Annotated in this window: 53 protein-coding genes and 1 tRNA gene; 28 read left to right on the top strand and 26 right to left on the bottom strand. The window is 72.0% G+C overall.

Features of this window, described 5'->3' with window-relative positions; genetic code table 11:
* The first annotated feature begins 24 nt into the window (after positions 1 to 24).
* Entirely contained in the window at positions 25 to 2,070 is a 2,046-nt protein-coding gene (locus tag HWD93_RS07025) for a cytochrome c oxidase assembly protein (protein ID WP_261646438.1), read from the top strand.
* A 69-nt stretch (positions 2,071 to 2,139) separates the two neighbouring features.
* Here HWD93_RS07025 and HWD93_RS07020 read toward each other — a convergent pair whose 3' ends face one another.
* From HWD93_RS07020 to HWD93_RS07010, 3 genes are all read right to left on the bottom strand, one after another.
* On the bottom strand, positions 2,140 to 5,073 hold the full coding sequence (locus tag HWD93_RS07020) for an Ig-like domain repeat protein (protein WP_261646437.1): 2,934 nt from the start codon (positions 5,071 to 5,073) through the stop codon (positions 2,140 to 2,142).
* A gap of 210 nt (positions 5,074 to 5,283) precedes the next feature.
* Positions 5,284 to 5,631 carry a hypothetical protein gene (locus HWD93_RS07015; RefSeq protein ID WP_070417120.1) on the bottom strand — a complete coding sequence of 116 codons (348 nt, stop codon included), beginning with the start codon at positions 5,629 to 5,631 and terminating at the stop codon, positions 5,284 to 5,286.
* The gene (locus HWD93_RS07010; RefSeq protein ID WP_261646436.1) at positions 5,621 to 6,688 is read right to left on the bottom strand and encodes a DUF6177 family protein; all 1,068 of its coding nucleotides are present in this window, start codon (positions 6,686 to 6,688) and stop codon (positions 5,621 to 5,623) included. Before HWD93_RS07010 ends, HWD93_RS07015 begins: the two co-directional genes overlap by 11 nt.
* 210 nt (positions 6,689 to 6,898) lie before the next feature.
* Here HWD93_RS07010 and HWD93_RS07005 point away from each other — a divergent pair.
* The 12 genes from HWD93_RS07005 (at position 6,899) to HWD93_RS06950 (ending at position 21,201) form a co-directional block, all read left to right on the top strand.
* Positions 6,899 to 6,972: transfer RNA gene (locus HWD93_RS07005), tRNA-Gly, on the top strand.
* Positions 6,973 to 6,986: 14 nt separating this feature from the next.
* Entirely contained in the window at positions 6,987 to 7,604 is a 618-nt protein-coding gene (locus tag HWD93_RS19435; RefSeq protein WP_070417122.1) for a GntR family transcriptional regulator, read from the top strand.
* A gap of 182 nt (positions 7,605 to 7,786) precedes the next feature.
* Positions 7,787 to 9,235 (top strand): MFS transporter, encoded by a 1,449-nt coding sequence (locus tag HWD93_RS06995; RefSeq protein ID WP_229085905.1) that lies wholly within the window; start codon positions 7,787 to 7,789, stop codon positions 9,233 to 9,235.
* A gap of 71 nt (positions 9,236 to 9,306) precedes the next feature.
* A complete protein-coding gene (locus tag HWD93_RS06990) occupies positions 9,307 to 10,209 on the top strand; it encodes an ABC transporter substrate-binding protein (RefSeq protein WP_261646435.1) in 903 nt (300 codons plus the stop codon).
* A complete protein-coding gene (locus tag HWD93_RS06985; protein WP_261646434.1) occupies positions 10,206 to 11,216 on the top strand; it encodes an ornithine cyclodeaminase family protein in 1,011 nt (336 codons plus the stop codon). The genes HWD93_RS06990 and HWD93_RS06985 overlap by 4 nt, the downstream gene beginning before the upstream one ends.
* 26 nt (positions 11,217 to 11,242) lie before the next feature.
* Positions 11,243 to 12,199, top strand: coding sequence for a class A beta-lactamase (bla, locus tag HWD93_RS06980; protein ID WP_261646433.1), 957 nt, complete (start codon positions 11,243 to 11,245; stop codon positions 12,197 to 12,199).
* Positions 12,200 to 12,268: 69 nt separating this feature from the next.
* Positions 12,269 to 13,537 (top strand): FAD-binding oxidoreductase, encoded by a 1,269-nt coding sequence (locus HWD93_RS06975; RefSeq protein WP_261646432.1) that lies wholly within the window; start codon positions 12,269 to 12,271, stop codon positions 13,535 to 13,537.
* A complete protein-coding gene (locus tag HWD93_RS06970; protein ID WP_261646431.1) occupies positions 13,534 to 16,224 on the top strand; it encodes an FAD-dependent oxidoreductase in 2,691 nt (896 codons plus the stop codon). Before HWD93_RS06975 ends, HWD93_RS06970 begins: the two co-directional genes overlap by 4 nt.
* Positions 16,221 to 17,576, top strand: a complete 1,356-nt coding sequence (locus HWD93_RS06965; protein WP_261646430.1) for a M20/M25/M40 family metallo-hydrolase — start codon at positions 16,221 to 16,223, stop codon at positions 17,574 to 17,576. Before HWD93_RS06970 ends, HWD93_RS06965 begins: the two co-directional genes overlap by 4 nt.
* A gap of 213 nt (positions 17,577 to 17,789) precedes the next feature.
* Positions 17,790 to 18,905, top strand: a complete 1,116-nt coding sequence (locus HWD93_RS06960) for a glycerate kinase (protein WP_261646429.1) — start codon at positions 17,790 to 17,792, stop codon at positions 18,903 to 18,905.
* Between the two features lie 142 nt (positions 18,906 to 19,047).
* The gene (locus tag HWD93_RS06955) at positions 19,048 to 20,094 is read left to right on the top strand and encodes an NAD(P)-dependent alcohol dehydrogenase (protein WP_229085913.1); all 1,047 of its coding nucleotides are present in this window, start codon (positions 19,048 to 19,050) and stop codon (positions 20,092 to 20,094) included.
* Between the two features lie 147 nt (positions 20,095 to 20,241).
* Complete coding sequence (locus HWD93_RS06950; protein ID WP_261646428.1) at positions 20,242 to 21,201, top strand: AraC family transcriptional regulator; 960 nt, start codon at positions 20,242 to 20,244, stop codon at positions 21,199 to 21,201.
* On the opposite strand, the gene HWD93_RS06945 is transcribed toward HWD93_RS06950, so the two are convergent.
* From HWD93_RS06945 to HWD93_RS06930, 4 genes are all read right to left on the bottom strand, one after another.
* On the bottom strand, positions 21,198 to 22,598 hold the full coding sequence (locus tag HWD93_RS06945; protein WP_261646427.1) for a lactonase family protein: 1,401 nt from the start codon (positions 22,596 to 22,598) through the stop codon (positions 21,198 to 21,200). The two genes, HWD93_RS06950 and HWD93_RS06945, sit on opposite strands and share 4 nt — an antisense overlap.
* A complete protein-coding gene (locus HWD93_RS06940; RefSeq protein ID WP_261646426.1) occupies positions 22,588 to 23,367 on the bottom strand; it encodes a TIGR03943 family protein in 780 nt (259 codons plus the stop codon). Before HWD93_RS06940 ends, HWD93_RS06945 begins: the two co-directional genes overlap by 11 nt.
* On the bottom strand, positions 23,354 to 24,385 hold the full coding sequence (locus HWD93_RS06935; RefSeq protein ID WP_261646425.1) for a permease: 1,032 nt from the start codon (positions 24,383 to 24,385) through the stop codon (positions 23,354 to 23,356). Before HWD93_RS06935 ends, HWD93_RS06940 begins: the two co-directional genes overlap by 14 nt.
* A 72-nt stretch (positions 24,386 to 24,457) precedes the next feature.
* Positions 24,458 to 25,036, bottom strand: a complete 579-nt coding sequence (locus tag HWD93_RS06930) for a TetR/AcrR family transcriptional regulator (RefSeq protein WP_261646424.1) — start codon at positions 25,034 to 25,036, stop codon at positions 24,458 to 24,460.
* Between the two features lie 97 nt (positions 25,037 to 25,133).
* Between HWD93_RS06930 and HWD93_RS06925 the strand changes: the two genes are divergently transcribed.
* Positions 25,134 to 25,448: a multidrug efflux SMR transporter gene (locus HWD93_RS06925; RefSeq protein ID WP_071303405.1), complete on the top strand. Its 315-nt coding sequence runs from the start codon at positions 25,134 to 25,136 to the stop codon at positions 25,446 to 25,448.
* A 1-nt stretch (position 25,449) separates the two neighbouring features.
* Positions 25,450 to 25,854: a multidrug efflux SMR transporter gene (locus HWD93_RS06920; protein ID WP_261646423.1), complete on the top strand. Its 405-nt coding sequence runs from the start codon at positions 25,450 to 25,452 to the stop codon at positions 25,852 to 25,854.
* Between the two features lie 161 nt (positions 25,855 to 26,015).
* Here HWD93_RS06920 and HWD93_RS06915 read toward each other — a convergent pair whose 3' ends face one another.
* The 4 genes from HWD93_RS06915 to HWD93_RS06900 form a co-directional block, all read right to left on the bottom strand.
* On the bottom strand, positions 26,016 to 27,155 hold the full coding sequence (locus tag HWD93_RS06915) for an LLM class flavin-dependent oxidoreductase (RefSeq protein ID WP_070417138.1): 1,140 nt from the start codon (positions 27,153 to 27,155) through the stop codon (positions 26,016 to 26,018).
* Positions 27,156 to 27,260: 105 nt separating this feature from the next.
* Entirely contained in the window at positions 27,261 to 28,217 is a 957-nt protein-coding gene (locus HWD93_RS06910) for a DUF4436 family protein (protein ID WP_092384764.1), read from the bottom strand.
* The gene (locus HWD93_RS06905) at positions 28,214 to 30,619 is read right to left on the bottom strand and encodes an Ig-like domain-containing protein (protein WP_261646422.1); all 2,406 of its coding nucleotides are present in this window, start codon (positions 30,617 to 30,619) and stop codon (positions 28,214 to 28,216) included. Before HWD93_RS06905 ends, HWD93_RS06910 begins: the two co-directional genes overlap by 4 nt.
* 96 nt (positions 30,620 to 30,715) lie before the next feature.
* Positions 30,716 to 31,510, bottom strand: a complete 795-nt coding sequence (locus tag HWD93_RS06900) for a phosphatase PAP2 family protein (protein WP_181015154.1) — start codon at positions 31,508 to 31,510, stop codon at positions 30,716 to 30,718.
* Between the two features lie 340 nt (positions 31,511 to 31,850).
* Between HWD93_RS06900 and HWD93_RS06895 the strand changes: the two genes are divergently transcribed.
* The gene (locus HWD93_RS06895) at positions 31,851 to 32,303 is read left to right on the top strand and encodes a DUF4383 domain-containing protein (protein WP_175473751.1); all 453 of its coding nucleotides are present in this window, start codon (positions 31,851 to 31,853) and stop codon (positions 32,301 to 32,303) included.
* Between the two features lie 189 nt (positions 32,304 to 32,492).
* Here the strand turns inward: HWD93_RS06895 and HWD93_RS06890 are convergent, their stop codons facing one another.
* From HWD93_RS06890 to HWD93_RS06835, 12 genes are all read right to left on the bottom strand, one after another.
* Complete coding sequence (locus tag HWD93_RS06890) at positions 32,493 to 33,815, bottom strand: ATP-dependent RecD-like DNA helicase (RefSeq protein WP_070417142.1); 1,323 nt, start codon at positions 33,813 to 33,815, stop codon at positions 32,493 to 32,495.
* Positions 33,812 to 35,746: a cytochrome c oxidase assembly protein gene (locus tag HWD93_RS06885; RefSeq protein ID WP_092384772.1), complete on the bottom strand. Its 1,935-nt coding sequence runs from the start codon at positions 35,744 to 35,746 to the stop codon at positions 33,812 to 33,814. The genes HWD93_RS06890 and HWD93_RS06885 overlap by 4 nt, the downstream gene beginning before the upstream one ends.
* A 166-nt stretch (positions 35,747 to 35,912) precedes the next feature.
* On the bottom strand, positions 35,913 to 36,200 hold the full coding sequence (locus HWD93_RS06880) for an HU family DNA-binding protein (RefSeq protein ID WP_022908191.1): 288 nt from the start codon (positions 36,198 to 36,200) through the stop codon (positions 35,913 to 35,915).
* A gap of 288 nt (positions 36,201 to 36,488) precedes the next feature.
* Positions 36,489 to 36,794, bottom strand: a complete 306-nt coding sequence (gene rpsN, locus HWD93_RS06875) for a 30S ribosomal protein S14 (RefSeq protein WP_070417144.1) — start codon at positions 36,792 to 36,794, stop codon at positions 36,489 to 36,491.
* 2 nt (positions 36,795 to 36,796) lie between these two features.
* Positions 36,797 to 36,967 (bottom strand): 50S ribosomal protein L33, encoded by a 171-nt coding sequence (rpmG, locus tag HWD93_RS06870; RefSeq protein ID WP_022908193.1) that lies wholly within the window; start codon positions 36,965 to 36,967, stop codon positions 36,797 to 36,799.
* Positions 36,967 to 37,203 carry a 50S ribosomal protein L28 gene (gene rpmB / locus HWD93_RS06865; protein WP_022903747.1) on the bottom strand — a complete coding sequence of 79 codons (237 nt, stop codon included), beginning with the start codon at positions 37,201 to 37,203 and terminating at the stop codon, positions 36,967 to 36,969. The genes rpmG and rpmB overlap by 1 nt, the downstream gene beginning before the upstream one ends.
* 425 nt (positions 37,204 to 37,628) lie before the next feature.
* On the bottom strand, positions 37,629 to 38,324 hold the full coding sequence (locus HWD93_RS06860; protein WP_261646421.1) for an alpha/beta fold hydrolase: 696 nt from the start codon (positions 38,322 to 38,324) through the stop codon (positions 37,629 to 37,631).
* 10 nt (positions 38,325 to 38,334) lie between these two features.
* Positions 38,335 to 38,748 (bottom strand): Fur family transcriptional regulator, encoded by a 414-nt coding sequence (locus HWD93_RS06855; protein ID WP_070417146.1) that lies wholly within the window; start codon positions 38,746 to 38,748, stop codon positions 38,335 to 38,337.
* A complete protein-coding gene (locus HWD93_RS06850) occupies positions 38,745 to 39,692 on the bottom strand; it encodes a metal ABC transporter permease (RefSeq protein ID WP_261646420.1) in 948 nt (315 codons plus the stop codon). The genes HWD93_RS06855 and HWD93_RS06850 overlap by 4 nt, the downstream gene beginning before the upstream one ends.
* Positions 39,692 to 40,573: a metal ABC transporter ATP-binding protein gene (locus HWD93_RS06845; protein ID WP_374115148.1), complete on the bottom strand. Its 882-nt coding sequence runs from the start codon at positions 40,571 to 40,573 to the stop codon at positions 39,692 to 39,694. Before HWD93_RS06845 ends, HWD93_RS06850 begins: the two co-directional genes overlap by 1 nt.
* Positions 40,570 to 41,481 (bottom strand): metal ABC transporter solute-binding protein, Zn/Mn family, encoded by a 912-nt coding sequence (locus HWD93_RS06840; RefSeq protein WP_261646419.1) that lies wholly within the window; start codon positions 41,479 to 41,481, stop codon positions 40,570 to 40,572. The genes HWD93_RS06845 and HWD93_RS06840 overlap by 4 nt, the downstream gene beginning before the upstream one ends.
* Before the next feature lie 115 nt (positions 41,482 to 41,596).
* Positions 41,597 to 42,862 carry a PTS transporter subunit EIIC gene (locus tag HWD93_RS06835; protein WP_070417148.1) on the bottom strand — a complete coding sequence of 422 codons (1,266 nt, stop codon included), beginning with the start codon at positions 42,860 to 42,862 and terminating at the stop codon, positions 41,597 to 41,599.
* A gap of 178 nt (positions 42,863 to 43,040) precedes the next feature.
* Here HWD93_RS06835 and HWD93_RS06830 point away from each other — a divergent pair, with 178 nt between their 5' ends.
* Together HWD93_RS06830 and HWD93_RS06825 are read left to right on the top strand one after the other, a co-directional pair.
* Positions 43,041 to 43,277 (top strand): PTS transporter subunit EIIB, encoded by a 237-nt coding sequence (locus tag HWD93_RS06830; protein WP_022907163.1) that lies wholly within the window; start codon positions 43,041 to 43,043, stop codon positions 43,275 to 43,277.
* Entirely contained in the window at positions 43,274 to 43,726 is a 453-nt protein-coding gene (locus HWD93_RS06825) for a glucose PTS transporter subunit IIA (protein ID WP_070417149.1), read from the top strand. Before HWD93_RS06830 ends, HWD93_RS06825 begins: the two co-directional genes overlap by 4 nt.
* A gap of 93 nt (positions 43,727 to 43,819) precedes the next feature.
* On the opposite strand, the gene HWD93_RS06820 is transcribed toward HWD93_RS06825, so the two are convergent.
* Positions 43,820 to 44,560 (bottom strand): GntR family transcriptional regulator, encoded by a 741-nt coding sequence (locus tag HWD93_RS06820; RefSeq protein ID WP_070417150.1) that lies wholly within the window; start codon positions 44,558 to 44,560, stop codon positions 43,820 to 43,822.
* Between the two features lie 115 nt (positions 44,561 to 44,675).
* On the opposite strand from HWD93_RS06820, the gene HWD93_RS06815 reads away from it, so the two are divergent.
* The 8 genes from HWD93_RS06815 to HWD93_RS06780 all read left to right on the top strand — a co-directional run bounded on the left by HWD93_RS06815 (position 44,676) and on the right by HWD93_RS06780 (position 53,233).
* Entirely contained in the window at positions 44,676 to 45,299 is a 624-nt protein-coding gene (locus HWD93_RS06815; RefSeq protein ID WP_261646418.1) for a response regulator transcription factor, read from the top strand.
* Positions 45,292 to 46,494, top strand: a complete 1,203-nt coding sequence (locus tag HWD93_RS06810; protein WP_083403336.1) for a sensor histidine kinase — start codon at positions 45,292 to 45,294, stop codon at positions 46,492 to 46,494. The genes HWD93_RS06815 and HWD93_RS06810 overlap by 8 nt, the downstream gene beginning before the upstream one ends.
* Positions 46,495 to 46,591: 97 nt before the next feature.
* Positions 46,592 to 48,631: a DUF2156 domain-containing protein gene (locus tag HWD93_RS06805; protein WP_261646417.1), complete on the top strand. Its 2,040-nt coding sequence runs from the start codon at positions 46,592 to 46,594 to the stop codon at positions 48,629 to 48,631.
* Positions 48,628 to 49,908, top strand: a complete 1,281-nt coding sequence (locus HWD93_RS06800) for an esterase family protein (protein WP_261646416.1) — start codon at positions 48,628 to 48,630, stop codon at positions 49,906 to 49,908. The genes HWD93_RS06805 and HWD93_RS06800 overlap by 4 nt, the downstream gene beginning before the upstream one ends.
* Complete coding sequence (locus HWD93_RS06795) at positions 49,905 to 50,072, top strand: hypothetical protein (RefSeq protein ID WP_175473749.1); 168 nt, start codon at positions 49,905 to 49,907, stop codon at positions 50,070 to 50,072. The genes HWD93_RS06800 and HWD93_RS06795 overlap by 4 nt, the downstream gene beginning before the upstream one ends.
* A gap of 80 nt (positions 50,073 to 50,152) precedes the next feature.
* Positions 50,153 to 50,545, top strand: a complete 393-nt coding sequence (locus HWD93_RS06790; protein WP_261646415.1) for a lactococcin 972 family bacteriocin — start codon at positions 50,153 to 50,155, stop codon at positions 50,543 to 50,545.
* A 25-nt stretch (positions 50,546 to 50,570) separates the two neighbouring features.
* Positions 50,571 to 52,595 (top strand): hypothetical protein, encoded by a 2,025-nt coding sequence (locus HWD93_RS06785; protein WP_261646414.1) that lies wholly within the window; start codon positions 50,571 to 50,573, stop codon positions 52,593 to 52,595.
* Positions 52,595 to 53,233, top strand: coding sequence for an ABC transporter ATP-binding protein (locus tag HWD93_RS06780; protein ID WP_261646413.1), 639 nt, complete (start codon positions 52,595 to 52,597; stop codon positions 53,231 to 53,233). The genes HWD93_RS06785 and HWD93_RS06780 overlap by 1 nt, the downstream gene beginning before the upstream one ends.
* A gap of 15 nt (positions 53,234 to 53,248) precedes the next feature.
* Here the strand turns inward: HWD93_RS06780 and HWD93_RS06775 are convergent, their stop codons facing one another.
* Positions 53,249 to 53,824 (bottom strand): GNAT family N-acetyltransferase, encoded by a 576-nt coding sequence (locus HWD93_RS06775; protein WP_083295102.1) that lies wholly within the window; start codon positions 53,822 to 53,824, stop codon positions 53,249 to 53,251.
* A 113-nt stretch (positions 53,825 to 53,937) separates the two neighbouring features.
* Between HWD93_RS06775 and HWD93_RS06770 the strand changes: the two genes are divergently transcribed.
* Positions 53,938 to 54,996, top strand: coding sequence for a type IV toxin-antitoxin system AbiEi family antitoxin (locus tag HWD93_RS06770; protein ID WP_261646412.1), 1,059 nt, complete (start codon positions 53,938 to 53,940; stop codon positions 54,994 to 54,996).
* Positions 54,993 to 55,823 (top strand): hypothetical protein, encoded by an 831-nt coding sequence (locus tag HWD93_RS06765; RefSeq protein ID WP_261646411.1) that lies wholly within the window; start codon positions 54,993 to 54,995, stop codon positions 55,821 to 55,823. The genes HWD93_RS06770 and HWD93_RS06765 overlap by 4 nt, the downstream gene beginning before the upstream one ends.
* Here HWD93_RS06765 and HWD93_RS06760 read toward each other — a convergent pair.
* A partial coding sequence (locus tag HWD93_RS06760) for a dihydrolipoamide acetyltransferase family protein (RefSeq protein WP_261646410.1) occupies positions 55,820 to 56,881 on the bottom strand: 1,062 nt, incomplete at its 5' end. The two genes, HWD93_RS06765 and HWD93_RS06760, sit on opposite strands and share 4 nt — an antisense overlap.

Here is a 56,881-nt window from a genome sequence, read left to right as displayed (position 1 = left end):
CCACACGCCTACGATTGGACGGTCATGACCGTCACGTCACCCGAAACCCAGCCAGGAGGCGCGGCGCCGGAATCGGCGCCCGTCACCGCGCGCACGTCCACCGTCGCGACGGTCCTCGTCGTCGCCGTCCCGCTCGCGGTGGCGTGCTCGATCCTCGGGATGACGCTCACCGGCGCCTTCACCGCGAACCAGCAACTGGTGTCTGCCGGCGACCTCGTCGAGTACGGGCTGCCCGTCGCGCGCGTGGTGCACGACACCATGGCGGCGCTGACGATCGGCCTGCTCGTCGTCGCGGCGTTCGCGCTCCCGGCGCAGAAGAAGGACCACCGGGCGATGTCGAGCGTGCAGCACCGCGCCGCGCGCTGGGCGGCCGCGACGGGTTCGGTGTGGTTCCTCGCGGCCGTGGTGAGCATCGTGCTGACGGGCGCGAACACCCTCGGCGTCCCGCTGACGAACCCGGTGTTCGCGCGGAACTTCACCCTCTTCGCGTTCCAGGTCGAGATCGGGCAGGCGCTCGTGGTGTCGGCCGTGGCGATCCTCGTCGCGACCGTGGTCGCCGCCTTCGCCACCCGGGTGACGACGCTCGCGGTGGCGACGGTCGCCGGGCTGTTCGCGCTGCTGCCGCTCGCACTGTCCGGGCACGCGGCCGGGTCGCTCGAGCACGCGAACGCGGTGAACTCGCTCGCGGTCCACCTCGTCGCCGTGTGCGTCTGGGCCGGTGGGCTCGTCGCCGTGCTCGTCCTGCGCACCCGGACGAAGGGCGCCACCGGGCGGGTCGTGTCGCGGTACTCGACGCTCGCGGGGTGGGCGTTCGCCGCGGTCGCGTTCTCGGGCATCGTGAACGCGTCGCTCCGACTGACCGGCCCGCTCGACCTGTTCACGACGACCTACGGATGGCTCATCACGGTCAAGGCCGCCATCCTCGTACTGCTCGGGCTCGCCGGGGTCGTCCAGCGGCGGCGGCTCGTGCCGGGGCTCCTCCGCGCGCCGCTCGACCGCCGCGTGTTCGTGCGGTTCGCCCTCGCCGAGATCGTGTTCATGGCGATCGCCATCGGGGTCTCCGTCGCCGTCTCCCGCTCGCAGCCGCCGATCCCGCAGACGCCGGAGACCGGGGACGACACCCGCTCCGGACTCATCGGGTTCCCGTACCCGCCCCCACAGACCGTGCAGACCTACCTGACCCAGTGGCACATCGACTGGGTGTGGCTGGCGCTCGCGGTCGTCGGGGCCGGCTGGTACCTGCTCGCCGTCCGGAAGCTCCGGAAGCGCGGCGACAAGTGGCCCGTCGGACGCACGATCGCGTGGCTGCTCGGGTGCGCGCTGTTCATCTGGACGACGTCGGCGGGGCCGGCGGTCTACGGGATGATCCACTTCTCGTCGCACATGCTCCAGCACATGCTGCTGATGATGTTCGTGCCGCTGCCGCTCGTGCTCGGCGGGCCGGTGCTGCTCGCGCTGCGGACCCTGCCGGTGCGGAACGACGGCTCGCGCGGTGCCCGTGAGTGGCTCATGCTCTTCACGCACTCGCGGTACATGCAGTTCCTCGCGAAGCCGGCCGTCGCCGGGGTGATCTTCGCCGGGTCCCTCGTCGTGTTCTACTTCACGCCCGCGTACGAGTACGCCATGCAGTCGCACGAGTGGCACGTGGCGATGATCGTGCACTTCGTGTTCAGCGGGTACCTGTTCTTCTGGGTGTTCGTCGGCGTCGACCCGGGTCCGAAGCGACCGCAGTACCCGATCCTCATCATCGCCCTGCTCGCGACCCTGGCGTTCCACGCGTTCTTCGGCGTCGCGGTCATGACGTCGGAGTCGGTCTTCGCGATCGACTGGTTCCACGCGCTCGGGCAGACGAACGACGCCGCACTCCTCGCCGACCAGCACACCGGCGGCGGGATCGCGTGGGGCGCGTCCGAGCTGCCGATGGTGTTCGTCGCGCTGCTCGTCGTGCGCAACTGGGTCAGGTCGGACACCCGTGACGCGAAGCGCCTCGACCGCAAGGCGGAGCGGGACGGGGACGCGGACCTCAAGGCGTACAACGAGCGCCTCGCCGCGATGCACGACCGCGACTGACGGGAACAGGAACGCGCACCGTGCGAGGTCGCACGGTGCGCGGTCCTGTGGGTCTGCCCGACCTGCTTGCTACTCCGAGGCGTCCCGGGCAGCGCGGGTCCGGCGGACCATCAGCAGCACCAGGCCGCCGAGGAGCAGTGCGGCCGCGAGGCCGATGCCCGTGCCCATCGCGAGCGGCGACCCGGTGAACGCGAGCGCACCGGTGCCCGACCCGACCGGCGCGTGCGACGGGGTCGCCGCTGCGGTCGGGTCGGCGGTCGGGTCCGCTGCCGGGGTGACCGTGGCGGGTGCGGCCACGACGACGACCTCGATCGTGGTGGTCGACGCCGCGAAGGACGCGTCCCCGCTGTAGGACACCGTCACGGTGTTCGTCCCGACGGGCAGCGCGTCGGTCTCGCAGCTCGTCTCGGGGAGCGTCGCCGTGCACAGGACGGTCCCGTCCGCCGCGGTGAAGGTCACCGTGCCGGTCGCGCCGGTCGGCAGGCCGGACGCGCTGAGGCGGACCGTGGTGCCGACGACCGCGCGGGTCGTGTCGGTCGAGCCGACCAGCTCGGTCGGCTGCGCGGTCACGACCAGGTCGAAGGGGTCGCCCTCGGCCGGCTCGTAGTTGTCGTCACCGCTGTACCGGGCGTGCACGCGGTAGGTCCCCCCGGCGAGGTCGGCGGGGACGTCGCAGGTCGTGTCGGGCAGGGTCGCGGTGCAGAGCACGGTGCCGTCGTCGGTGACGTAGTCGATCGTCCCGGTGGCGTCCTTCGGCACGTTCGGGCTCCCGAGCGTGGTGGTCTCGCCGTGCGTCACGGTCACCGTCGTGTCGGTGCCGGGGCCGGACGGGTCGGACGGTCCACTCGGGTCCGTCGGGTCGGACGTGCCCGGCGTGATGGTGGTCGCGGCCTTCCGGACGGTGAGGTCGACCGCCACGGCCGTGGAGCCCTCGTACCGACCGTCGCCCGAGTAGACCGCGGTCACCGAGTGCGTCCCGGCGGCGAGCCCGGAGACGTCGCAGCTCGTGGCCGGCAGGGTCGCCGTGCAGAGGACCTTCCCGCCGGCGCGGAACTCGACGGTCCCGGTCGGTGCGGGCCGGTCGCCGTCGACGGCGTCGAGGCCGTCGACCGCGAGGGTCACGGTCGCGCCGTACGTCGTGGACGCCGGCGTCGACGTCACGGTGATCGCGGTCGGGACCTTCGAGACGACGAGCGAGCCGTCACCCGTGGCCGAGGCGTGGTCGGCGTCACCCTGGTAGGTCGCGGTGATCCCACGGGTGCCGACCGTCGAGGTCGGGACGTCGCAGGACGCGGCTCCGGAGGCGAGCGTCGCGGTGCAGAGCACGGCGCCGGACTCGGTGTCCGTGAACACGACGGACCCGGTCGGCGTGGTCGCCCCGTCGGACTCCCCGGAGGCGACGCTCGCCGTCAGGGTGGCGCGGTCGCCGACGACCGCTGCGGCCGCACCGACCGAGACGGTGCTCGACTGCGGCTGGACCTCGACGGCACGGGTGACGGTCACGGCCTCGGCGTCGGTGGAGGCGACGACGGTCGAGACGGTGGCGGTGCGGGCGGCGCCGGACACCGTGTACGGGATCGTCAGCGTCGGCAGGACGGTACCCGGCGTGCGGTCCGCCGCGGCCTGGTCGCACGTGACGACCTGACCGGCGGCGGTGCAGCTCCAGCCGTCGCCGCTCGCCGTGGCGACGTCGGGCGTGACACCCGTCGGGAAGGTGGTGGTGGTGCGCACGAGCTGCGCCTCCGAGCCACCGTCGGCCGACACGGTGGGGGTGAGGGTGTACGTGCCCGAGCCGGCGTGCGCGACCTTCGCCGCGCCTCCCGTCTGGGCGGTCAGCACCGGCACCGGACCGGCGACGGTCGTGGTCTTGAGTGCGTTGACCTCGTGCACGTCGTTCGATCCACCGGTGCCCGCGACCCATCCGTAGGTGAGCTTGTACGGGTACCCGGTGGTCTGGTCGACCCACGAGGACGGCACGCCCGCGACGTTGCTGCCGCCCTTCAGCGTCGGGAGCGCGCCGGCCAGGACCTGCCGGGTCCCACCGCTCGACGTGAAGACGACCTTGAACGTGCCCGGATCGACCGACACGTCCGTGTTCCCGGTGCCCTGCGCGCGCAGGGTCGAGGTCGTCGGGTTGATGACGATCTCGACGGGGACCTTCGCGGTGGTGCGGTCGGTCACCCCGGTCCGGCTGAGCGTGCCGTTGCCCGCGAGCGGGGTGCCCGCGGTCGTCGAGACGATGCAGTAGCCGTTCAGGCCGTTGCCGGGGCCCCGGACCGTGACGTTGTTCGCGTAGGCGGCAGCGGACGCGTCCGCGGTGCAGCCCGAGCCGCCGAACGCCTTGTTCGAGAAGTTGCCGAACCGGTCGAGGCCGACGCCGAGGTAGGCGTGGGAGAGCCCCGACGCCTTCGTGCCGATGGACGCGTTCTGGCTGTCGGTGATGCTCGCGCTGTAGCCCAGCGAGCCGCCGAGGTACCCGATCTTCTCGGGGACCTCGGGGTTGTACGGGTCGGTCGCGGCGAGGTAGAAGACGATCCCGTCCGCGCCGTTGCCGTTGTACTGGTAGCTGTCGAAGACGGCGTCGATGCCCTTGGTGATCGGGACCGACTGGCGGGAGCCGACGCCGCCGGCCTTGTCGCCCTGCGCGGTCGTCAGGCGGAGCGCCCCGTTGCCGCTCGCGTCACGGACCGAACCGGAGGCGATGCCCTTGCCGTCCGTGGTGCAGGTCGGGATGCTGCCGTCGTTGCTGGTGCCGGAGGCCGGGGCCGCGGTGAGGCACGCCTCGTTCGCCGCGCCGGACTGCGTGGACGGCAGGAGGTAGCCGTCGCCGACCGAACCGGTCGTGAACCCCTCGTTCACGAACGTGGTCTGCGCGGGAGCGGCGGCGGACGCGGTGGACGCACCCGCCCCCACGAGCGCGAGACCGGCGAGGCCGGCGACGACGACGCCGGAGAGGATGCTGCGAGCGCGCGCGACGGCACGCTTCTGTGGTTGTGTACGCACTGGAGCCCTGTTCAGTGAGAAGAGCGGTGCCGACGAGGAGCGTGCGCGCCCGGCTCGTCGGCTCGGGTCCTCACACCGTAGGGCCGGATCGGGTACCCGCGGGTCTCGGAACGACCGTTCGCACCACAACTGGGGACACGCCCGGGCCCGTGAGTCGCGTCGAGCGCTCGTACTGGCCCCACTCCGGGTGGCCGCAGAGGCGGTCGGTGCTCAGTCGCCGTGGACGATGCAGACCGCGTCGAGGTCCATCGCGGCCTCGAGCGCGGCGGAGATCCCGGACTCGCCGTCCGCCCCCTCGGGCGTCACGGTGTCCACCCACCACAGCGGCGTCGACAGCGTCGGGGCGTCCGGCAGGATCCGTTCGACCTCGTCGAGGGCGTCCACGCGCCGCACCGCGAGCACGGTGATCACCGGGTGCGTGGCGTCCCGGCAGACCTGCATCATCGGGCCGTCGTCGAGCGCCCGGACACCCCAGGACTCGTCGTGCAGGAGCAGCGCCTCGGCGACGTCGCGCGTCTCCACCGGCCCGCGGCAGAGCAGGGTGACGTCACGGGGCACGGTGACCGCCGAACACGTGCGAACCGTCCCCGACGTGGCCGTCCAGCGTGCCCTCGTCGTGCGCCGGGTCGAGCGGGGCACCACCGACGAGCTGCAGGAACCGGTCTTCATCGATGCGGTCGAGGAACGCCTCGAGCGCTTCCCAGCCGTCGTCGAAGCGCACGACGAGACCGCCGCCGCCGAACGTCGAGGTGGTCGTGCGGGGCGGGGGCCACACGCCGTCCCGGTCGAGGAACTCGGTCGCCTCGGGCCCGACCACGACCGCCAGCGGCGCGGGTTCGCCGTGCGAGACCGCACGGACGAGGTGGTCGGCGTCGCCACGACGCTGCATCACCACACCGAAGACGGGTTCGACGTCCTCGGCGACGCGGTGCACGGCGTCGAGGAGCCGCGGCGCGAGCGTCTGGTCGGCGCCGTCCTCGGGGATCGTGAGCACGGCGGACATCGTCTCGACGACCACGCCGTCGAGCAGGTGCGCGGTCATCGTCGCCGAGAAGCCCTCGCCCACGGCGTACGACGTCGACACCGCCGGGGCCTCGTGCTTGGCGTACTGCGTGACGACCCAGCGGTCCCACGGCACGGTGAGCGGTTCGGCGGTGCCCCAGCGCGTCGGGCAGGTGCCGACCGTCTCGCAGAGGGCCTCGATCGCGGACCCGATGTCGATCGCGCGTTCGGCGTGGTGGCGCAGCGTGAGGTCGATGCTGATCTGCCGCACCGAGTCGCGCGCGACGGGGTGCTCCGGCGAGGGCGTGCCGACGAGCTCGGGGCCGCGGTGCACGAAGTCCTCGATGCGGGAGGCTGCGACGCCGGTCCGTCCGTCGCGGAGCGTGCCGTCGGGATCCGTGACGGCCCACGCGGCCCCGTACGCGCCGAGGGCGTGCCGGAGCGCCGGTGTGAGCGCGGAGCCGGGCCCGGTGCGGAGGAGGACGAAGCGTCCGGACTCGGATGCCCGACGGAGCAGGGAGGCGAGCGCCTCGGTCAGCCACACCACCGGCGAGGCCGAGTCGACCACGATCGCGGGGCCGACCACGTCGTCGATGAGGGGATGTCTGACCATCCGGGTCCTCCTCGGGTTCGCGGGTCGCTCGATCCACCTGGACGGTACACACGGGGGCGACACCTGTCCGTCAGACGGACCGGCTCACAGCGGAGACACGGGTCCGGCCAGGAGGCGCGGTGCGGGTCGGCAGCGCCACGCTCGGCGGGCACTCGGCTGGCGTCCAGCGCAGAATCCGCTAGGCTTGCGACGTCCCGCTGAGCGGGGTGCGCGAGTGTAGTTCAATGGTAGAACTCCAGCTTCCCAAGCTGGTAGCGCGGGTTCGATTCCCGTCACTCGCTCCAACTAGCATCGTGCTGTGGAGTCCAAGCCGGCATCTGTCCTCAAGGCGATCAGGGCCGAGATCATCGCCGGTACGCTGCCACGCGGCTCCCGCCTGAAGGAAGACGCCCTGGCCGAACGCTTCGGGGTCTCACGGGTCCCCGTGCGTGAAGCACTCCGACAGCTGGAGACCGAGGGGTTCGTCGAGTCCGAGAAGTTCAAGGGCGTCCGCGTCGCCGACTCCTCGACCGAGGTCGTCATCGAGCTCATGCAGATCCGCCGCGGACTCGAGGTGCTGGCCGCCGAGCTCGCCGCTCGTCGCCAGGGCGGCGAGTGCGCCGACCTGCTGCGCGCGGTCGGTCACGAGGAACGGTCCGACCAGGAGATCGAGGCCGCGCAGTCGCCGCGGTTCGCGTTCCACGGGCTGGTGGCGCGCGCCGCGGGGAACAGCCGACTCGAGACGATGATCGACCACCTGATCCACCAGACTGCCTGGGCCTTCGAGCGCGTGACGCAGGACGAGGTGGCGTCGAGCAGCGATGACCACACCGCCGTCGCCGGCGCGATCCTGCGCGGCGCCTCGGTGCAAGCGGGCCTGCTGATGGACGAGCACCTGCGCCGTGACGAAGCGATCTACCGGGCGCTGAACCCGTAGGAACGTATACGAAACCCCACGAGGGACTTGGTCGGCGCCAGCCGTGATGCTTGAATGTCCGCGTGACACAGGCAGCCGTAACGAACCGTCTCGTGTTCGAAACCAGCCTGAAACAGCTTTTCGTATACAAAAGAGTGACCGCACGGTGCACCGCCCTCACTCTTCCCCCGCTGGAGTCACGAATGTCCGCTGTCACCCGCTCCACCGCACCAACCCGAACCGCGTCCGCCGCCCGACCCGAGGGCGGCATCGGATCCGCCCTCGACTCGATCGGCTTCACCCGGGCCCAGTTCTGGGTCCTCATGCTCATCCTCGCCGGGGAGTTCTTCGACACGCTCGAGCAGAACTCCGTCGGCGCGATGGCCACCAACATCAAGGCCTCGCTCGCCATCGGCGACGTGCAGCTCTCGACGATCAACACCGCCACCGTCCTGGGTGGCCTGGTCGGACGGTTCCTGGCCGGCTGGCTCGCCGACAAGTACGGCCGACGGTTCTCGCTCGGCCTCAACCTGCTCGTCTACACGCTCGGCGGCCTGCTCAGCGCGGTGTCGTTCAACTTCGACATGCTGCTCGTCAGTCGGTTCATCGTCGGCATCGGCGTCGGCGGCGAGTTCATGATCGGCATCGCGATGCTGTCCGAGATGGTGGCCACGAAGTACCGCGGTGGTCTCATCGCGACCATCAACGTCGGTGCCGGCGGCATCGGCAACTTCATCTCCTACGGCCTCTTCCTGCTGCTGCTCGGGCCGCTGGCCGTCCCGCTCGGTGGTGACGACCACGTCTGGCGCTGGACCTTCGTGATCCTCGCGATCCCCGCACTGTTCGTCGTCCTGTACCGCCGCAAGCTGCCTGAGACGCCGCGCTGGTTGCTCTCGAAGGGCCGTGTCGACGAGGCGAACCGATCGCTCGCGATCCTCGCTTCGAACACGCTCACGCCGCCCGCCGAGACCGCGCCGCCGGTGCGTCTGACGCCGGCGGACCTGCCCCCGGTCGCACTGCACTCCTCGCCCGCCGCGGTCTTCCACAAGCTGGTGCTCCGCCGGACGATCGCGATCGGCGTCGCGTCGTGGATGGCCTTCGGCGTCCAGGTCACGCTGAACTTCCTGATGCCGACCCTGCTCGTCGAGCGCGGCTACACGGTGTCGCAGAGCCTGCTCTACACGATGATCATGAACATCGGTTCGCTCCTCGGGTGCACGGCAGCGGCACTCCTCGCCAACCGCGTCGGACGCCGGCCCCTCATCGCCGTCGCGGGCATCCTCGGCTGCCTCACCGCCCTGGCGTTCGCGGCGTTCGGCAACGACACCGCCGCGATCCTCGTGCTCGGCGCCCTCTTCCAGTTCTTCACGATGCTGACGAACACCACGCTCGCCGCCTGGACCGCCGAGGTCTACCCGACCGCGATCCGCGCATCCGGCGCCTCGATCGTCAACGGCATCGGCAACATCGCCGGAGCGGTCATGCCCTTCGCGGCCATCGCCCTGTACGGCTCGTGGGCCTTCGCCGGTGTCTTCGGACTCGCCGCCGTCATGTACGCGGTGCTCGTGGTCGCGTCGCGCTTCGCCCCCGAGACCCGCGGGCGGTCCCTCGAGGACGTCAACGAGAACGCCCTCTCGACCCCCACCGCCTGACCGACGGCACCACCCGCACCACCCCGGTGGGCCGGACACCCCGGCCCACCACCCCACGATCGGAGAACACCATGGACACCCTGAAGATCTCGGCGACCGCGAACGGCCTGAACTACCTGCCCGAGTACGTCGCCGACGTCGGCGGACTGTTCGCCGAGCGCGGCCTGGCCGTCACCGCGAAGGCGTGCGACCCGTGGACCGGCGTGCTCGACGACATCGACTCGCACGAGGCCGACCTCGCGCTCGGCGGCCTGTGGGTCCCCGCGATGTACGCCGGCACCTCGAGGAAGCTCTCCGTCGTGGGACAGCTCAACCACCGGTTCCCGATGACCATCGTCGCCCGCGACGAGACCGCACCGATCACCCTGGACTGGCTCGCCGGCAAGGTCGTCCTGGCGCCCGGGGCCGGCGGCAGCGCACCGTACGAGTTCACTGCCGGACTCGTCCGCGAGGCCGGGTTCGACGTCGCCGCGACCCGCTTCGTCCGTGACCTCTCCACCGCGATGCTCATCGAGCTCTACCAGGGCGGCCTCGGTGACGCGATCATCCTCGACCTCGTCTCCGCCCAGGAACTCGTCGCCGCCGGTGGGGGCACCATCGTCTTCCGGCACCTCGACGCCGGTGGCGTGATGCCGAACAGCGTCTACTACACGCGCACGGACCGCATCGACGAGCTCGGCGACCGGGTCGACCGGTTCGTCGACGGCATCGCCGCCGCGATGGCCAAGATCACCGCGGGCGACGCCGACGCCGAGATCGCGGCCGTGCTCGCCGCCCGGTGGCCGGAGAAGGACGCTGCCCTGCTGCGGCGGGCCGCCGACGAGATGGCCGCAGGGGGCGTCTGGGACACCGCGGTCGTCGACCGCGAGGCCTCCGACCGCTGGATGCGCATCCTGTTCGACGGCGGGCTCACGACCCACACCCCGTCGCTCGAGGAGCTGCTCGGCGCCTCGACCGCCGTCGCCGCGTCGTGACCGTCGTCCTCGGCGCCGCCGACGTCGCCGGTCTCATCGACGCCGTCGACGTCGTCGGGGCCGTGGAGGCCGTCCACGCCGACCTCGGGACCGGCGCGATGCAGCAGCCGGCTCCGGTCGCCCTGACCGGCGCCGTCGACGCGCTCTTCCTGCCGATGGCCGTGCGGTCCGACCGACTGGGGCTCGTCGCCGTCAAGCTGATGGCCGACATCCCCGAGAACAGCGCACGGGGGCTGCCCTCGCAGCGGTCGACGATCCTGGTGTCCTCGTCGGTGACGGGCGAGTGCGTGGCGGTCCTCGACGGCATGGCCATCACCCGGGCCCGGACCGCGGCGACCACCGTGGTCGCGACGAAGCACCTCGCCCGCTCGGGCAGCCGGACCCTCGGGATCCTCGGCGCGGGCAACCTCGCCGTCGAGCACGTCCGCGCGTTCGAGGCCGTGCGACCGTTCGAGCGGATCGTCCTCTGGTCGCGCTCGTCGGGAACGGTCGCCCGCTTCCTCGACGCCGTCGGCCCGGACGTCGCCGGGCGGTGCGGGGTGGTGCACGAGGCCCGTCGGGTGGTCGAGGGGTCCGACGTGCTCTGCACCCTCACGCCCTCGGTCGATCCCGTCGTCCGAGGAGCCTGGTTGCACGCGGGCCAGCACGTGAACGCGGTCGGAGCACGTCCGCGCCCGACCCACCGGGAGCTCGACGGCGCCGCGATGGCGCGCGGCACCCTGTTCGTCGACAGCCGTGCGACGGCATGGACGAAGTCCGGCGACCTGCTCGAGGCCGTCGTCGAGGGGACGGTCCCGCAGGACCTCCACCCCGCTGAGCTCGGCGAGGTCGTCGCCGGGCGTGCCCCGGGCCGGACCACGGACGACGAGGTCACCGTGTTCGACTCGGTCGGGCTCGGCGCGCAGGACCTCGCCGTCGCCGCCTGCGTGATCGAGCTCGCCCGGGAACGGGGCGTCGGGACGGAGGTCGCGGTCGCACGGGTCGGGGTACCGGTTCCCGGCAGGTGACCAGGCTCGGGCGGCAGGGTGCTGCCATGCGCCGTGCTCTCCCCCTGGTCATCGCCGGCATCGTCGCCGCACTCGCCCTGACCGGCTGCAGCGGCGGGAGCCCGGGCACCACCGCGGCCGCACCGTCACCGACGCGCACGCCCGCGTCCGCACCGACGCCCTCGCCGACCCCGACCATCGCCGCCGCCGACCGGGCTGCCGTCGCCCGCACCCTCGCCGACCTCGAGCGGGAGTACGACGCCACGGTCGGCGTCGTCGCGACCGACACCACCACCGGCGAGACCGTCGCGTACAACGGCGACCGCCGCTTCGGCTACGCGTCGACCCTCAAGGCGTTCGCGGCGGCGCAGTTCCTCCGCGCGGTGCACGGCGCCGACCGGGACGAACGGGTGCGCTGGAGTGCGGCGGACGCCACCGCCGCCGGGCACTCCCCCGTCACGAGCGAGCACGTCGCCGACGGCCTGACGGTCGCCCAGCTCGCCGAGGCCGCGGTCCGGCAGAGCGACAACCTGGCCCTGAACCTCGTCCTCGACCGCATCGGAGGCCCCGCGGGTCTCGACCGAGCACTGGCGGAGCTCGGGGACCGCACCACCGAGGTCGTGCACGACGAACCGGCCCTCAACACGATCGAGCCCGGCAGCACCGAGGACACCACGACCCCGGCGGCGTTCGCGGCGACCCTCGCCACGGTGCTCGACGGCCAGACGCTCGGACGCTCCGACACCGCGCTGCTCGAGCACTGGATGAGCGGCAACGCCACCGGCGACACCCTCGTCCGCGCCGGCGCTCCCGACGGCTGGACGGTGGTCGACAAGTCCGGCGGCGCGGGCGGCATCCGGACCGACGTCGCACGCGTGACCCGGCCGGACGGCGGCCCGATCGTCATCGCCGTCCTCACGACCCGCAACGCCCCCGACACCGCCTACGACGACGCCCTCGTCGAGCGGTCCGCCGCGGCGGTGCTCGACGCGTTCGACGGCTGACGGCCGCCCGGCGTCACACGGCGTCATGCACGACACCTGTCGGGGACGCCGGGCAACTACGATCTGGTCATGTCCTCCCCCGACTCCCCCACGGTCGTCGTCGGCGCCGGCATCATCGGTCTGAGCACCGCGTGGCACCTCGCCGACCTCGGGCAGCGCGTCGTCCTCGTCGACAGCGGCCCCGCCGCCGGTGGCACGACGACCGCCGGCGCCGGGTTCGTGGGCCAGTGGGCGGCCGGGTACGCCTGGTACTGGAACGAGTCCGAACGCGACGTCGAGCAGTACGGCATCGACTTCTACCGGCGGCTGGCCGGGTCCGGCCACGGTCCGACGGGCTACCGCCGCAACGGGAACGTCTGGCTGACGGTCACCGAACAGGGCCGCGCGGACCACATCCCGCCGTTCGAGGACCACGCGCTGCGCCCGGCCGGTGCGCGGACGCTCACCCCGGCGGAGGCGGCCGAGCTCGTCCCCGGGCTCGACCCGTCCGCCGTGACGGCCGGCTTCCTGCACCCGGACGGCATCCAGATCAGCGCGCCCGACACGGCCGCCGCGCTGGTCGGTGCGCTGCGTGCGAAGGGCGTCGCGATCCGTGAGCACACCGCGGTCGCGGGCCTGGAGGCGCGGGACGGCTCCGTCACGGGCGTCCGGACCGCGGGTGGCGAGGTCATCGACGCCGCGCGGGTCGTCCTCGCCGCCGGCAGCTGGACGAACGCCCTGCTCGCGCCCCTCGGTCGCGAGCTCCCGACGGTGCGCGTGGTCGCGAGTCGCCTCGTCACGAAGCCGTTCGGCCTGCCGGGCACGCTGCCGACCCTGATGCTCCCCGAGCTCGAGGGGCTCTGGATCCGGGAGCACCGCGGCGGCCTGACCTACGGCGCCGGGAGCGGGTACGAGGCGCTGCACGTCGGTGGCGCGGACCGGGGCACCGATCCCGCGCGCCGCCCGGTCCGGACGGACCTGCTCGACGCCGTGCGGACCTCCGTGCACCCGATCGTCGCGCGGCTCCTCCCAGAGGCGGCGAGCGTGCTCGGAGCGGACGAGACCCCGACGCAGGGCGTGGTGTCGATGACCGCCGACCGGAACTTCATCGTCGGCCCGGTCCCCGAACTCGCCGGGCTCGTGGTGGCCGGCGGGGACAACGAGTCCGGCGTCACCCACGGCCCCGGTCTCGGCCGGATCGCCGCCGAGCTGAGCGTCACCGGGACGACCACCCTCGGCGACTCGAGCCGGTACGACCCCGCACGCTTCCCGGCCCGTGCGCCGAGCGAGGCCGACGTCGTGGCGATGATGCCGGCCCGACGCGAGGCCGATGCCCGACGAGCCGGAGCGACGGCATGAGCGACCGGACGACGACGCACGTCGTGATCGGCGGCGGGGTCGTCGGCGCCGCCACCGCGTACGCCCTCACGCTCCGCGGCGAGCGCGTCGTGCTCGTCGAGCAGCACGAGCGGGGGCACCACCGGGGGTCGTCGCACGGCGCCACCCGGATCTTCCGGCAGGGCTACGCCGATGCCGAGTACGTCGCACTGACCACCCGGGCGCTCGCACTGTGGGAGGCGCTCGAGGCCGCGGCGGGCGAGGAGCTGATCGTCCGGACGGGCGCCGTCGACCACGGGCGGCCCGCGGTCGTCGACGCCATCGCCACGGCGCTCGCGGACGCCGGCATCCCCCACGAGACCCTCAGCCCGGACGCCGCCGCCGCGCGCTGGCCGGGCATCGCGTTCGAGGGGCACGTCCTGACGCACGCGACCGCGGGACGGATCCGGTCCGACCGCGCGATCGAGGTGTTCCTCACGCTGGCCGACCGCACGGGGCTCGCCGACCTCTGCTTCGACACCCGGGTCACCGGGCTCGAGGACCACGGCGACGAGGTGACCGTGACACTGTCCGACGGGTCCACCCACCGCACGTCCTCGGTGATCGCGGCCGTGGGGTCGTGGGCACCCACGCTGGTGGGCGACCTGCTCGCGGAACGCGGGGCGCGCCTCCCGGCCCTCCGTGTCACGCAGGAGCAGCCCGCCCACTTCCCCAGCCACCTGCCGGACGAGGCCTGGCCGAGCTTTGTTCACTGGGCCGACGGGGACGACGTGTACGGCCTGCTGACCCCGGGCGAGGGCGTCAAGGTCGGGTTCCACGGCACCGGCCCCGTGGTCGACCCCGACCACCGCGACTTCACCCCCGTGCCCGCCGAGGCCGAGCGCCTGCAGGCGTACGTCGCCCGGTACGTGCCGGGGGTCGACGCGACGAAGCCGACGTTCATCAGCTGCCTGTACGACAACTCCCCCGACGAGGACTTCGTGATCGACCGTCGAGGTCCGGTCACGGTCGCGACCGGGTTCTCCGGCCACGGCTTCAAGTTCGCTCCGTTGCTCGGCGACATGATCGCCGACCTCGCGACCGACGGGCCACCACCCCCCGGCCCGCTTCTCCCTCTCGAAGCACCACCCCACTCCCTCAGGAACATGACGACCCGACTCCTCAGCGCCATCGCGCTCACCGCCACCGCCGCCGCCGTGCTCACCGGTTGCGCGTCCACCGGCTCGTCCGGCACGGACGCCGTCGACGGGCTCGTCGTCGGCACCACCGACGTCGTGACGTCCCTCGACCCGGCCGGCGCCTGGGACCGCGGGAGCTACACGGTGCAGACGCAGCTCTACCAGCACCTGCTCACCTACCCCGCCGGGAAGACCACGACCAGCCCCGAGGTCGCGAAGTCCTGCGACTTCACCGACGGCACGCACTACGTGTGCGAGATCCGGGACGGCCTCACGTTCTCGAACGGTGACGACCTGACCGCGAAGGACGTGGTGTTCTCGTTCGAGCGCCAGGTGTCCCTCGGGTCGACGAACGGCCCGGGCTCGCTGCTGGCCAACATGGCGTCGGTGTCGGCGTCGGGCAGCACCGTGACGTTCACCCTGAAGCAGGCGGACGACCAGACGTTCCCGTACGTGCTCGCGAGCATGGCGGGGGCGATCGTGGACTCGAAGGTGTTCTCCGCGACGAAGGTGCACGCGAACGACGGGGTCGTCGGCTCCGGGCCCTACGCACTGCAGGACGCCGCGGACGGCGGGGCGACGATCGCCCTCACCGCGAACACTCGGTACGACGGCGACGCGCCGGCCACGAAGAGCGTGACGATCAAGCAGTACACGAAGTCCGCGGACCTCAAGCTCGCCGTGCAGAAGGGCGACGCCGACGTCGCCTACCGCCAGCTCACCCCGACCGAGGTGACGTCGCTGTCCTCGGACGACTCGCTGCAGACCGTGCACGGCGACTCCGGCGAGGTCCGGTTCCTGGCCTTCAACCTGCAGACGATGCCCGGGAAGGATGCCGCGCAGAAGCAGGCGATCCGGCAGGCCGTCGCGGCGACGATCGACCGCGAGGCGATCGCGAAGGACGTCTACCAGGGCACCTACACCCCGGCGTACTCGATCGTGCCGAACGGGTTCCAGGGCGCGACCGAGGCGTTCGAGGACGCGTACGACGGCGCCGACGCGAAGTCGATCCTGCGGGATGCCGGTGTGACCACTCCGGTGCGGCTGCCGATCGAGTACACGACCGACCACTACGGCTCGGGCTCCGACGACGAGTACGCGCTCATCCAGCAGCAGCTCGAGGACACCGGCCTGTTCACGGTCGACCTGCAGTCGGCCAGCTGGGACACCTACGTCGGGAACGTCGGCAAGGGCGAGTACCCCGTGTTCCAGCTCGGCTTCTTCCAGGACTACCCGGACGCCTCGTCGTACCTGACCCCGGCGTACGGCGCGACCGACGTGAACCTGCTCGCGAACCACTTCGACGACGCCACGGTGAACGGCCTCGTCGCGTCGCAGGCCGTCGAGCCGGACGCGGCGAAGCGGAAGCAGCAGATCGAGCAGATCCAGCAGGACACCGCCGAGTCGGTGCCGCTCATCCCGCTGCTCGCCGGGCAGGAGAACGTCATCGGGCAGGGGTCGCTGACCGGGCTGTCGAAGTCGGTCGACGCGTCCGGCGAGTTCCGGATCTGGGAGATCGGGCGCTCGTGAGCAGCTCCCCGCTGCGCGCCGCCGTCCGCGCCCGCATGCCCGCCGGGCTCGACGACCTCGCCGCGCTCGTCGCGATCCCGTCGGTCCACGACCCCGCCGTGCAGTCGCTCGACGACTGCCACCGGGTCGCGGAGGCGGTGCGGGTCGCGTTCGGCGACCTCGGCCTGGAGGCGCGACTCGCCACCACCGCGGACGGCTCGCAGGCGGTCATCGCGACCCACCCCGCGCCGGCCGGGGCGCCGACGGTGCTGCTCTACGCGCACCACGACGTGCAGCCCGCGGGCGACCTCGCGGCCTGGACGAGCGATCCGTGGACCCTGACACCGCGGGAGGGGCGGCTCTACGGTCGCGGCGCGGCCGACTGCAAGGGCGGGATCGTCACGCACCTCGTGGCACTCCGGGCGCTGCTCGACGTGCACGGGGCGTTCCCGGTCGGGCTCGTCGTGGTCGTCGAGGGTTCGGAGGAGCAGGGCACCGACGGCCTCGAGCAGTACGTGTCGTCGCACGCCGCCGACTTCCGGCACGTGGACACCGCCGTCGTGATGGACGCCGGGAACGCCGCGGTCGGGGTGCCGGCGCTCGTGACGACGCTCCGGGGCACCGCGTTCGTCGAGCTCCGGGTCCGCGCGCTGCGGGGCACCGTGCACTCCGGGATGTTCGGCGGGGCGGCGCCGGACGCGATCGCGGTGCTGGTCGCGCTCCTCGCCACGCTCCGGGACGAGGTCGGCGACACCACGGTCGACGGCCTCGACGCCTCGCAGACCTGGGACGGCCTGCCGTACGACGCCGACCGGTTCGCCGCCGACGCCGGGCTGCTCGACGGCGCGGTGCCGATCGGCTCGGCGGACCCGGCGTCCCAGGTCTGGGCACGCCCGGCCCTCACGGTCGTGGGCATCGACGCACCGGCGGTCGCGGGGTCCTCGCCGGCCGTGCAGGCGACCGCCGGTGCCGCGCTGAACCTCCGCGTGCCGCCGGGTGTCGACCCCGCGGCAGCCGGCGAGCTGCTCGTCGCGCACCTGCTGCGGCGTGCACCGGCCGGCGTCGAGGTGACAGCTCGGGTCACCGGGGTGGGCGCCGGGTTCCATGCCGAGGGCGGTCCGTCGTCGGCGGCGTTCCGCGCGGCGCTCTCGGAGGCGTACGACGGGGCCCCGGTCGGTTCGCTCGGCGGCGGCGGCTCGATTCCGCTGTGCGCGACGCTCGAGCGGGCGATCCCGGACGTCGAGGTGATCCTGGCCGGGGTGTCCGAGCCGGCGGCGAACGTGCACGGCCCGGACGAGAGCGTCGACCCGTCCGAGATCGAGCACATGGCCCTGGCCGAGGCGCTCTTCCTCGCCTCGCTCACCACCCCCTGACCCCGCGGGTGGGTGTCCGTGTTCGGTCTCGGCCGTGACCGTTCTGGTGCACGAATCCCGGGTCTCGCGAACCAGAACGGTCACCGACGCCGGCCGATGGCGGGTCCCGTGCAGGTGACGGACGGCGCCGGGCGTCCGGCCGTCGGAACCGCCGCTGCCGTCCGAGCGGGCCGGACCACCCGGGGCGCGCGGGCCGTCCGCTACGGTGGTGCCGTGCGCATCGTGGTGGCTCCGGACTCGTTCAAGGGGACCGCGACGGCGGCCGAGATCGCTGCGGCCGTGCGCGACGGCTGGCTCGCCGAACGTCCGGGCGACGAGATCGTCCTGGCACCGATGGCGGACGGCGGCGAGGGCACGATCGACGCCTTCGAGACGGCGATCCCGCTGGCCGTCCGGGTGCCGATCACCGTCACCGGTCCCGCCGGCGCCCCCGTCGACACGCACTGGCTGCAGCTGCCCGACGGCCGCGCCGTGGTCGAGCTCGCCGCCACGAGCGGACTCCCCCTGCTGCCCGAGGTCCTGCCCGACACCGCGACGAGCCGGGGCTTCGGCGAGGCGATCGCCGCCGCCCTCGACGACGGCGCGACCGGGCTCGTCCTCGGCATCGGCGGCAGCGCCTCGACCGACGGCGGCGCCGACGCCCTGATCGGGCTGGGAGCACTCATCCATATCGATCCCGCGGTCCCCGAACACCCGCCGCGACCGCGTCAGGGTGCCGAGCTGCTCGACGACGTCACCGGCGTCGACACCACGTGGATGCGCCGGCTGCCGGAGCACGGCGCCGTCGTGCTGACCGACGTGACCTCGCCCCTGCTCGGACCGACCGGCGCCGCGGCGGTGTTCGGCCCGCAGAAGGGCATCGCACCGGAACGGATCGCCGTCTTCGACGCCCGGCTGGCCGACTGGGCGCGCTGCTTCCCCGACGTCGACCCGACGACCCCCGGGGCCGGAGCGGCCGGCGGTGTCGGGTTCGGACTGCTCGCCTGGGGTGCGACGCTGGCGGGCGGAGCGGCCGCCGTCGCCGAGGTCCTCGGGCTGCCGGCGCTCCTCGACGGCGCCGACGTGGTGATCACCGGCGAGGGCCGGTACGACGGGCAGTCCGCGGCCGGCAAGGTTCCGAGCGTGGTGCGGACCCTCGCGTCGACGCACGCACCGGCTGCCCGGGCGATGCTCGTGGCCGGGGCGATCGAGGCCGCGCTCGACGACTTCGACGCTGCCGCCTCGCTCACCGTGCTGGCCACGCAGACGACGGGCGAGCCGGACGACGCCCTCGCCGACCCGCTGCGCTTCGCCCGGATCGCCGGCCAGCGACTCGCCCGCCTGGCCTGACGCACGGCGAGCCCTGCGCCCGCGCGCGACACGCCCGCATTCCGTGCAGGGGTGCCCCAACGGGACCTCCCTCCCGATGGCGCGCTCCACCACACTGGTGGAGGGCCGGAACCGGCCCGGACGCACCACCCACGAGGAGACCATGCGCACCGTCAACGCGTACGCCGCACCGTCGGCCACCGAGCCGCTCGTCAAGACCACCATCACCCGTCGCGACGTCGGCCCGAACGACGTCGAGATCGACATCGCCTACGCCGGCATCTGCCACTCGGACATCCACACCGTCCGCGGCGAGTGGGGCGAGATCCAGTACCCGCAGGTCGTCGGCCACGAGATCGTCGGCCACGTCACCTCCGTCGGGGAGAACGTCACCAAGCACCAGGTCGGCGACCGCGTCGGTGTCGGCTGCATGGTGAACTCCTGCGGCGAGTGCGAGAACTGCGTCAAGGGCGAGGAGCAGTACTGCCTCAAGGGCAACATCCAGACCTACGCCGGCGTCGACCCCGCCGACGGCAGCATCACCCAGGGCGGCTACTCGCAGGCCGTCGTCGTGAACGAGGACTTCGTCCTCCGCGTCCCCGAGTCGCTCGACATCGAGAAGGTCGCGCCGCTGCTCTGCGCCGGCATCACCACCTACTCGCCGCTGCACCACTGGGGCGTCGGCCCCGGCTCGAAGGTCGCCGTGATCGGCATGGGCGGGCTCGGCCACATGGCCGTGAAGATCGCCGTCGCACTCGGCGCCGAGGTCACCGTCCTGTCGCAGACCACCTCCAAGCAGGAGGACTCGCTCCGCTTCGGTGCGAAGGCCCACTACGCGACGAAGGACCCGGAGACGTTCGAGAAGCTCGCGAGCTCCTTCGAGCTGATCATCAACACGGTCTCCGCGAAGATCCCGATGGGCGCCTACCTCGGCCTCCTCAAGGTCGACGGCACCCTCGTCAACGTCGGCGCACCGTCCGAGCCGCTCGAGGTCCCGGCGTTCGCCCTGATCCCCCGCCGGCTGAGCTGGGCCGGGTCCGCGATCGGCGGCATCCGCGAAACCCAGGAGATGCTCGACTTCTGCGCCGAGCACGGGATCCTGCCGGAGACCGAGCTCATCAGCGCCGACCAGATCAACGAGGCCTACGAGCGCGTCCTGTCCTCGGACGTCCGCTACCGCTTCGTGATCGACGCGGCGACGCTCGCCTAGTACGCGACCACCAACGCGACGGGAGGCGCGGTGCCGGCTGGCACCGCGCCTCCCGTGCGTCCAGCGGTCTGTCCCCACAACGCGAGCCGGTCGTCCGGCTGGCGCAGCTGGCGGGCCGGGCACAGCCGTTCACGCCAGACTCGATGCATGAGCAGCACGGCGGAGGAGGGCCCCGCATCCCTCGTGTCCGTCGCCGGGACGGACACCGACACCGCTGTCGCCGACCTCGCCGGCATGTACGCCGGCCGTGCGTGGCACTCCGGCCGCACCGACGGCGACTACTGGTACCGCTACGTCGGGATCGGCGACGAGCGGATGAGCATCCGACGGTCGCAGATGCACGGATCGCTCCGCGGGGATGTCGCCGTCGAGGGCGAGGTCGTCGTCCAGTGGATCGACAGCGGCTCCGCGTCCATCGACGTCGGCCGCGACGAGATCCGCCTGCAGCACGGTGTCCCGACACTGTTCCCGATCGAGCGACGCTTCGACATGGACTACCGCGACTGGGACCAGCGGCTCGTGCACCTCGACCGTGACCTCGTGCTCGACGTCGCGTCGGAGCGGTACCTCGTCGACCGCACGGTCGACTTCGACCGGACGACGCCGCCGACGCCCGCGGCGATCGCCGAGTGGCGCCGAGCGGTCGCGCAGTCCGTGCAGGCACTGCGCACGTCGGGGAACGAGTCGCTCGCCTGGCACGAGGCGCAGCGCGGGGTCGCGTCGGCGCTCCTCGACCTGTACCGGTTCCGCGCCGAGGCGGTCCCGGCGGGATGGGGACAGCACCGCAACGCACGCATCCGGGCGGCCGTCGAGTACCTGCACGCCCACGCTCACGAGCCGTTGACGGTGTCGGACGTCGCACGGGCTTCCGACCTCAGCGTCCGCGGGCTGCAGGAGGCGTTCCAACGCACCCTGGACCGGTCGCCGATGCAGTACCTGCGAGAGGTCCGCCTCCGTCGCGCCCACGAGGACCTCGTGGCCTCCCACGTCGGTCAGGTCTCCGTCGCGGACGTCGCCGCCCGGTGGGGTTTCACGCACATGGGCCGGTTCTCGGGCGAGTACCTGCGGCGGTTCGGGGAGTACCCGAAGCAGACGCTCCGCCGCTAGCCGACCTCGTCGCCGGACGGCAACGCCGTGCACCAGTCGACGGACCCGGCGTCGACGCTCGCTTCGAGCGCGCCGGACGCCGCGTCGACGATGCTCACGAGCACACCGCCGGCCGACTTCGTCGCCACGGCGACGAACTGCCCGTTCGGGGACGGGCAGACGGCCGTGACGCTCGCGTCGTCGGGGACGGAGACGGGCAGCCTGGAGGCGCGGCTCCCCTCCACGCGCACGATGCGTTGGGCGAGCGTCCCGTCGGCACGCACGTCGCCCACCACCCGCAGGTAGCCGTCGTCGGTGAGCGGGGCGATCCGGCCGAGGTACGCCGCGTCGGTGCTGCCGGCCGGTGCCCGCAGCGCGGTGCGCTTCCCGTCCGTCAGGTCGAGGCGGACGATCCCCGTGCCGGTCTCGACCACCGCCGTGGTGCCGGTGCCGACGAAGCCGTGCAGGTACGTGGCGCTCCCCAGCCGGACGGGGTCGGTCCGCCCGCTCATGTCGACGAGCACGAGGTCGTCGCTGCCGGTGCGGACGAGGGCGCTCTCCGTGCGGGGCACGTAGGCCCACTGCCCGACGCTCATCGGGACCGCCCCCGTCCTCGGCTTCCCGCTCGCGTCGATCGCGGTCGGCAGGTGGGTGCCGGTCATGTCGACGACGTAGAGCCCGACGTTGCGCGACTGACCGGTGGACGTGTCGGCGTACTCGAAGCCGAACGAGGCGCCGTCGTCGGCGGCGTGCAGGGCCGTGACACGTCCCTCGGCGGTCGGGAGCGTCAGGTGCTCGACCGGGAGGTCCTCGTCCTGCACCCCGCCGGCGAGCGGCACGATGTCGACCGACGACCCGGCGTCCGTGCCGCTCACAACGACGAGCGACCGGCCGAGGCGGACGTACTCCGAGATGCCGGTCCCCTCGTACACTGTGGTCGCGCCCCCGGCGTCGAGGGACCGGCGGACGATGCGGTCCTCGCTCCCGGCGGCACCCGGGACCAGCGCGAGCACGTCGGTGCTGCCCGTGCGGATCGACGTGCGGAGGTCGGCGGTCGCGCGCTGCCCCGGCGCCCGGACGCCCGCGACCGAGATCTCGTACGAGCGGTCGTAGGCCAAGGGGCCGGTGAACTCGACCGCGATGGTGTTGCCGCTCGACGTCACGGTGTGGGCCGCTGCCGGACTGACCCGGACGTCCTGCGCCGACACGCGCTCGATCGCCTGGTTCGCGGTGAGGATCACGCGCTGTGCCGGTCGGGACACCAGGCCGGAGGCGTCGTACGACACGTCGCGCAGCCGTGGGCCCTGCTGCGATCCGACGACCGCCGCGGCGCTGCCGACGACGACGAACACCAGGACGGTCGCGACGAGGCGACGGCGGAAGCGGTTCCGGGGGCGTTCTCGCAGCTCAGTACTCATACGGGTCCTCGGGCTGCTCGACGCCCCGCACCGTGGCGGCGCGGATGACGATGCGGGCATCGGCCGACTGGTCCGGGTTGGCGGCGAGCGCTCCGCGGACCCGGACCCACGCGCCCTGGGCCGGGACCGTCCCGTCGGTGTCGACCCCGATCCCGACGGGTTGGGCGTCCACCGCGCAGCAGCTGATCACGAACCGGGTGAGGGTGAAGGACCCGTCCGCGCCCGGGACGACGAAGCCCGTCAGGTCGACCCGCTTGCCGACGAGCGACGTGGTGTCGGTCGTCTGCCGGATGAGGGCGGCCCAGTCCTTGACGCCGTACTCCGAGGTGTCGACCGAGGTGCTGCCGAGCAGGGACACCGCGGCCTGGGACCCGGTGGCGTTCGACAGGGTCGCCGAGTCGACGCTCCGCTGCTGCGCGGTGCGGGCGGACAGCGTCGTCGGGGGCAGGACCAGCATGGCGGCGGTGACCCCGACGGTGACGAGGGCGGCCACGCCGCTGAGGACGATCCGTGTGCGGCGAGCCGCGCCTCCTGGGCGGTGTTCGTGCCCCTCGTCGTGATCGTGCCCGTGTCCGCGCGCGGTCACCACCAGGCCGGCGATCGACGCGGGCACCGCGACGGCCGCGAGCACGACCGTGAAGACCGAGTAGCGCGGGTTGATGTACAGGTCGAGGTGCCCGGCGAGGGCGAGCCACAGCGTGCACAGCGCCACCGCGAGCACGGACCCGAGGCCGAGGGACGACGACAGGCGGGACTCAGACGAGGACATTCATCACCAACCCGACGGTCGCGGCGAACAGGACGCAGACGACGGCGAGCAGCACCAGGAAGCGCGCACGGAACGTCGTCCGGAGCAGGGCGATCATCTTCACGTCGATGATCGGCCCGATGATGAGGAACGCGGTGATCGACCCGGGGAGGAACGTCGACGCGAAGGACAGCGCGAAGAAGGCGTCGACGTTCGAGCACAGGGAGACCGTCATCGCGAGGAGCATCATCGCCGCGACGGAGAGCACCGGGTTCGCGCCGATCGACACGAGCGTGGACCGGGGCACGGCGACCTGGATCGCTGCGGCGAGCCCGGCGCCGACGAACAGCGCGGGCATCATCGTCGCGGTCTCGCCGCCGAACTGCGCGGCGCTGTCCCGCCAGCGGTTCCGGGACCGCGGCGCACCGACGGCCGCTCGGCAGCGGGCCTCGAACACGGGCAGCAGCAGCTCGGTCGGACGACGGTGCGCGGCGACGATCCAGCCGACGAGGTTCGCGATGACGAAGCCGCCGACGATGCGCACGGGCAGGATCCAGCCGGACCACCCGAACGCCTGGGCGGTGCTGATGATCACGAGCGGGTTGAGGATCGGGGCGGCGACGAGGAAGGTGACGGCCTCGGCGGGCGTGAAGCCGCGCATCATGAGGCCGCGGGCGAGTGGCACGTTCCCGCACTCGCACACCGGGAAGAGCATGCCGATCAGGGAGATCACGGCCCGGCGCGGGATCGGGCGCTGCGGCAGGACCTTCTCGAGCGCGCCGACGGGGACCCACACCTCGACGACGATGGACAGCAGGATGCCGAGCACCACGAACGGCAGGGACTCGACGACGACGCTGATCGCGAGCGTGAGGAAGTCCTGCACGACGTCGGGCAGACCCGCGGTGCCGACGGCCGGCGAGAGCAGGCGGATCCCGAGGAGCACGGCGACGGCGAGCAGCACCAGCCCGGGGCCGGTGAGGCTCCGGGAGCGGGACGCGGCGGTGGGGCGCTGCTGCGGCGGCGTGGTCGTCGTCACCGGGCAAGGATAGGCGACGCGCGGTGCACCGGGGTGGTGGCGCGGCGGCGCTGGGCGCGCGCCGTCCCGCGCTCAGCGCCGCGCGAGCCCGTCGAGGTGCCGGTCGAGCACGTCGATCGCCCAGTCGCCGGACTCCCCCGGGGCGAGCCGCACGAGGTGCATCGCGAGCCCGTCGATCAGCGCGTGCAGCCGACGGACCTCGTACTCGCGGTCGGCCGCCGGGACGCCCACGAGCTCGAGCACCTCCTCGCTCCACTCCCGCATCTCGACCACGACCAGGTCGAGCGCCGGCCGCAGTTCGGCGTCCGTGAGGGCCGCGTTCGCGAGCGCCAGGTACACCTCGAGCTCGACGACCCGCTCGTCGTCGAGGGGCAGCAGCTCGAGCAGGAGCTGGTGCGCGCGCTCGCGGGTCGGCAGCCCCTCGGGGATCGCGGCGATCCGTTCCCGGGTGCGGTCGAACACGAGCGTGATGGTGTGCTCGCGCAGGCTCGACTGCGTCGGGAAGACGTAGCGGACGGTGCTCGGCGGCAATCCGGCCTCGGCTGCGACGTTCCGCACGCTCAACGCGCCGAGGCCGTCACGGGCGAGGACCCGCCACGCCGCCTCGGACACGGAGCGACGTCGTTCCTCGATGTCGATGCTCCTGGCCACGGGCCAATACTCGCACAGTCGTACGAGTTCGTGCTACCGTGGAGTTCGTTGTCGCACAGTCGTGCGACTTGCGGAACGAGATCGAAGGGAGACCGTCATGGCGTGGACAGTCCTCGTCCTGTCGGGCGTGCTCGAGGCAGTGTGGGCCACTGCACTGAGCGCATCGAACGGCTTCAAGAAGGTCGTGCCGACGATCGTGTTCGTCGTCGGCATGGCGCTCAGCATGGTGGGGCTGGCGTTCGCCATGAAGGAGATCCCGGTCGGTACCGCCTACGCGGTCTGGGTCGGCATCGGCGCATCGCTCACCGTGATCGTCGCGATCCTCCGCAGGCAGGAGGCCGCGTCCGTCGCCCGGGTCGCCCTCGTGCTCGGGCTCGTCGCCTGCGTCGTCGGCCTGAAGGTGGTGAGCTGAGGTGCCGTGGATCGTCCTGTTCGTCAGCGCCGCGCTCGAGACCGTGTGGGCCACCGCCCTCGGTGCGAGCGACGGCTTCACCGAGCTCCGTCCGACGATCGTCTTCGCGATCACCATCGTGGTGAGCCTCGGGGCCTTCGGGTACGTGCTCAAGCACATCCCGATCAGCACCGCCTACGCGGTGTGGACGGGGACCGGAGCGGCCCTCACGGTCCTCTGGGGCATGGCCACCGGCGCGGAGCCCGTGACCGCGCTCCGCGTGCTGCTCATCGCCGGGATCGTCGGCTGCGTGGTCGGCCTGAAGCTCGTCCCGGCCCGCCCGGCCGGCCCGGCCCGCCCGGCCGCGGCTGCGGCCCGCGCAGGCGCCGCGGCGCCGCCCGCGAAAGCGACAGAATCCCGCCCGTGAAAGGCGGCACGGTGTCGCTTCGGCGGGAGCGACGGCGCGCCGCCCCTGGCAACTGTCGCTTTCGCGGACGGGTCGGCCGCGGCCCGAGACGCGACCCGAGACGGACTGGAGGCGCGGTGCCAGCTGGCACCGCGCCTCCAGGCCGTCAAGCGGTCACGCGATCAGACGGACGCACCCGTCCACTCGTCCTCGGCGGCGACGTGGTCGCTGCCCAGGGTGCCGGCGGCCATCGCCGCGGCCACGCGGTCGGCGTGCGACGGCGGGTTCGAGGGGACGCCTTCCGGGCGGCCCTCCTCGTTGATCTTCCGCAGCTCGGGGACGATGTCCTCGGCCAGGATGTCGATCTGCTCGAGCACCGTCTTGAGCGGCAGCCCGGCGTGGTCGACGAGGAACAGCTGGCGCTGGTAGTGCCCGACGTGGTCCTTCATGGCGGCGTACCGGTCGATCACCTGCTGCGGCGAACCGACCGTGAGCGGGGTCTGCTCGGTGAAGTCCTCCATCGAGGGGCCGTGCCCGTAGACCGGCGCGTTGTCGAAGTACGGGCGGAACTCGTCGATCGCGTCCTGCGAGTTCTTCCGCGCGAAGAACTGGCCACCGAGCCCCACGATCGCCTGGTCGGCGCGGCCGTGCCCGTAGTGCTCGAAGCGCTGGCGGTACAGGCCCACCATCTGCTCGGTGTGCTGGATCGGCCAGAAGATGTTGTTGTGGAGGAATCCGTCGCCGTAGTAGGCGGCCTGCTCCGCGATCTCCGGCGTGCGGATCGACCCGTGCCACACGAAGGGCGCGACACCGTCGAGCGGACGCGGGGTCGAGGTGAAGCCCTGCAGCGGCGTGCGGAACTTCCCCTGCCAGTTGACGACGTCGTTCTCCCAGAGCTGGCGGACGAGCGCGTAGTTCTCGATCGCGAGGTTGACGCCCTGGCGGATGTCCTGCCCGAACCACGGGTAGACCGGCCCGGTGTTGCCGCGGCCCATCATGAGGTCCATGCGGCCGTCGGAGATGACCTGGAGCATCGCGTACTCCTCGGCGATGCGCACCGGGTCGTTCGTGGTGATGAGGGTCGTCGACGTCGAGAGCGTGATGTGCTTCGTGCGTCCCGCGAGGTAGCCGAGCATCGTCGTCGGGCTCGAGGCGACGAACGGCGGGTTGTGGTGCTCACCGGTGGCGAAGACGTCGAGTCCGGCCTGGTCGGCGTGCTCGGCGATCGTCAGGATGTCGCGGACCCGCTGGGTGTCGTCGGGGGTCCGGCCGGTGACCGGGTCGGTCGTGACGTCACTGACCGTGAAGATGCCGAACTGCATGATGCGCCGCCTTCCGCGGAGTCCCTCCGCCTGCGATTTCGATGCGTTTGCATCGACTTGCTCGGTACAACGTAGCGCAGGCCGAGGCATTCCCGCCAGCGGCGACTACGCGGCGTCGTCGTCCAGCACGCGGTTCCGCAGCACCTTCGACTCCCGCCACAGCATGTACGCACCGGTCCACACGAACATGATCGCCACCAGCGCCAGACAGGGGAAGAGGAAGACGAAGTCGAGCGTCGTCCCGATCGGCGGGGCGCCGGGCATCGCCGACCGGAGCGCCGGGAACGACAGCAGCGTGGCGCTCAGCCAGATCACGTTCGCGAACTCGAGCTTCCGCCGGAGGATCGCGCTGCCGATCGTCACGACGGCCATCAGCGTCGTGAAGAGGATCGCCATGATGTAGAACGACACGATCACGACGCTCAGGGTGTCCCGGTGCCCGTCGATCTGCATCGGGACGAGGGTGCGGTCGCTCTGCACCTCGGCGGCGCTCCGCTCGGCGTTCATCACCCACGGCCGGGCGGAGTTCGACATGTCGACCTCGAACGGCACGGCGTCCCCGGAGTCGTCGTCCTGCACGCTCAGCTGGAAGTTCGCGAACGGCTGGTCGAACGGGTACGAGGTGTCGCCCCGGTCGAGTGTCAGCGTCAACGAGGTCGCGTCCACCACCGACTGCCCCGGGAACGTCACGACGCTCGTCGTCACCCCGCCGCTCGAGACCTCGATGCGCAGCGGCTGCGAGATCTCGCCGGCCTTCTCGCCCTCGAACGAGCCGTGCGGGATCGGCAGGACGTTCGCCTGCATCACCCGGTTCGAGAGGTCGACGTCCTGCACGCTCATCCGCAGGGTCATGTAGTCGCCGGACTGGCTGTTCGACCCGCTCACCGGGACGGCGGTCGTCGTCTTGAGCGCTCCGGAGAGGCCGATCACGACGTAGTACACGGCCAGGAGGACCACCGCCACGAGCAGGATGACCGGCGCGGGGTTCCTGCGGGTGCGCTTCGCGGTCGGGGCGCCGGGTGCGCCGGGTGCGTCGGTCGGGGCGTCGGTCGTGTGGGTCATCGGTTGCTCCCGGACGGTGGGTCGGTGGTGGGTCGGCTCGGGTCGGTGGCGGGGCCGTTCGGTGCGGCGGTCGGGCCGTTCGGTGCGGCGGTCGGACTGGAGGCGCGGCTCGGGTCCGACGGACCGGCCCCGGTCGGCGAGGCGGTCGCCGCTGCGGCGGGGCCGCTCGTCGCCCGCCGGCCGACGACGGTCGCGGCGAGCGCGAAGAGCAGCATCGCGAGGAGCGGCACCATCGCACCGGGGAACTCCGTCGCGTTGAAGGTCGTGATCTGGTCGGCCAGCTGCGACGCCTCGGTCTCGCCCTTCGCGACGGCCGTGGTCACCGTCATCGCGTTGGACTGCGACGCCCGGTTCGACGCGAGCGAGATCTGCTGGACGGCGGTGTCCGGCGCGTTCACCGGGTCGGCGTACACCCGGACGTCGACGTCCGCCTGCTGCCCGGGGTCGAGCGGGATCATGCACGAGAACGAGCTCGTGGCGACGGTGCAGTCGAGCGGGGAGTCGTCCACCTCGACGTTCACGTTCCGGTAGACCATGCCGGTGGTGATCCGGGCCTCGAACGTGATCGCGACGGTCGCCCCGGAGGCGTTCGGGCCGAGCGTGCCCCGCATGTCGGCCGCGGTGCCGGGCACGATGCGCTGCGTGCCGAAGCGGAGGTCCATCGCGAGGGGACCGTCGTCCGTGCCGCCGTTGCCCGCGCCAGCACCGCCGGTGCCGCCGCCGCCCCCGCTGCCGTTGCCGTTGCCGGCGCTCTCCCCCGGCGCGGGCGGTGTGGTCGAGGGCGGCGACGACGGACCGGTGCTGCCGCCCACGTCTCCCGACCCGACCCCCTGGCCGGCGCCCGAACCGCTCCCGGCTCCCGTGCTCGAGCTGCCGGCCGTGCTCGGCGCGGTCGGCACGGTCCCGCCACCGGCGCCGCCGGGACCGCCCGCGGAACCGCCGCCGGTGCCGGGGAGGCCACCCGCGCCTCCTGGAGGGGCCGGCGTCGCGACCGTCACGGTGAAGGCGGTCGACGCGCGCGCGGACTCGACGCCCCCGTACGTCTGGGTCGCCGTCAGGGCGACCGCACCGAGGGCGAAGGCGCGCTCCGGCGTGCAGGCGAAGGAGGTGGCCCGCGTCGCGGTGGCCGTGCAGACCACGGTCTCGCCCTGCCGGACGGTCACGACCGCGTTCGGGATGACGCCGCGGCCACGGACCTCGGGTGTGCGGTCCGTCGTCGACGTGCGGTTGCCCGGAGCGGTGATCACCGGCGCTCCGGGAGCGATCGTGCGGACGGTGCTGCCGGACTCGACGGGCGAGACGGCCGCGGTGGTGGAGGACGCCCGGGCCGTGATGGTGAACGCCGACGCGGGGGCGGTCCCGGACCGGGCGGCGACCGTCAGCCGGAGGACGTGCCGGTCGCCGGGAGCGATCGTGCCGAGGTCGACCCCGGCGGCGAGGCCGGCGCAGTCGATCGTGGCGCCGTCGAGCTCGCACACGGGGACCTGCAGGCCGCCGGTGTCGGCGGTGAGGAGGACGCCTCGCGCCTCGCCCTCGCCGGTGTTGGCCAGTGTGACGGTCCGGATCGCCGGGAAGCCCGCGTAGAGCTGCGTCGCACCGGCCTGGGTCACGCTGAGGCCGGCCGGCGCCAGGACCGTGAACGTGCTCGTCGCCGCCGGGGAGACCTGCCCGAAGCGGTCCGTCTGCGTCGCACTGACGGTGTGCTGTCCGACCGCGAGCGGCTCGGTCGGCGTGCACGACCAGTCGGGGGTCGTCGCCGGGTCGACGGTGCACAGCGGCTCGCCGTCGATCGTGGCCGTGAGGGTCGTTCCCGTCGTGTCCGCCGCACCGGCCACCTTCGTGCCGGTGATCGTCGGCTGCGTCGCGATCGACTCGTCGCCCGCGGGCGGGCCGGTGATGGTGGGGGCAGTGGGGGCCGGGGGCGCGACGACCGTGATCGAGTAGGGCGCGGCGGCCTCGAACGGGTCGATCCTCGACGACCCCGAGAAGGTCCCGAGTGGTGACGCCGGATCGATCGTCACCGTGATGGCGACCTGGTTGTCGATGCCCCACGTGCTCGTGCCACACGCCGCCTGCTGGCCACCGCTCGTCGGCGTGCAGGTGAACAGACCGAGGCCGGGAGCGGGCACCGACTGCGCCGCCGTGATCGTCGTGTTGGGCGGTGCAGTGATCGTCCAGGTCCCGGTGCCGGCGCTCTTGTTCTGCACGATCGCTGTGGCGGTACCACCGGGTGTTCCTTCGTCGGCCGGCCCGTTCGGGACCTGGACCATGGCGGATGCGGAGGTCGCGGGGACGAGCACCCCGGTGGCGACGAGGAGCGCCCCGAGGGCAGCGGCGACGGTGCCACGGACCCGACGTGCCCGCGTCGGGGTGTGCTCCACCCGCATGTGTTCCCCGTCCACGCCGGCTCCCGAGGCCGGCGTGTGGACGACGCTAGTCGGACAACGGTCGTCCGGTCCGGAGGCGTTACAGGCCTGTAACCCTTACGGATGCGATGGCTACCGGCCCGGGAGCGCCTCGGAGTCCGTCCGCGCCGCGTGGTGCATGCCGTCGGCGATCCACACGATCGTCACGACGGCCAGCACGCTCGCGCTCGACGCCATCCGGCCCGCGACGAGGATCGCACCGTGGTCGTGTGCCCCGCCCGAGATGCCGTACACGAGCGCCGCGACACCGACCAGGAACGTCACCCCGGTGGCGACGAGGAGGACCCAGGTCACCAACCGACGCGGACCACGGTGTCCGTCGCGGTCGCCGCGCGCGCCACGGTCGACCCGTGGTCCGAACGCCCGGACGGCCCCGACCCAGAAGAGCGCGATCGCGCACGCGCCGATGATGTCGCTGACCCGGTGCCAGCCGTAGACCACGGTCTGATTCGCGACGAAGACCGCGTAGGCGGCACCGACGATCACGACGAGCGGGCGGAACCGACGCGGCGTGACCATGAGCACGGCGAACAGGGCGGCGAGGGCGATCGTGGCGTGACCGGACGGGAACGAGTTCGGCGTGGTCGACTGGGCGATCTCCGGGCGCTCGGCGATACGCTTGACGAGCGTCGAGGTGGCCGCCGAAGCGAGTACGACGACACCGGCTCCGAGCCCCACTGCGAGCCGGCGCCGAGCGAGCGCGACGGCGGCGATCACGACCACGAGCAACAGGATCACCGGTACCGAGATGACGTTCAGGGCAGTGTCCGACGAGAACAGGTCGGATTCCCGGACCCCGCCGAGTGCGGCGTCCTCGACCCGCTGCCCCACCGGCGTCAGCACCGCCACCGCGTAGACGAGAGGCACGATCACGAACCCCAGAGCCGACAACAGTCCCCACCGCAACCGCCGTGAGACGCTCGGTCCACGCGACTCGGGTGCGCTGCGTTCGGGCGTTCGGGTCACCGGGCTGGTCCTCCTCGGGGTGCTGGTCGTCGGTGTCGTCGCACGCCTGTTCACGCGCGTGCGATTCGGACGGTCGGGGTCCGACACGATACCGTTGGGACGCCGGTCGGAGCCTGGGAACCGCGGGACAGCGACCTTCGGATCCGGCAACGCACCGACCGGCCGCGCGCGGGCGAACGCACCGGCGCGCATCGCCGGACCGACGTACACGGCGTCGGCTGCGTACGAGGAGGAAACCGAAGTGGCCATCAAGGAACCGAGCATCACCGCTTCCCCGAACCGCGGTCTCGCGCTCACCGTGGGCGCGCTGCTCCTCATCTGGGGCATCCTCGGGTTCTTCTTCGCCGCCGACGGCGACCCCGGCTTCTTCAGCCGCAAGGGCGGCATGCTCTGGAACGCGTTCGGCGTCAACCCGCCGCTGGCACTGCTGTGGGTCCTGCTCGCGGCCGTCCTGCTCATCGTCGGGCTCGGCAACACGATCGGGTCGCGGAACGCGAACGTCCTCGTGGGCGCCGTCCTCGTCGTGCTCGCGGTCTACGGCTTCGTGTTCGTGAACACCTCGGCGAACGTGTTCGCGCTCAACACGACCGACAACGTCTTCCACGCGATCGTCGGTGTCATCCTGCTCCTCACCGCGTTCGGCGCCGACAAAGAGAACCTCCGCGCGCTCCGTGCGGACACCGCTCGCGCCTGATCCAGCGCATCCCGACGCCCCGCCCGCCCCTCGTGGCCGGCGGGGCGTCGTGCGTCCGGGCCGCCGCACGCCTCGCCGTCGCGCGTCCCGGGCGTCGTGCGTCCGAGCCGGCGCACGTACTGGCCGGCGCGCGCCCTGGCCGTCGCACGCCCGGGCCGTCGCACGCCCGCGCCGTCGCGCGGGGGCGGGTCAGTCGCCGTCGTCGGCGTCCGGGGCGGGAGCGGGAGCCGCCTCGAGCTCCGTCGCCACCACCCGCGGCGCCTCGGACATGAACCGCCGGACGTCGAGATCAACGATGATGTCCTGCGGCCGCAGCGGACGCGTGAGGTACAGCCCCTCGAGCGAGGTCAGCCGTGACAGCGCCACGTACGTCTGCCCGGCGCTGAACACCCGGTTGCCGAGGTCGACCACCGCCCGGTCGTAGGTGCTGCCCTGCGACTTGTGGATCGTCACCGCCCACGCGAGCCGGAGCGGGAACTGCTGGAACTCGCCGACGGTGTCCTTCTTGAGTTCCTTCTTGTCGGCGTCGTAGGAGTACTTGAACTTCTCCCACACCGACGGCTGGACCTCGAACGACTCCCCGTCGACGTCCACCCACACGGTGTCGCGGATCGTCTGCACGACCCCCAGGGTGCCGTTCACCCAGCGCTGGTCGGGGTCATTGCGCAGGAACATCACGTGCGCGCCGGGCTTCAGCTCGAGGGCTTCGTCCGCCGGGAAGTTCCGTCCGCCGAAGTCGCCGTTGACGTCGGCCCGCGCGGTCCGCACCTTGCCGGGCAGCCGGTCGAGCGCGGCCTTGTTGATGCGCGCCACGGTGTCGTTCCGGGTCGCCAGGGTGATCGCGTCGTCCGGGGCGGGTCGGGCGCCCGCCGCGTTGAGCTGCCCGGCGACGTCGGCCGTCACGCGCCCGTGCCGCACGGCCGTCAGCATCGCGGCGAAGGCGTCGTCGCGCTGTCGGTGGACGGTCGCGAGCTCGACGATGTTGAGCTCCGCCTCGAGCCAGACCTTGGCGTCGAAGAACCACATCGAGCGGTAGTGGTCGGTGAAGTACGCGCGCTCGTCCCCGTCGCCCGGCACCGGCGGCAGCTGGTACGGGTCGCCGAACATGACCACCTGCACGCCGCCGAACGCCTCGAACTGACGCCCGCGGGCCTTGCGCAGCGAGCGGTCCATCGCGTCGAGGAGGTCGGCGTTCACCATCGAGACCTCGTCGATCACGAGGGTGTCGATCGTGTTGAGGAGCTTGCGGGTGTCCGGCCCCTGCCGGAGTTCAGCGTCGGCGATGAGCCCGATCGGCAGGCGGAAGAGCGAGTGGATCGTCTGCCCACCGACGTTCAGCGCCGCGACACCGGTCGGCGCGCAGATCACGACCTGCTTCTCGGTGTTCCACGAAAGGTGGTTCAGGAGCGTCGACTTGCCCGTCCCCGCACGCCCGGTGATGAACACGTGGTCGCGGGTGTGCTCGATGTACTCGAAGACGGCCCGCTGCTCGGCACTGAGCTCGACGCTCATCGGGTCGCCACCCGGTCGTCGCTGCGCGGTCCGTCGACGGCGGGCTCCGCCACGGCGCGGCGCACCCGGACCAGCACCACCACGACGACGGTCACGACGACGGCGACACCGGCGACCACGAGCAGCGCGCCCGCGCGGGCCTGGTCGACGAGCGGATCCGGTCCCCACGTCCGGCCCATCGCACCGAACCACGACGCCTGCAGGAGCCCGAGCGGCCCGCGCATCGCGATGCCGAGCGACACCAGACCGGCCGCGACGACGACCGCCCCGGCGATCCGGACGAGCGCCGCGGGCATCGAAGCGCGCCGGGCGCCGACCGCGATCGGCGTGAGCAGGGTGGGGACGGCGAGGAGCCCGACGAGCAGGAACCCGACGTCGATCACGGTGCGGCCCGTCGAGTCGCTGACCGACCACCGGAGTGCGTCGGTCACGAAGAACGCCCACCACGCCGCCGCCAGGAACAGGAACGCCGGGAACGGCTGCACGAGGTACCGCACCGCCTGGTTGTCGACCAGGACGCCCGTCCACTCGCGGACACCGGTGCTGCCGTCGTCGCGGGGGTGCACGGCGGCACGGATGAGCTGCACGGGTGCCGACGCCCAGACGAGCGCCGGCACGACGAGCCCGAGGAGCACGTGCGACCCGACGTTGGCGGACACGAGGAAGCGGTCGTAGGTGTGCAGCGAGCCCGACGTCGCGACGACGAGCGAGACGATCGCGATGCCGGCGGCGACCGTCCGACGCACGGGCCAGCGCACACCGGCGCGACGCAGGCGGACGATGCCGGCGGTGTACGTCGCTGCGAGCAGGACAGCGGCCATCAGCCAGAACAGGTCGATGTTCCACGCCGTCAACCATCCCCAGGCACCCGGAGCGTGCGGCAGGGCGTCGTCGGTCAGCAACTCTGCCGGCGACGGGTTCGTGGTCTTGCTCAGCGCGACCTGGTCGACGGGGGTCGCGGTGCGGCCGAGTGCCGCGGCGAACCCGCTGGCGACGCCCATCACGGCGAGCTCCGCCACGACGAGGAACCAGAACGGACGACGGCGCTCGGGGGCGGTGCTGAGCGCGCGGATCGCCCGTCGACGCTGCACGACCCCGAGCACACCCATCGCGACGATGGCCGCGATCTTCACGAGCACCAGGACCCCGTACGCGGTGAAGAGGTTCGAGAGCGCCCCGACCCGGATCTGCGCCGAGGCCACACCGGACACGGCGACGAGCACGAAGCACCCGAGCGCGATGCTCGAGTAGCGCCCGACGACGACGGCCAGGCGGTCGCCGTCGATCACCGGGCGCAACAGCACGAGCATCACGAGTCCGCCGACCCAGAGTGCGGCGCCGACCAGGTGCAGCCCGAGTGCGGTGACGGCCGCGTCGTGGCTCGCCGTGCCCGCGGCGTGCCCCTGCTGGGCGAGCGGGACGAGCCCGATCATCGCGACGCCCGCGGTCAGGGCGACCATCCCGCGGGAGCGCACGGCGAAGCACAGCACCGTGACGGCCGCGGCGACGAGGACGGTGACGAGCCACGCGAGGCCGAGGTCCGTCCCGGTGAGGAACACCCCCATCGACTGCCCGAACTGCTCGTCGATGCTGATCTTCGAGCCGGCGACGCTGAGGAAGGTGAAGAACGTCGTCACGGCCGACGACACGGTCCAGACACCCGCCGCACCGGCGGCCACGTCGATCGCGCGGTTCCACTCGGGCGCGGTGCGGGACAGCCCGACGGTCGCGAGTGCGAGACCACCGATCGCGGCCGCGGCGGAGAGGTCGACCACCAGTCGGGCGATCGGCAAGCCGAACCGGACGACGGCGCCGGGGTCGGCGATGAGCGCAGCGTTCGCGCCGCCCCCGATGACGAGGGCGACGAGGAGTGACACGAACCCGACGAGCAGCAGCACGGCGGGGCCGGCGATGCGCGCGATCCGATTCACCCGTCAAGCCTAGGCGCTGCCCCACCCGGCCACGGAATCGAGCGGGGGGACCTGTGGAGGGCGATCCGCGCCTCCTGGATGTGGAGGACCGACCACGGACCCAACGCAGGCCGGGAACGACGAAAGGGACGGCCGAAGCCGTCCCTTTCGTGGCGCGGGAGCAGTCTTACTTGACGGCAGCCTTGAGCTTCGAGCCGGCGCTGACCTTGACCGAGTCGCTCGCGGCGATCTCGATGGCCTCGCCGGTCTGCGGGTTGCGGCCGGTGCGGGCGGCACGGTGGGTCTTCTCGAAGGCGATCCAACCGGGGATCGTGACCTTGGTGCCGTCGGCGACCGAGCCGGAGACGACGGAGAAGAGCGCGTCGACGACGCCGTTGACGGTGGCCTGGCTCTGGCCGGACTCAGCGGCGACGGCAGCGACGAGCTCGGTGCGGTTCAGGGACTTGTCAGCCATGGATGTCCTCCTCGGACTTCTTGCAGTATCGGTCGGACGACTTCTCGTCCGGCGCCCGGAGCGGGTGCTCCGTGCCACGGTGCCGGTGGGCGCGAGACCCTGCGGAACCGGAGTCGAACGTACCAGCCACCAGGGACGAAACCAGCCGACTCGCCCGGATTTCCGGGGTTGTCGGGGTACTGGAGGGGCGGAAGTGACCGATGTGACGAAGATGTCCCCCGAAACGGTGCGGGAACGGCGAACGCCCCGCCACCACTGGGGTGACGGGGCGTCCGCGGAAGCTGGTGCTTACCAGGAGCTCTTCGTGATGCCCGGCAGCTCGCCACGGTGGGCCATGTCGCGGAAGCGGACACGGCTGATGCCGAACTCACCGAGGTGGCCACGGGGGCGACCGTCGATGGCGTCGCGGTTGCGGTAGCGGACCGGCGACGCGTCGCGCGGGAGCTTCTGCAGGCCGACGCGGGCGGCCTCACGCGACTCGTCGGAGCCGTTCGGGTCCACGAGGGCCTTCTTCAGCTCGAGACGACGCTCGGCGTAGCGCGCGATGATCTCGGCGCGCTGGTTGTTCTTCGCGATCTTGCTCTTCTTCGCCATGCTTAGCGCTCCTCACGGAAGTCGACGTGCTTGCGGATCACCGGGTCGTACTTCTTCAGCACGAGGCGGTCCGGGTTGTTGCGACGGTTCTTCTTGGTCACGTAGGTGAACCCGGTGCCCGCCGTGGAGCGGAGCTTGATGATCGGACGAACGTCCTGACCCTTCTTGGCCATCAGATCTTCTCCCCACGGGCGAGGAGATCCTTGACGACGGACTCGATGCCGCGTGCGTCGATCACCTTGATGCCCTTCGCGCTGAGCGTGAGCGTGACGTTACGACGAAGCGAGGGCACGTAGTACGTCTTCTTCTGCACGTTCGGGTCGAAGCGACGCTTCGTCCGGCGGTGCGAGTGCGAGATGTTGTGTCCGAAGCCGGGGGTGGCTCCGGTCACCTGGCACACTGCTGCCATGGTTTCCTCCTGAGGTACCGTGCGACCGGACGGCCGCACCCAAGGTCACTTGCCTGGCGCGCACGCGCTGCGTCGCCGAGCGACGGAGCGAGGGGGTTGTGCGCACCGCCCAGGCCCGCGATCCCTGTCGAAGGGGCCGTGGACACCGCGCGACCGCGGCGTACGCGACGGTCGGAGGGCTTCGAACAACTGGGCTCGCCACGCGGACGCGGAGAACCAAAGATCAAGCGTACGCGACGACCGGGCGTGTCGCAAACTGCCGCAGCTGCGTGGGTCGCCCTGGAGGCGCGCCCCACCTCCGGCGGGCGCGTTCGTGAGCAGAAATGGTCGGGTCACGGTCGGCCACCCGACACCTTCTGCTCACCAAGTGAGCGCGGCGCCCCGCGGGCGCGCCGGCGCGCAGGGCGCCCCGGGGGCGCCCCGCGCTACGGCGCCTCGGCCGGCCTCGGCGCCAGCGCCTGCACCATGAGCTCGCCGAGCTCCCGCGGCGCCGTGAACATCGGCCAGTGCCCCGTCTCGAGCCCCAGGATCGCGAGCTCCTCCGTCGCCACGAGCTCCGCTGCCCAGGCCTGGTGGTCGGCCACCATCGTCGCGAGGTCCGCCGCCGGGATCTCGCACGTGATCACCGTCGCCGGGATCGTGTGCCGCGCGGCGTCGGCGTAGTGGAACCGGTCGGACGGCACCGCAGCGGGCTCCGGGATCGCGCGGTGCTCGAACTCCGACCGCAGTGCCGGTGTCATCCCCCGCACGGTCGCCGGCTCCCACACGTCCCACGAGGGCAGCGGCACGACACCGTCCAGCACGGGCAGCTCGTCGTTGACGCAGCCGCCCTCGGGCCCCGGGAAGGTGTCGACGTAGAGCAGGTGCGCGACGAGCGAGGGCCGCTGGTCGGCGGCCATGTACGCGATCGGCCCCGCGCCGGAGTGTCCCGCCAGCACCACGGGCTCCTCCGGCGTCGCGACGTCGTCGAGCTTCTCGACCAGGGCGGCCACCTGCTCGTCGAGCGTGTCGCCGTCGCGGGTGACCGCCTCGACCGAGTGGCCCGCTGCTCGGAGCACCGGGGCCACCTCGTCCCAGGCGCTCGCGTCGAGCCAGAAGCCGGGCACCAGGATCACGTGCATGAGGCGGAGACTACGCGCCGGTGCGCGCGGCCGTGCAGGACGCGCACTCCCCGAAGATGTCCACCACGTGGCTGGCGTTCGTGAACCCGTTCGCCGCCGCGACCTCCTGCGCCCACCGCTCCACCGGATCCGCCTCGATCTCGACCGTGCGGCCGCAGTTCCGGCAGATCAGGTGGTGGTGGTGCGCGTCGGTCGTGCACGCGCGGTACAGCGATTCACCGTCCTGCTGCAGCGAGTCGGCGTCGCCCTCGGTCGCCAGGTCGGAGAGCGCCCGGTAGACGGTCGCGAGTCCGATCGTGGAGCCGTCGTCCCGCAGGTGCTGGTGCAACGCCTGCGCGCTGACGAACCCCTCGGTGCTGGACAACGCGGTGCGCACCGCTTCGCGCTGCCACGTGTTCCGCTTCGGCTTCTGCACGGCGTTCATGCGGTCGCTCCTTCCTTCCGGCCGGCGGCGGACCGGTGGTCCGCATCGTCGGCCTGGAGGCGCGGTGCGCCTCCGTCACGCTGGTCACGGCGCACGATCCGGTCGCGTCCGCGCTTGTCCTTGCGTCCGCCGACGATCCGGCAGACCACCCAGATCACGAACGAGATCGTCGTGACGTACGGGCTGATGGGGAGCCCCCCGCCGAGGGCGAGCAGGATGCCGCCGACGACCGAGACGACGGCGAACACCGTCGACAGGACCGGGACGACGACCGGGTGGGAGCTGAGGCGCAGGGCAGCGGCCGCGGGGGTGACGAGCAGCGAGAGCACGAGCAGCGCGCCGACGATCTGCACCGACACCGCGGTCGCGAGTCCGAGCACGAGCATGAACACGAGCGCCAGCGTCCGGACCGGCACCCCGGCGGCAGCGGCCACGTCGGGGTCGACCGACGAGAACATCAGCGGGCGCCAGATCACGAGCAGCGTCACGACGACGATCGCCGCGACGACGACGAGGAGCGTCAGCTGCGGGTTGTCGACCGAGACGATCTGCCCGGTGAGCAGGCCGAACTTGTTCGCGGCGCGGCCCTTGTAGAGCGCGAGGCAGAGGATGCCGAGGCCGAGGCCGAACGGCATGAGCACGGCGATGATCGAGTTGCGGTCCCGCGCCCTCGACCCGAGCAGCCCGATGAGCAGCGCCGCGATCACCGACCCGACGAGCGACCCGGTCACCACGTTCACCCCGAGCAGCAGCGATGCCGAGGCGCCGGCGAACGAGAGCTCCGAGATGCCGTGCACGGCGAAGGGCATGTTCCGTGCGACGACGAACGGCCCGATGAGCCCGCCGACGATGCCGAGCACCGCGCCGGCCCAGATCGAGTTCTGCACGAGCACGACGAGCTCGCCGTAGTCCTGGAAGGAGAAGACCTGCGACCAGATGTCCATCAGATCCGCCCGTCGTCCGGCGTCGCGGCGTTCGGGTCCGCGTCGCAGTGGTGGTCGTGCGCGTCGTTCGCGCCCACGATGACGATCCGCCCCATCGTGCGGACGACGTCGACGGGGGTGCCGTACAGGTCGGAGAGCACGTCCGTGCGGAGGACCTCGTCGGGGGATCCGATCCGGAACCGCCCGCCGGCGATGTAGAGCACCCGGTCGACGACGTCGAGGATCGGGTTCACGTCGTGGGTGACGAACAGCACGGCCGCGTCCTGCTGCCGACGCTGCCGGTCGATGAGCTCGGTGACGCCGCGCTGGTGCCGGAGGTCGAGCGAGATGAGCGGCTCGTCGCAGAGGAGCAGCGCGGGGTCGGCGGCGATGGCCTGCCCGACGCGGGTGCGCTGCTGCTCGCCGCCGGACAGCTCGGCGACCGGGGCGTCCGCGAACGCGGTGGCCCCGACCTCGTCGAGGATGCGATCGACCCGGGACCGTTCGGCACGGCTCGCGGGCTTGATGCCCCACCGGGAGCCGGTCACGCCCTGCGCGATCATGTCCCGCGCCCGGAGCGGGGTGCCCGCGTCCATCAGGCGCTGCTGCGGGATGTACCCGATCTTGCGGTGCCCGCGCCGGACGGGCTGCCCGAGGAACGACATCGTGCCGCTCGTCAGCCGCTGCTGCCCGAGGACCGTGCGGAGGAGCGAGGTCTTGCCCGCCCCGTTCGGCCCGAGCACCGCGACGAACTCGCCCGGCGCCAGGTCGAGGTCGAGGTGCGACCAGAGTGCACGGGAGCCGTACGACAGCCCGGCGTCGCGGAGTTCGAGCACGGCGGGACCGCCACTGCCCGGGGCAGTGGCGGTCCGCTCGGTCGTCGGGTGGGAGACGGTGGTCACTTCTGGAGCGCCGCCTGCACCTGGTCGATGTTCGCCTGCTGCCACGAGACGTAATCCTCCCCCTTCGGGAGCGTCTCCGTGACACCGACGACCGGGACGCCGTTCTCGTCGGCGGCCTTCTTGACCTCCTCCGTCTCCGGGCTGGAGGTCTGGTCGTTGTAGGCGAGGAGCTTCACGGTCTTGTTCGTGAACAGCTTGAGCGTGTCGTTGAGCGCCGCCGGCGGCACGTCGTCGCCTTCCTCGATCGCCTCGGAGAAGGCGTCGGGCGTGACGTTGTCGAGGCCGATCGCGTCGAAGAGGTACCCCGGGACCGGCTCGGTGTACGCGACCTTCTCGCCGCCGTACGTCTTCTCGAGCTCGGCCGTCTTCGCCTCGAGCCCCTCGAGCTTCGTCGTCAGGGCGTCGGCGTTCTTCGTGAAGGTGTCTGCGTCCGCCCGGTCGAGGTCGCCGAGCCGCTTCGCCACGTCGTCGGCGAGCTTCACCATCGTCGGGTAGCTGTAGAACACGTGCTCGTTGAACTCGGCGTCGCCGCCCTTGTCGAGACCGGAGAGCTCGACGACGTTGATCGTGTCCGCCTTCGTGCTGGACGCGTCGGCGAGGGTCGTCATGAAGTCGTCGTACCCGCCGCCGTTCTCGATGAGGAGGTCGGCCTTGGACACCGCGAGCTGTGTCGTTGCGCTCGACTCGAACGAGTGGGGGTCCTGCGACGGGTCGTCCAGGATGCTCGTGACGGAGACGTGGTCGCCGCCGATCGCCTCGACGATCGAGCCGTAGACGTTGGTGGAGGCGACGACCCGGACGGTGCCGTCGCCCGAGGCGTCGCCGGAGGCGGAGGACGTCGCGCAGCCCGTCAGGGCGAGCGCGGCGGCGCCGGCGACGAGCGGCAGGGCGAGGAGACGGTTGTGCATGTCGACGAGCGTAGGGCTAGTTGATAACGGTTGTCAAAACCAGTATCAGCCGGATGACGGACGGGAGGCGCGGTGCCAGTCGGCACCGCGCCTCCAGTCCGTCAGGTGGTGACGACTACGGCTTCGTGGCCGCCTCGATCGTGTTCTCCGCGATCGTGTCGTCCTCACGCCCGGGCGTGCGGAGGTTCCACTTCTTGATCACGAAACTGAACAGGAAGTAGTAGATCACCGCGTAGCCGAGGCCGATCGGGATGAGCCAGATGGCCCCGTCCGCCTTGCCGAAGTTCAGCACGAAGTCGATCGCGCCGGCCGAGAACGAGAAGCCGTCGTGGATCCCGAGCGCGTTCACCAGCGCCAGCGAGGTACCCGTGAGGACCGCGTGGATGATGTAGAGCGGGAACGCGACGAACATGAACGAGTACTCGAGGGGCTCGGTGATGCCGGTCACGAACGAGGTGAGCGCGGCCGAGAGCATGATGCCGCCGACGAGCTTGCGGTTCTGCGGCTTGGCGTTGCGCCAGATCGCCAGGGCACCGGCCGGCAGGGCGAACATCATGATCGGGAAGAAGCCGGTCTGGAAGATGCCGGCCGTCGGGTCGCCGGCGAGGAACCGGGCGATGTCACCGTGGTAGGTCGTGCCGCCGGTGGTGAAGCTGCCGAGCTGGAACCACGGGAAGAAGTTCAGCAGCTGGTGCAGCCCGATCGGGATGAGCATGCGGTTGACGAACCCGAAGATGCCACCGCCGATGACGGCGTTGTCCGCCACGGCCTGGCCGGCAGCGGTCAGGGCGATGTCGAAGTACCGGTAGAAGAACGACATCACGACGGCGATGAGGAGACCGGCGACCGCGGTGAGGATCGGCACCAGGCGGCGCCCGGAGAAGAAGCCGAGGAAGTCGGGCATCTTCGTCCGGTGGAACTTCTCCCACAGGAACGCCGACACGAGCCCCATCACGATGCCGCCGAGGACACCGAAGTTGATCGTGGCCTGGTTGCCGTTCGCGTCCTTCACCCCGTCGAGCACGATCGGGGACATGGCCGCGAACACCTGGTACATGACCATGTAGCCGACGACCGCGGCGAGCGCCGTGGTGCCGTCCGACTTCTTCGCCCAGCCGATCGCGATGCCGACGGCGAAGAGCAGCGGCAGCCAGGTGAAGACACCGTTGCCGGCGGCGGCGATGATCGTCGCGCCCTTCTCGAAGCCGGGGATCGCTCCGAGCATGTCGGCCTGGCCGAGGCGGAGCAGGATGCCCGCTGCCGGCATGACCGCGATCGGCAGGAGCAGGCTCCGGCCGAGGCGCTGGGCGTTGGCGAAGACGCGCGACTGCTTCTTCGGGGTCTTCTTCTCCGGCACATCCGTGGCAGTGGTGGTGCTCATCGGAGGTCCTCTCGTCGTTGGGTGGAGCTGTCGGGGTGAGTTGAGTCGTACAGTCAGCGCAGGTAACCTCGGCGGTGTCGCCAGGTCCGGTCCTGTCCGGTCATGACCAGTTCCGTAGTCTGAACCGCGACCACACGCCTGTCAACCCGGCACGCGTTTTCGTAACGAGGAGGAAACGATGGCTGACATCAAGGCCGCTGACATCATCGCCGCGCTGGGTGGCGCCGAGAACATCGACGAGGTCGAGGGCTGCATCACGCGCCTGCGCGTCGAGGTCGAGGACGGGGACCTCGTCGACAAGGACGCACTGAAGGCCGCTGGCGCGCAGGCCGTCGTCGGTGGCGGCACGGGCTGGCAGGTCATCGTCGGCCCGATCGCCGACAACCTCGCGCAGGACATCCAGGACGAGCTGTGACCGCCGTCCGGACCCCGTTCCAGGGCCCGGTCGTCTCGCTCGCCGACGTGCCGGACCCGGTGTTCGCCGGGCAGCTCGTCGGCGCCGGCGTCGCGGTGGACCCGACCGGGGTCGAAGGTGCCGTCACGGCGGTCGCGCCGGTCGACGGCACGATCGTGAAGCTGCACCCGCACGCGTTCGCGCTGCAGGGTGCCGCGGGCACCGACGTGCTCGTGCACGTGGGCATCGACACCGTGAAGCTCTCGGGCGAGGGCTTCGAGCTCATCGCGGCCGAGGGTGACACCGTCGTCGCGGGCGACCCGGTCGTCCGGTTCACCCCCTCGGTGATCTCGGCCGCCGGCTACTCGCCGATCTGCCCCGTCGTCGTGCTCGGCTCCGCGCCGGACTCGATCGCGCAGGACGCGGTCGGCACCACGGTGCGCGACGGCGACACCCTGTTCGAGGCTTAGCACGCGACACCCTGCCGCGAGACTCGGCTCCGCGGACACTTTCGGGCCCGATCGGTCGCGAATGTGTCCGCCGGGCCGAGTCTGGGCGAGCGGCTACGCGACCGCGTGCGCCGCCGTCGCTGTGACCTCCATCTGCACCCGGTACCGGTCCGAGCGGTACCAGCTCCGCGTGTGCTCCACGGGGCGCTCCCCCGCGTAGGACACCCGGTCGAACTCCAGCAGCGGCGCCCCGGTCTTCGTGCCGAGCAGCGTCGCCACGTCGTCCGCCGCCGGGTTCGCCGCGACGGTCTGCTGCGCGCGGTCGATCGGCGTGCCGTACTCGGTCGCGATGATCGAGTAGACCGACCCGGACAGGTCGTGTTCGAGCAACCCGGGGAACGCGTCCGCGACGAGCCAGGCGTCGTCGATCGACACCGGCGCCCCGTCGGCCATGCGCAGGCGCTTCACGTGGAAGGCCGCGACGTCGGGGTCGAGCCGCAGGGCCGCGGCGGTGTCGGACGGCGGGACCCGCTCCTCGCGCACGAGCACGACGGTCGTCGGCACGTGCCCCATCGCCCGCATCTCCTCGGTGAAGGACGCCAGGTGCAGCGTCGACTGCACGGGGCGGTGCGCCACGAAGGTGCCCTTGCCGCGCACGCGTTCGAGGTAGCCCTCGTTCACGAGCTGGCCGAGGGCCTCGCGCACGGTGATCCGGGACACCCCGTACTCGGCGATGAGCTGGCGTTCCGAGGGGATCGCCGCCCCGGGTGCGAGCCGGACCGTGGCGAGCTCGAGGAGGATGCGCCGCAGCTGCTGGTGCTTCGGTTCGGCACCCTCGGTGATCCGGCTCGTCATGCGGTCCTCGTGCTCCGTCGCTGGTCGTGCGGGTGGTCATGCGCGGACATGACCAGTGCCTGCCACAGTAGCGAGTCCCCCTCGGAACGCCAACGTGCATGACAAGATGACGCGCGTGACAACCGTGGTGATCGTCGACGACGAGACGCTCGTCCGCTACGGCTTCGAGCTGATCCTCGGCGCCGCACCGGACATCGACGTCGTCGCCACCACCGGGGACGTGGACGCCGTGCAGGTCATCCGGTCGCACGCGCCCGACGTCGTGCTCCTCGACGTGCGGATGCCGCGGGTGAACGGCCTCGAGGTCCTCCGCGAGCTGCAGGCCTTCCCCGAACCACCGGCGGTCGCGATGCTCACGACCTTCGACACCGACGAGTACGTCGGCCGGGCGATGGAGCTCGGCGCCGCCGGGTTCCTGCTCAAGGACACCGACCCCGAGGGCCTCGCCGAGTACGTCCGGGTCCTCGCCCGCGGCGGGGTCGTCCTGGCACCGGGCGTCGACCGGACCCGGCTGTTCGCGGCACGTCCGGCAGCCGCCGCGCCGTCCGTCAGCGAGCGGGAGCACGCGGTGCTCCGGCTCGTCGCCGACGGCGTCAGCAACCCGGACATCGGCCGACGGCTCGGCGTGAGCACCGGGACCGTCAAGGAGGACATCCGGTCGCTGCTCGCCGCGTTCGGCGTCCCGACGCGCGTCCAGCTCGCGCTGCGCGCGGCCGAGGCGGGACTCCTGGATGGCTGACACGCAGCGGTCGGGGCGCGTCCGGCGGGTGCTCGCGGCGACCGACGGGAGGCTCGACCGACTCGTCGACGTCGGCCTGCGGTGGGCGCGCACCCACCGTGCACCGTGGTGGCTGGTCGACGCCCTGTTCATCGCCGCCGCCGTCGCGGACGCCGTGCTCGACATCTCCGGGGCGACCGCCCTCGAGACGTGGTTGTCGCTGCTCGCGGCCGCCGCCCTGTTGCTCCGACGTCGCTTCCCCGTGCTCGCGTTCGCCCTGACGGTGCCCGGGTTGTTCGTCGGTTCCGCGGTGGTGGCGGCGAGCGTGGCGCTGTTCACCCTCGGGGAGCGCACGAGCCGCCGGTGGCTGATGCTCCTCGCCGCGCTGGTCCAGTTCGTCGGCTTCAGCGGGTTCGTCGGGCCGCCGCAGACCCTCGACGAGATCGTCGTCTCCGTCGTCTACGCGCTCATCTTCGCGCTCGGACCGCTCGCCGTCGGGCTGCTCGTGCAGACCCGTGCGCGGCTGACCGACCAGCTCGTCGAGTCCCGCCGGGCCCGCGAGGACGAACGCCGGCAGGCCGCGGCCGTCGCCCTGTCCCGCGAGCGGGCGCTGCTCGCGCGGGAGATGCACGACGTCGTCTCGCACCAGGTGACCCTGATCGCGGTGCAGGCCGGCGCGATGCAGATGGCCGGCCGCGACGAGGCCGAGCGCGGGTTCGCCCGGACGATCCGGCAGCTGTGCGTGATCACCCTGCAGGAGCTCCGCGAGATGGTGCAGGTGCTCCGCGCCTCCGGCGGCACCGACCGCGAGATCGCGCCCCAGCCGGTGCTCACCGACCTCCCCCGGCTCATCGCCGAGAGCGGGCTCGAGACGAGCACGACCGTCGACCTGCCGGACACCCTCGCCCAGCCGCTCCAGCGCGCGGTCTACCGGTTCGTGCAGGAGGGGCTGACGAACGTCCGCAAGCACGCCCCCGACGCCACCGTCCGGGTGAGTGGCCGGATCCACGGCGAGCACGTCCTCGTCGACGTCGTGAACGGCCCGGCGCGTTCCGAACGGCTCGAACTGCCGGGGTCCGGGCTCGGCCTGATCGGGCTCGGGGAGCGGGCGTCGCTCCTCGGCGGGAGCATGGAGTCGGGCCCGCAGCCGGACGACGGGTTCGCACTGCACCTGCGGCTGCCGGTGGAGCACGTGCCGGCTGCTCGGGCGGTCTGACGGTCATCCTCGGAGCCAGCCCGTCCTGGCCGATCGGCCATCGCGGTTCACGCCGTGGAGCGATGCCCCGGCGGGGGCGATGGGCTGGGATGGGAACGTGGCACCAGCAGCGCTCCTCGGACGACTCCGTCGATCCCCCGTCTCCGTCGCCGTGGCGGTGGTCGCGGTCGCGCTCGTCGTGACCGCACGGATGGCGCACTCCGAGCCGGACTTCCCGCACCACCCGCCCGTCGCGTGCCTCGCCCTCGTGGCGGTGGTCCTGACGACCGTCCTCGCCGAGCGCTCCCTCGGATCGCTCCGGACCCTCGTGATCGGGGTCGGCGCGCCGCTGCTCGGGGTCCTCGCGACCCTCCTCACCGTCACGATCGGTTCGGCGCTGGGCGAGGCACACGCCGAGTTCGCCGTCGGACAGCCGCTCTTCGCCCCCTCCGTCGTCGCCGCCGCGTTGCTCGGGGCCGCGTCGGCGGCGATGCCCGCGCAGCGCCGCTGGCGGACGCGCGCCGCGCTCTGGACCGTGGTGCTGACCCTCGTGCTCTTCGCGGGCCACGGATCGGACCTGGCCCGCGCCCTGGCGACCCTGCTCGGGACCGCAGCCGGCGCGTGGATCGTGCGCCGCGCCTCCAGGCCCCAGAGCCGCACCACCCGCGTCACCGCACGGACGGTCGTGGTGAGCGCCCTCATCGCGCTCGGTGCCGGCACACTGGTGACCCCGATCGTGCCGGACCCGGACGGCGTGCTCTCGCCGTTCGCCGACGCGATGCCGGACCGTTCCGTGGTCGTCGTCGGGGTGCTGCTGCTCCTGGCCGCCTGGCTCGTGCACCGCGGTCGCCGGACGGGCATCGCGCTGGCGATCGGCGTGCTCCTGACGCTCACGGTCGTGCTCGCCGACGTCTTCCTCATCGAGCCGGTCAAGGACGACGCGGTGCAGTGGCAGGGGCTCGGGCTCGACGCGATCGAGTGGCAGGTCACCCTGCTCGGCGCGTGGATCGTCCCAGCCGCCGTGCTGCTCGCCGTGCTCCTCCTCCGACCGCGGCTCGTCCGCGCGCGGTTCCGGGCCGCCGGTGCACGCCGTGACGACCTCGTCGAGATGCTCCGCGACGGCGACGCCGGGACCCTCGGGCACATGGGGACCTGGCGCGGGAACGCGACCTGGACCCACCCGGACGGACGCGGCGCCGTGGCCTACCGGGTGCGCGGCGAGGTCGCCCTCGCCGTCTCGGACCCGGCGTGCGCCACCGCCGACCGCGCCGATGTCCTCGCCGGCTTCACCGCGTTCTGCGAGCGCAACGGCTGGGTGCCCGCGTTCACGAGCGTCCACGAACCCGTCCGCGCCATCCTCGGCGCGGAGGGGTGGACCGCGCTGCCGGTGGGTGTCGAGTGCGTGCTCGACGTGACGACGTTCGACCTGCGCGGCAAGAAGCGGCAGGACCTCCGGACCGCGTCGAACCGGGCCGACCGCGAGGGCGTCCGCGACGAGTGGACCACCCTCGACGCGCTCGACGCCGGCCGTCGTGCCGAGGTCGAGGCGATCTGCACGCGGTGGGCCGCCGATCGTCGTCTGCCGGAGATGGGCTTCACGCTCGGCGGGTTCCGCGAGCTCGACGACCCGGACGTCCGGCTCATGCTCGCCGTCGACGCCGACGGGCACGTCACCGCGGTCACGAGCTGGCTGCCCGTCCACGAGCGGGGAGCACTGACCGGCTACACGCTCGACGTCATGCGCCGCGGTGACGACGGGATGCCCGGGGTGATGGAGTTCCTCATCGCCCGGACCGCGCTCCGTGCCCGCGAGGCCGGCCTCACCACGATCAGCCTCTCCGGCACGCCGCTGGCCGCCCACGCCGGGGCCCGGTCGCTGGTCGTCCGTGGGTCGGTGCTCCTCGCCCGCGTGCTCGAGCCGGTGTACGGGTTCCGGTCGCTGCAACGCTTCAAGGAGAAGTTCGGCGCGCGGCACGAGCCCCTGTGGTTGGTCGTCCCGACGCCGTTGCACGTGCCGCGGGTGGCCCGGGCCCTGGCGTCGGCGTACGTGCCGGGCCTGCGGCCGAAGCACCTGTGGGCGCTCCGGCAGGCGCACCGTGCGGCGGCGGACGCCCGAGCGGTGGCCGAGGCCCGTGCCGCGGGTGCGGCACGCTCGTGAGTCCGACCGAGTGGCTGCTCGCCACCCAGCTGCAGGCGCCGTCGAAGCTCGTCCCGGTGGACATCGCGTTCGCGGTGCTCGCCGTCGTGGTGCTGCTGCCCGGTCTCCGGCACACCCGGTCCGGGTCCGCCTGGCGGGCCGTCCGGCTGCGCGCCGTGGCCGCCGTCGGGGCCGCCGTCGCCGTGCTCCTCGTCTGCTGGGTCCTGAGCGACGTCCTGAACCTGTTCGGCGTCGCCCTGAGTCCGGTCACGCGGATGTGGGTCGCGATCGCCACCGCCGCACTCGCCCTGGCGGTCACCGGCATCGTGCAGGGCGGTCGCGGACGCCGGGTGCTCGCCGCCGTGCTCGTCCCGGCGGCGCTGCTCGTCCCCGCGCTCGGGGTGAACGTCGAGTTCGCCAAGTACCCGACCCTCGGCACCGTGGTGCAGAGCGACCCGTACCCGGCGCTCGACCTGCACGCGGCCCCAGCAGCCGCGCTCCCGGCGCACGGCGAGGTCCGGACGGTGGACATCCCCGGGACCCGCTCCGGCTTCCCGGCCCGCCCCGCCGTCGTCTACCTGCCGCCGGCCGCGCTCGTCCGCGACCCGGCACGCCTGCCGATCGTCCTCGCGTTCGCCGGGCAGCCCGGGGCGCCGAGCGACATGTTCACCGCCGGGCAGATGGGGACCGTGCTCGACGCCTACGCGGCCGCGCACCACGGATCGGCACCGATCGTCGTGTCCGTCGACCAGCTGTCGGCTCCCGGTCGGAACCCGATGTGCGTCGACTCGACGCTCGGGAAGTCCGCGACCTACGTCACCGAGGACGTGCCCGCCTGGATCGCCGCGCACCTCCCCGCGACGCCGGACCGGCACGCCTGGGGCCTCGTCGGGTTCTCGCAGGGGGCGACCTGCGCGATGCAGTTCGTCACCGCCCACCCGAGGTCGTTCGGCGCCGCCTTGGCGATCTCCAGCGAACTGCAGCCGATCGACCAGAACCCGCGGCACAGTGCCGACCAGGCGTTCGGTGGGTCGGTGGCACGCTGGAAGGCCGCCGCCCCGATCGCGCAGATGCGGGCGAACGGGCTCGGTGGTCACGCGCTCTGGCTCACGGCCGGGTCCGCCGACCACCAGTTCAGCCGGAACGCCCGGGCACTCGGCAGTGCGGCCCGGACGGCGGGCGCGGACACCGTGGTCGCGTTCGCGCCGGGGAGCGGGCACGACTGGAACACCGTGCAGTGGTCGCTGCGCACGGAGTTGCCGCACGAGGCCGACACCCTGTTCGGGGCCATCGGGTGAGGCCCGTCGTGCTGGCGGTGGTCGCCCTCGTGGCTGTCCTGCTGCTGACGGTGGGGCCGGTCGCCGTGGCGCCGGTCGCCGCCGTGCTCCTGCTGCTCTGCGTGGGTGCTGCTGCACTCGCGACCGGGGACGACGGCTCGGGTGATCGTCGTCGCGAATATTGACATGTTGAGTGTTTGACATTGCCGTTCGGTCCCTGTCACGATGTGGCCTGCTCCATGGAGGGGCAGAGACAAGGGGAATGATGCAGAACACGAAGACGAAGATCCTCGTCGGGCTCGGGCTGTCGATCGGCTTGGTCACCGGGACCGCATCGACGGCGTCGGCCACGCCGTTCGAGGTCATGGGATCGGGGCCCGTGGTCGGCGGGGTGAGCATTGCCGACTCCGGAGACGGTTCGACCGGAGCGACCACGGGTGTCGGCACCCGGAACGACGGCGGGGGCGGGAGCTTCTGGCAGTGGGGTGTCGGCAAGGACGACACGTGGTCGAACTACTTCCGCGAGAAGCGGTGCCACGGCGCGACGGCTGTCGGGAAGAAGTCCAAACGAGTGTCGAACGTCCCGGGCGGCAAGTACGCGATGGCGAAGACGCCGAAGGCGAGCAGCGGGAACAAGGCGTACTACCACAACTGCTGATCGTGCCGTTCCCGGGAAGTGCGGCATGACGATCCGATCGGTGACGCTCGCCTACGTCGTCCCGCCGGTCCTCGCTCTGGTCCTGGCGTTCATCGGGGTGACGCAGGTCAGCGAAGCAGGACTCATCGGCGCGTCGTCGACGGTCACCGCCACCGCCGGTCCCGAGACCGGCTCGAACCAGCGTGTCGCTGCGGCACTCGACCGCGTGGCACGCGTTGCGGACGCGACCATCGTCCGCGTCGTGGCAGACCGGGCGGCACCCACCACACGACGCGTGGCGCTCGTCACCGATGCTCCGGCGAGTCGCGGTGAACGGTGGCTCCAGGACGGCTACGCGGACTTCTCGAGGTCGATGACCACGCACGTGCGGCCGATGCAGGACCTCGACCAGTTCGACCCGACCGGGACCTACGACGTCTTCGGCGACGACCGAGCTCGACGAGCGGCCGTGCAGGCGCTCACCGAGGTCGGCTACGCAGTGACGTCCGAACGGGTCCCCCTGCTCCAGCGGGTCGGGGTCGTCGACGGTGTCGATCGGACAGCCGGACTCATCGTCACCCTGACGCTCGGGTGCTCGACGCTGTGCGTGATGGGGACCAGCGGGTCTCCCCGTCGGTGCGCAGTCCGGAGGTTGCACGGTCGCAGTACGGCGTCGATCGTGCGCTCAGAGCTCGCGGAAGCCCGGACGTCCGTGCTCGCCATCGTGATCGCGGCCCCCTGCGCGGCGATCTGGCTCTGGATGCACAACGGGCTGGCGGACGTGACGACGTTCGGTACGGCGTTCGTCATCCTCTGCGGAGCACTCCTCGCTCCGGTCGCGGTCGCCCACGCGCTCGGCACGATCGGAGCCTGTCGGGTGCCGATGGTCGATGCGCTCCGGGGTTCCCGGCCCGCCGGGGCGCTGCTGGTCATGGTGCACGCTGCACGGCTCCCGGCGCTCCTCGTCCTGGTCGCTGCAGCATTCGACGTCGTCGGCGCCGTCGCGGTCGTCCGATCGGGCGGCGTCGAACGCGACCTCCGAGCGGCAGGAGAGACGGTGCAACTCTGGGTCACCCCGGACCCACGCCCGGTGGACACGCAGCCCTACTGGGACCGGATCGGGGCGTTCGCAGGACGGGCGCTCGACCGCGGGGACGCACTGCTCGCGGCGCCGGTCGAGGTGTCCACCGGGCAGGGCGACGCGACCGCACCCGCGCTGTTCGTCGACGCTGGCTACCTGGACCGACAGGACGTGCGCGCGGAGGACGGCACGCGTCTCACCGCTGATGACCTGGGCGTCTCCGTCTGGCTGCCACCGCGCAGCACCGTGGATGCCAGCAGACTCGTCCAGGCGCTCTCCGAGTGGGAACTCCGCGATGCTCCCGCTGCCGTACGCTCGAACGTCACCGTCGGCCGGCTCGCAGCACAAGAGGTGTACTCCTACCCCGGCGATTCCACGTCGCGCACGTGGCTCGATGACGCGGTCCTGGTCGTCGTACCGGACCCCGCTGCAGCCTTCTCCGCAGACCAACTCGGCTCGTGGTTGTCGAGCGGGGATGTCGTGTTCGGGTCGCGCTCGGCTGCGGAGCGCGCGATCCGGACATCCGACGTCGGCCGCGAGTTCAGTGCTGTCGTCGACGTGGGCCAGGTGGCCGCGGAAGCAGCTCGGCAGGCAGCGCGCACGGTCGGGATCGGGGTCGCCGGCGTGGTGAGCGCCGTCATCGTCAGTGCGGTGCTCGCCGGACTCGGTGCGGCCGCACACCGACGGCGGTACGGCCGCGCGCACTTCGCGAGGATCGCGGCAGGAACGTCCTTCTTGCGAGCGAACGCCAGCCTCGTGGTGATCGAGGTCGTGCTCGTCACTGTCGCCACCGTGGCCGCGATCAACACCTGGTGGGACCTCCACCCGGACGGGGCCGGTATGCGATCCGCACTCGACCCGGTCGCGCAGACCGCGGGGGTCGCCGTCGCCTTCGCGGCCGGGATGCTCGTGCTGGTCGGCACGGTCGGCGCCACGGCGATCGCGACGACAGCGAAGACCGTTGCACGAACACGAGGGAACGGATCCTGATGATCGAAGTACGCAGTGCCAGCAAGCGCCGCGGGCGACGTGTGCTCTGGCAGGATCTGACGTTCGACGTCGGTCGTGGTGAGATCGTGGCCCTGGTGGGACCGAGCGGCTCCGGCAAGTCGACGCTCCTCGACTGCATCGGCCACATCGACACGTTCGATGCCGGATCGATCCGGATCGACGGCGTCACGGTCGGCGGTGGTGGTCGGAGCGCACGGCGCGTCCGCCGACGACACCTGGGGTACCTCTTCCAGGACTTCGGGCTGGTACCCGACATGACCGTCCAGGCCAACATCGACATCGCACGGGTGCCGGCCCGCGAGCACCGTGGCACACCGGTCCGGACCGCAGCGGCGTTGGAACGGGTCGGACTCGCTGGGCGGGCGACGGATCGTGCGCACGAACTCAGCGGCGGCGAACAGCAGCGCGTGGCCCTTGCACGCCTGCTGGTCAAGCAGCCGGACGTGATCCTGGCCGACGAACCGACGAGTGCGCTCGACGGGACGAACGCGTCGATGGTGCTCGACCTGCTCGACGAGTTCGCGGCTTCGGGTGCCGCGGTGGTCATCGCGACGCACGCGGCCGAGGTGGAGGCACGAGCGACGACGACGCTCTCGCTGTTCGACCCCGACCGGTGACGGGACCGGTGCGGGTCAGGCGTTCGCGACGAGCCAGGCCCGCTGCGTCCGCGACAGCGCCCGGTCCGCCCAGACCTGCCGCTCGACACCGTCCGGCAGCGTCGACGACGTCGAACCCTGCCACACCAGCTGCAGCCCCGCGCGGTCGAGCACGGCCGCCGAGGCGGGGTTGTTCGTCAGCACCCGCCCGGTGACCGCGACGTCGGGGGCGACGTCCGCCGCGGCAGCCACCGCCGCGAGTGCGATCTCCGTCGCGTAGCCGTTGCCCCACGCCGCCGGTGCCAACCGGTAGCCGAGGTTCCACACCCCGGCCGCGGTCATGTCCACGCCGCCGACACCGAGGAACGCGTGGTCGGCCGCGGCGCGGACCGCCCACGAGCCGAGCCCGTGTCGTGCCCGACCGCCGATCTTGCGCTGGACGAGGTCGACCGTCGAGGCCCGCACCGCGTGCCGTCCCGCGGGGAGGTGGGTCCACGTCCGGGCGTCGGAGAAGACCGCGTGCACGTCGTCGATGTCCGCCGGTGACAGCGGGGTGAGCAGGAGGCGATCCGTTCGGATCTCCTGCGAGGGCATCAGGAGCTGGTGGACCATGTCCCGATCATCCCGCCGCCCACCGACATCCGTGTGAACACCACGCGACGAATGCGGGAGTCCGCAAGCAGGGATTTTCAGCCAAGACGTCTATTTCACTGTACAGTGAAAACATGCCGATCACTGAAAAGACCCTCGTGCAGGCGCTTCGGCGCGCACTGCCTCCAGGGTCGATCGACATCATCTCGCGTGACGGGGTCGCTCCGGTGGCGGTGCTCCCCGACGGCTCCGAGGTGGCACTCGTGATGCGCTGGGCCGGAGCAGGGTTCCCACGGGACGTCGCCCGGGCGTTCGAGAACGAGCCGCTGTCCCCGTCGGCAGACGCAAGGGTCGACGCACATCACGAGGTCGTCTTCGCGCAGTCCGTCTCCGAAGGGTCACGACGGGTCATCGAAGCCGTCGGTGCGTCCTGGGTCGCACTTGACGGGTCGGCGTCCCTGCACATCGGGACCGTCTGGGTGGAGCGAGCTCCGACTCCCGGTCTCGTCGCCGAGGAGGTCGGGTTCCGCTGGTCAGCTGCGCGGGCGGACGTCGCGGAGGCGTTGTTCGCGATCGTGGCGGACGGCAGTCGGTGGGGCGACGGACGGACACGGGTCCCCGAGGTGGAGAGCCTCGCGACGCTCTCAGACCGATCGCTCGGTTCGGTCTCGAACGCCCTGAGGGGCTTCGACCAGAACGGATGGACCGGACCCGGACCGGAACCGAGGAGTCGTGTGCTCGTCGACGGGTCGGGCATGCTCGACTCGTGGTCGGAGTGGAGTCGCCGACAGCCACGGAACTGGATCTCCTTCCACACCCTCGACCGCGACCCCGCGAGGGTCGAGCGGGTCTTGCTCACGACGTTCGGGACGGACCTCGTCCTCACCGGCGCTTCGGGCAGCGAGCGTCTCCGTCCGTTCCTCACCGGGGCGAGGAGCGTGAGCGCGTACGTGGTCGATGCGGACGACGACCACATCCGCGACCTCGGCGAGCGGGCGGGCATGCTGCCTGCTCCGACGGGGCAGGTCCGGGTCGCGGTGGCACCGCGCGCGATCGCGAACACGACGCGGGTCGCTGCGGACGTCCGGATCGCCTCCCCGGCCCGCATCTACGCCGATCTCCTGACCGGGTCGGAGCGGGAGCGGGAAGCTGCGGACATCATCCGCGACTCCGCACTGGGGAAGTTGCCGTGAGCGCCGACGCGTCGCGAGACCACGCCGCGCGGGCGCTCGCTGAGGAGGCGCTCGCCGCACTCCTCCGGGCAGCCGGTCCCAGATCGACCGAACTGGTCCTCATCGGCGGCCTCGTTCCCGAGTACCTCGTCGAGACCACGGATCCGCACCAGGGAACCAACGACGTCGATCTCCTGCTCGACCTCGGGTTGGAGTACGACCGGGACGAGCACGACTACGGCTGGCTGGAGCGTGCGCTCGTCGCTGCCGGCTTCGTCCCCGCGTCACCGAACGTCGGGTGGCGATGGGTCGCCGAGGTCCGCGGTCACCCCGTGCTCGTGGAGTTCCTCGCCGACGTCGCCGACAACCTCGACCGTGAGATCGCCCTGCCGGGTGCATCCGTCCTCGGCGCGAAGAACCTCCGCGGACCAGGACCCGCACTCCGCGATGCGCACGATGCCGTCGTGCACGGCCACCCGGTACGGATGACCGACATCGGGGGCTACCTGTCGGCGAAAGGTGCCGCCGCGTACTGGCGGGGCGCGGAGAAGGACCTGTACGACTTCGCGTGGGTGCTGGTGAACGCCGCGAGGATGGACGCCGATCGCGCTGTGAACGCCGTCACAGCGGTGCTCGACGCAGGTGTCGACCGCGATCGGTTCGGCGCCGTGCTGGGAGCATGCGCCTCGTTCGAGACAGCGGCCAGCATCGGTGCGGTCGTGTTCGCGAGCGCTTCGATCGCCGCGGGCGACCAACGCGACCACGACGCGCTCGCGCTCGACGCGGTCCTGGCCGTGCGGATGTTCCGAGCGGGCCTGTTGCGCGCTGCGGAGGGGCGTGACGGCTAGTCGAGCAGCAGCGCCGGCTCCTCGAGCACCGAGGCCACGTCGTGCACGAAGCGCGACGCCACGTCGCCGTCGACGACCCGGTGGTCGAACGAGGCGCCGATCGTCGTCACCATGCGCGACCGGACCTCGCCGTCGACGACCCACGGCTTCGGCTTGATCGTGCCCATCGCCACGATCGCGACCTCGCCCGGGTTGAGGATCGGGGTGCCGGTGTCCATGCCGAACACGCCGATGTTCGTGATCGACACCGTGCCGTTCGCCATCTGCGCCGGCGTGGTCTTGCCGTCGCGGGCGGTCAGGGTGAGCTGCTCGAGGGCCTGGGCGAGCTCGAGCAGGGACATGTCCTGCGCGTCCTTGATGTTCGGCACGATGAGGCCGCGCGGGGTGGCCGCGGCGATGCCGAGGTTCACGAAGTGGTGGACGATGATCTCGCGGTCGGTCCAGGTGGAGTTCACCGAACGGTTGCGGCGGACCGCCCAGATCACGGCCTTCGCCACGAGGAGCAGCGGCGACACCTTCACGCCCGCGAACGTCGGCGAGGACTTCAGCCGCTTGACGAACTCCATCGTGCGGGTGGCGTCCACGTCGACGAACAGCGAGACGTGCGGTGCGGTGAACGCCGACGTGGTCATCGCGGTCGCGATGGCCTTACGGACGCCCTTGACCGGGATCGTCTCGCTGCGGACGTCGCCCCACTCGGGGGTCTCGATGTTGCGGAAGACGCTGGCCTGCTTCGCGTGCCGGATGACGTCGTCGCGGGTGACTTCGCCCGCGAGGCCGGTCGCGACGATCTCGCTCAGCTCGACGCCGAGGTCCTTCGCGAGCTTCCGGATCGGGGGCTTCGCGAGGACGTTCGTCGCCACGCCGTGCTTGCGCGCGGAGCCGGACCCGAGGGCGGAGATCGCCTCGGCGGTGGTCTCCTCGCCGGGGTCGGTGGCGGCTTCGGCCGCTGCAGCGGCGTCGGCACTGGAGGCGCGGCTCGCCTCGGCCGCGAGCGCTGCGGCCCGGCGGGCGCCCGGCTTCTGGCGGGACGGCGACGAGGTCGCGGAGCCGTAGCC

This window comes from Curtobacterium sp. C2H10 (assembly GCF_025407985.1).
Taxonomy (GTDB): domain Bacteria; phylum Actinomycetota; class Actinomycetes; order Actinomycetales; family Microbacteriaceae; genus Curtobacterium.
This window is presented reverse-complemented; position numbering and strand designations above follow the sequence as displayed.

What these genes read in the sequence shown, in the direction of transcription:
- HWD93_RS06860 (WP_261646421.1), bottom strand. Translation starts at nt 38,324, where the DNA reads ATGCACGTGATCCTGGTGCCCGGCTTCTGGCTCGACGCGAGCGCCTGG.
- HWD93_RS06830 (WP_022907163.1), top strand. Translation starts at nt 43,041, where the DNA reads ATGGCTGACATCAAGGCCGCTGACATCATCGCCGCGCTGGGTGGCGCC.
- rpsN (WP_070417144.1), bottom strand. Translation starts at nt 36,794, where the DNA reads ATGGCGAAGAAGAGCAAGATCGCGAAGAACAACCAGCGCGCCGAGATC.
- HWD93_RS06995 (WP_229085905.1), top strand. Translation starts at nt 7,787, where the DNA reads ATGTCCGCTGTCACCCGCTCCACCGCACCAACCCGAACCGCGTCCGCC.
- rpmB (WP_022903747.1), bottom strand. Translation starts at nt 37,203, where the DNA reads ATGGCAGCAGTGTGCCAGGTGACCGGAGCCACCCCCGGCTTCGGACAC.
- HWD93_RS06835 (WP_070417148.1), bottom strand. Translation starts at nt 42,862, where the DNA reads ATGAGCACCACCACTGCCACGGATGTGCCGGAGAAGAAGACCCCGAAG.
- HWD93_RS06945 (WP_261646427.1), bottom strand. Translation starts at nt 22,598, where the DNA reads ATGAGTACTGAGCTGCGAGAACGCCCCCGGAACCGCTTCCGCCGTCGC.
- HWD93_RS06770 (WP_261646412.1), top strand. Translation starts at nt 53,938, where the DNA reads ATGCCGATCACTGAAAAGACCCTCGTGCAGGCGCTTCGGCGCGCACTG.
- HWD93_RS06955 (WP_229085913.1), top strand. Translation starts at nt 19,048, where the DNA reads ATGCGCACCGTCAACGCGTACGCCGCACCGTCGGCCACCGAGCCGCTC.
- HWD93_RS06780 (WP_261646413.1), top strand. Translation starts at nt 52,595, where the DNA reads ATGATCGAAGTACGCAGTGCCAGCAAGCGCCGCGGGCGACGTGTGCTC.
- HWD93_RS06850 (WP_261646420.1), bottom strand. Translation starts at nt 39,692, where the DNA reads ATGGACATCTGGTCGCAGGTCTTCTCCTTCCAGGACTACGGCGAGCTC.
- HWD93_RS06970 (WP_261646431.1), top strand. Translation starts at nt 13,534, where the DNA reads ATGAGCGACCGGACGACGACGCACGTCGTGATCGGCGGCGGGGTCGTC.
- HWD93_RS07025 (WP_261646438.1), top strand. Translation starts at nt 25, where the DNA reads ATGACCGTCACGTCACCCGAAACCCAGCCAGGAGGCGCGGCGCCGGAA.
- HWD93_RS06775 (WP_083295102.1), bottom strand. Translation starts at nt 53,824, where the DNA reads ATGGTCCACCAGCTCCTGATGCCCTCGCAGGAGATCCGAACGGATCGC.
- HWD93_RS06790 (WP_261646415.1), top strand. Translation starts at nt 50,153, where the DNA reads ATGCAGAACACGAAGACGAAGATCCTCGTCGGGCTCGGGCTGTCGATC.
- HWD93_RS07010 (WP_261646436.1), bottom strand. Translation starts at nt 6,688, where the DNA reads ATGGTCAGACATCCCCTCATCGACGACGTGGTCGGCCCCGCGATCGTG.
- rpmG (WP_022908193.1), bottom strand. Translation starts at nt 36,967, where the DNA reads ATGGCCAAGAAGGGTCAGGACGTTCGTCCGATCATCAAGCTCCGCTCC.
- HWD93_RS06810 (WP_083403336.1), top strand. Translation starts at nt 45,292, where the DNA reads ATGGCTGACACGCAGCGGTCGGGGCGCGTCCGGCGGGTGCTCGCGGCG.
- HWD93_RS06910 (WP_092384764.1), bottom strand. Translation starts at nt 28,217, where the DNA reads ATGACCCACACGACCGACGCCCCGACCGACGCACCCGGCGCACCCGGC.
- HWD93_RS06940 (WP_261646426.1), bottom strand. Translation starts at nt 23,367, where the DNA reads ATGTCCTCGTCTGAGTCCCGCCTGTCGTCGTCCCTCGGCCTCGGGTCC.
- HWD93_RS06915 (WP_070417138.1), bottom strand. Translation starts at nt 27,155, where the DNA reads ATGCAGTTCGGCATCTTCACGGTCAGTGACGTCACGACCGACCCGGTC.
- HWD93_RS06990 (WP_261646435.1), top strand. Translation starts at nt 9,307, where the DNA reads ATGGACACCCTGAAGATCTCGGCGACCGCGAACGGCCTGAACTACCTG.
- HWD93_RS06880 (WP_022908191.1), bottom strand. Translation starts at nt 36,200, where the DNA reads ATGGCTGACAAGTCCCTGAACCGCACCGAGCTCGTCGCTGCCGTCGCC.
- HWD93_RS06820 (WP_070417150.1), bottom strand. Translation starts at nt 44,560, where the DNA reads ATGACGAGCCGGATCACCGAGGGTGCCGAACCGAAGCACCAGCAGCTG.
- HWD93_RS06855 (WP_070417146.1), bottom strand. Translation starts at nt 38,748, where the DNA reads ATGAACGCCGTGCAGAAGCCGAAGCGGAACACGTGGCAGCGCGAAGCG.
- HWD93_RS06840 (WP_261646419.1), bottom strand. Translation starts at nt 41,481, where the DNA reads ATGCACAACCGTCTCCTCGCCCTGCCGCTCGTCGCCGGCGCCGCCGCG.
- HWD93_RS06890 (WP_070417142.1), bottom strand. Translation starts at nt 33,815, where the DNA reads ATGAGCGTCGAGCTCAGTGCCGAGCAGCGGGCCGTCTTCGAGTACATC.
- HWD93_RS06925 (WP_071303405.1), top strand. Translation starts at nt 25,134, where the DNA reads ATGGCGTGGACAGTCCTCGTCCTGTCGGGCGTGCTCGAGGCAGTGTGG.
- HWD93_RS06975 (WP_261646432.1), top strand. Translation starts at nt 12,269, where the DNA reads ATGTCCTCCCCCGACTCCCCCACGGTCGTCGTCGGCGCCGGCATCATC.
- HWD93_RS06785 (WP_261646414.1), top strand. Translation starts at nt 50,571, where the DNA reads ATGACGATCCGATCGGTGACGCTCGCCTACGTCGTCCCGCCGGTCCTC.
- HWD93_RS06950 (WP_261646428.1), top strand. Translation starts at nt 20,242, where the DNA reads ATGAGCAGCACGGCGGAGGAGGGCCCCGCATCCCTCGTGTCCGTCGCC.
- bla (WP_261646433.1), top strand. Translation starts at nt 11,243, where the DNA reads ATGCGCCGTGCTCTCCCCCTGGTCATCGCCGGCATCGTCGCCGCACTC.